This window comes from Paenarthrobacter sp. NPDC018779, from assembly GCF_044391085.1.
Lineage (GTDB): Bacteria > Actinomycetota > Actinomycetes > Actinomycetales > Micrococcaceae > Arthrobacter.
Genome location: NZ_JBIRZS010000006.1, coordinates 114,030 through 170,171, shown reverse-complemented (window position 1 = coordinate 170,171; position 56,142 = coordinate 114,030). Strand labels below are relative to the sequence as shown.

General features: G+C 65.3%; 51 protein-coding genes and 1 tRNA gene (2 of these 52 running past the window's edge). 25 read left to right on the top strand and 27 right to left on the bottom strand.

Going from position 1 to position 56,142, the window contains the following annotated elements; translation table 11 throughout:
- The 4 genes from ACH488_RS09645 to ACH488_RS09630 all read left to right on the top strand — a co-directional run.
- A protein-coding gene (locus ACH488_RS09645; RefSeq protein WP_397323827.1) for a glycosyltransferase crosses the window boundary here: on the top strand, positions 1 to 1,312 show its 3' portion. The gene continues 32 nt to the left of window position 1, outside the view; 1,312 of the gene's 1,344 nt are visible here — the last part of the coding sequence; its start codon lies beyond the left edge, outside the window; its stop codon occupies positions 1,310 to 1,312.
- On the top strand, positions 1,309 to 3,435 hold the full coding sequence (locus ACH488_RS09640) for an ArnT family glycosyltransferase (RefSeq protein ID WP_397323825.1): 2,127 nt from the start codon (positions 1,309 to 1,311) through the stop codon (positions 3,433 to 3,435). The genes ACH488_RS09645 and ACH488_RS09640 overlap by 4 nt, the downstream gene beginning before the upstream one ends.
- Positions 3,436 to 3,437: 2 nt before the next feature.
- The gene (locus ACH488_RS09635) at positions 3,438 to 5,501 is read left to right on the top strand and encodes an ArnT family glycosyltransferase (RefSeq protein ID WP_397323823.1); all 2,064 of its coding nucleotides are present in this window, start codon (positions 3,438 to 3,440) and stop codon (positions 5,499 to 5,501) included.
- Between the two features lie 293 nt (positions 5,502 to 5,794).
- Positions 5,795 to 6,544 (top strand): MerR family transcriptional regulator, encoded by a 750-nt coding sequence (locus ACH488_RS09630; protein WP_397323822.1) that lies wholly within the window; start codon positions 5,795 to 5,797, stop codon positions 6,542 to 6,544.
- Positions 6,545 to 6,719: 175 nt separating this feature from the next.
- Here the strand turns inward: ACH488_RS09630 and ACH488_RS09625 are convergent, their stop codons facing one another.
- The 5 genes from ACH488_RS09625 to upp all read right to left on the bottom strand — a co-directional run bounded on the left by ACH488_RS09625 (position 6,720) and on the right by upp (position 10,510).
- Positions 6,720 to 8,111 carry a pyridoxal phosphate-dependent decarboxylase family protein gene (locus ACH488_RS09625; protein ID WP_397323821.1) on the bottom strand — a complete coding sequence of 464 codons (1,392 nt, stop codon included), beginning with the start codon at positions 8,109 to 8,111 and terminating at the stop codon, positions 6,720 to 6,722.
- A 38-nt stretch (positions 8,112 to 8,149) separates the two neighbouring features.
- Positions 8,150 to 8,842, bottom strand: a complete 693-nt coding sequence (locus tag ACH488_RS09620; RefSeq protein ID WP_397323820.1) for an HAD-IA family hydrolase — start codon at positions 8,840 to 8,842, stop codon at positions 8,150 to 8,152.
- 54 nt (positions 8,843 to 8,896) lie between these two features.
- Complete coding sequence (locus ACH488_RS09615; RefSeq protein ID WP_397323818.1) at positions 8,897 to 9,274, bottom strand: VOC family protein; 378 nt, start codon at positions 9,272 to 9,274, stop codon at positions 8,897 to 8,899.
- A 53-nt stretch (positions 9,275 to 9,327) separates the two neighbouring features.
- Positions 9,328 to 9,792 (bottom strand): hypothetical protein, encoded by a 465-nt coding sequence (locus ACH488_RS09610; protein ID WP_397323817.1) that lies wholly within the window; start codon positions 9,790 to 9,792, stop codon positions 9,328 to 9,330.
- 82 nt (positions 9,793 to 9,874) lie between these two features.
- The gene (gene upp / locus ACH488_RS09605; protein WP_397323816.1) at positions 9,875 to 10,510 is read right to left on the bottom strand and encodes a uracil phosphoribosyltransferase; all 636 of its coding nucleotides are present in this window, start codon (positions 10,508 to 10,510) and stop codon (positions 9,875 to 9,877) included.
- Between the two features lie 22 nt (positions 10,511 to 10,532).
- Here upp and tadA point away from each other — a divergent pair, with 22 nt between their 5' ends.
- Positions 10,533 to 11,069, top strand: a complete 537-nt coding sequence (tadA, locus tag ACH488_RS09600; RefSeq protein ID WP_397323815.1) for a tRNA adenosine(34) deaminase TadA — start codon at positions 10,533 to 10,535, stop codon at positions 11,067 to 11,069.
- Positions 11,070 to 11,103: 34 nt separating this feature from the next.
- On the opposite strand, the gene ACH488_RS09595 is transcribed toward tadA, so the two are convergent.
- The 4 genes from ACH488_RS09595 to ACH488_RS09580 are packed head-to-tail and all read right to left on the bottom strand — an operon-like array spanning position 11,104 to position 14,759.
- Positions 11,104 to 12,318, bottom strand: a complete 1,215-nt coding sequence (locus ACH488_RS09595) for a DNA glycosylase AlkZ-like family protein (RefSeq protein WP_397323814.1) — start codon at positions 12,316 to 12,318, stop codon at positions 11,104 to 11,106.
- Between the two features lie 31 nt (positions 12,319 to 12,349).
- Positions 12,350 to 13,348, bottom strand: a complete 999-nt coding sequence (locus ACH488_RS09590; protein ID WP_397323813.1) for a glycosyltransferase family 4 protein — start codon at positions 13,346 to 13,348, stop codon at positions 12,350 to 12,352.
- A gap of 1 nt (position 13,349) precedes the next feature.
- Entirely contained in the window at positions 13,350 to 13,748 is a 399-nt protein-coding gene (locus ACH488_RS09585; protein ID WP_397323812.1) for a 6-pyruvoyl trahydropterin synthase family protein, read from the bottom strand.
- Between the two features lie 3 nt (positions 13,749 to 13,751).
- A complete protein-coding gene (locus ACH488_RS09580; RefSeq protein WP_397323810.1) occupies positions 13,752 to 14,759 on the bottom strand; it encodes a zinc-binding alcohol dehydrogenase in 1,008 nt (335 codons plus the stop codon).
- A gap of 115 nt (positions 14,760 to 14,874) precedes the next feature.
- Here ACH488_RS09580 and ACH488_RS09575 point away from each other — a divergent pair.
- A tRNA-Ser gene (locus ACH488_RS09575) sits at positions 14,875 to 14,964 on the top strand.
- Between the two features lie 56 nt (positions 14,965 to 15,020).
- Here ACH488_RS09575 and ACH488_RS09570 read toward each other — a convergent pair.
- Together ACH488_RS09570 and ACH488_RS09565 are read right to left on the bottom strand one after the other, a co-directional pair.
- Positions 15,021 to 16,019 carry a TM2 domain-containing protein gene (locus tag ACH488_RS09570; RefSeq protein WP_397323809.1) on the bottom strand — a complete coding sequence of 333 codons (999 nt, stop codon included), beginning with the start codon at positions 16,017 to 16,019 and terminating at the stop codon, positions 15,021 to 15,023.
- Between the two features lie 132 nt (positions 16,020 to 16,151).
- Positions 16,152 to 16,562 (bottom strand): peptidoglycan-binding protein, encoded by a 411-nt coding sequence (locus tag ACH488_RS09565; protein WP_397323808.1) that lies wholly within the window; start codon positions 16,560 to 16,562, stop codon positions 16,152 to 16,154.
- Positions 16,563 to 16,741: 179 nt separating this feature from the next.
- Here ACH488_RS09565 and ACH488_RS09560 point away from each other — a divergent pair, with 179 nt between their 5' ends.
- The 7 genes from ACH488_RS09560 (at position 16,742) to ACH488_RS09530 (ending at position 26,559) form a co-directional block, all read left to right on the top strand.
- Positions 16,742 to 17,296 carry an SRPBCC family protein gene (locus ACH488_RS09560; RefSeq protein WP_397323806.1) on the top strand — a complete coding sequence of 185 codons (555 nt, stop codon included), beginning with the start codon at positions 16,742 to 16,744 and terminating at the stop codon, positions 17,294 to 17,296.
- A gap of 8 nt (positions 17,297 to 17,304) precedes the next feature.
- On the top strand, positions 17,305 to 18,474 hold the full coding sequence (locus ACH488_RS09555; RefSeq protein ID WP_397323805.1) for a cation:proton antiporter: 1,170 nt from the start codon (positions 17,305 to 17,307) through the stop codon (positions 18,472 to 18,474).
- 46 nt (positions 18,475 to 18,520) lie between these two features.
- Positions 18,521 to 19,138 carry a hypothetical protein gene (locus ACH488_RS09550; protein WP_397323803.1) on the top strand — a complete coding sequence of 206 codons (618 nt, stop codon included), beginning with the start codon at positions 18,521 to 18,523 and terminating at the stop codon, positions 19,136 to 19,138.
- Positions 19,139 to 19,223: 85 nt separating this feature from the next.
- Complete coding sequence (locus tag ACH488_RS09545; protein WP_397323802.1) at positions 19,224 to 19,937, top strand: YcnI family protein; 714 nt, start codon at positions 19,224 to 19,226, stop codon at positions 19,935 to 19,937.
- Positions 19,938 to 20,035: 98 nt separating this feature from the next.
- Entirely contained in the window at positions 20,036 to 20,674 is a 639-nt protein-coding gene (locus ACH488_RS09540; RefSeq protein WP_397323800.1) for a DUF4232 domain-containing protein, read from the top strand.
- 82 nt (positions 20,675 to 20,756) lie between these two features.
- Complete coding sequence (locus tag ACH488_RS09535) at positions 20,757 to 25,718, top strand: ATP-dependent helicase (RefSeq protein WP_397323798.1); 4,962 nt, start codon at positions 20,757 to 20,759, stop codon at positions 25,716 to 25,718.
- A complete protein-coding gene (locus ACH488_RS09530) occupies positions 25,711 to 26,559 on the top strand; it encodes a DNA-formamidopyrimidine glycosylase family protein (RefSeq protein ID WP_397323797.1) in 849 nt (282 codons plus the stop codon). The genes ACH488_RS09535 and ACH488_RS09530 overlap by 8 nt, the downstream gene beginning before the upstream one ends.
- Here ACH488_RS09530 and ACH488_RS09525 read toward each other — a convergent pair.
- Complete coding sequence (locus ACH488_RS09525) at positions 26,543 to 27,172, bottom strand: YitT family protein (protein ID WP_397323796.1); 630 nt, start codon at positions 27,170 to 27,172, stop codon at positions 26,543 to 26,545. The two genes, ACH488_RS09530 and ACH488_RS09525, sit on opposite strands and share 17 nt — an antisense overlap.
- Before the next feature lie 60 nt (positions 27,173 to 27,232).
- On the opposite strand from ACH488_RS09525, the gene ACH488_RS09520 reads away from it, so the two are divergent.
- On the top strand, positions 27,233 to 28,690 hold the full coding sequence (locus ACH488_RS09520) for a PLP-dependent aminotransferase family protein (protein WP_397323795.1): 1,458 nt from the start codon (positions 27,233 to 27,235) through the stop codon (positions 28,688 to 28,690).
- Positions 28,691 to 28,755: 65 nt separating this feature from the next.
- Here the strand turns inward: ACH488_RS09520 and ACH488_RS09515 are convergent, their stop codons facing one another.
- Positions 28,756 to 29,253 carry a DUF4188 domain-containing protein gene (locus tag ACH488_RS09515; RefSeq protein WP_397323794.1) on the bottom strand — a complete coding sequence of 166 codons (498 nt, stop codon included), beginning with the start codon at positions 29,251 to 29,253 and terminating at the stop codon, positions 28,756 to 28,758.
- 78 nt (positions 29,254 to 29,331) lie between these two features.
- Between ACH488_RS09515 and ACH488_RS09510 the strand changes: the two genes are divergently transcribed.
- Positions 29,332 to 29,907 (top strand): TetR-like C-terminal domain-containing protein, encoded by a 576-nt coding sequence (locus tag ACH488_RS09510; RefSeq protein ID WP_397323793.1) that lies wholly within the window; start codon positions 29,332 to 29,334, stop codon positions 29,905 to 29,907.
- A 21-nt stretch (positions 29,908 to 29,928) separates the two neighbouring features.
- On the opposite strand, the gene ACH488_RS09505 is transcribed toward ACH488_RS09510, so the two are convergent.
- Positions 29,929 to 30,621: an SRPBCC domain-containing protein gene (locus ACH488_RS09505; protein ID WP_397323792.1), complete on the bottom strand. Its 693-nt coding sequence runs from the start codon at positions 30,619 to 30,621 to the stop codon at positions 29,929 to 29,931.
- On the bottom strand, positions 30,611 to 31,267 hold the full coding sequence (locus tag ACH488_RS09500) for an ArsR/SmtB family transcription factor (RefSeq protein WP_397323790.1): 657 nt from the start codon (positions 31,265 to 31,267) through the stop codon (positions 30,611 to 30,613). The genes ACH488_RS09505 and ACH488_RS09500 overlap by 11 nt, the downstream gene beginning before the upstream one ends.
- A gap of 230 nt (positions 31,268 to 31,497) precedes the next feature.
- Here ACH488_RS09500 and ACH488_RS09495 point away from each other — a divergent pair, with 230 nt between their 5' ends.
- Positions 31,498 to 32,430 (top strand): pseudouridine synthase, encoded by a 933-nt coding sequence (locus ACH488_RS09495; protein WP_397323866.1) that lies wholly within the window; start codon positions 31,498 to 31,500, stop codon positions 32,428 to 32,430.
- Between the two features lie 66 nt (positions 32,431 to 32,496).
- Here the strand turns inward: ACH488_RS09495 and ACH488_RS09490 are convergent, their stop codons facing one another.
- Complete coding sequence (locus tag ACH488_RS09490) at positions 32,497 to 33,036, bottom strand: O-acetyl-ADP-ribose deacetylase (protein ID WP_397323788.1); 540 nt, start codon at positions 33,034 to 33,036, stop codon at positions 32,497 to 32,499.
- Between the two features lie 75 nt (positions 33,037 to 33,111).
- Between ACH488_RS09490 and ACH488_RS09485 the strand changes: the two genes are divergently transcribed.
- Positions 33,112 to 33,753: a DedA family protein gene (locus ACH488_RS09485; RefSeq protein ID WP_397323787.1), complete on the top strand. Its 642-nt coding sequence runs from the start codon at positions 33,112 to 33,114 to the stop codon at positions 33,751 to 33,753.
- Here the strand turns inward: ACH488_RS09485 and ACH488_RS09480 are convergent.
- The 7 genes from ACH488_RS09480 to ACH488_RS09450 all read right to left on the bottom strand — a co-directional run bounded on the left by ACH488_RS09480 (position 33,750) and on the right by ACH488_RS09450 (position 42,930).
- Positions 33,750 to 34,055: a hypothetical protein gene (locus ACH488_RS09480; protein ID WP_397323785.1), complete on the bottom strand. Its 306-nt coding sequence runs from the start codon at positions 34,053 to 34,055 to the stop codon at positions 33,750 to 33,752. The two genes, ACH488_RS09485 and ACH488_RS09480, sit on opposite strands and share 4 nt — an antisense overlap.
- Before the next feature lie 20 nt (positions 34,056 to 34,075).
- Positions 34,076 to 36,874, bottom strand: a complete 2,799-nt coding sequence (ppc, locus tag ACH488_RS09475) for a phosphoenolpyruvate carboxylase (RefSeq protein WP_397323783.1) — start codon at positions 36,872 to 36,874, stop codon at positions 34,076 to 34,078.
- Between the two features lie 151 nt (positions 36,875 to 37,025).
- Positions 37,026 to 38,135, bottom strand: a complete 1,110-nt coding sequence (locus ACH488_RS09470) for a hypothetical protein (protein ID WP_397323781.1) — start codon at positions 38,133 to 38,135, stop codon at positions 37,026 to 37,028.
- Positions 38,132 to 39,409, bottom strand: a complete 1,278-nt coding sequence (locus ACH488_RS09465) for a glycosyltransferase (RefSeq protein ID WP_397323780.1) — start codon at positions 39,407 to 39,409, stop codon at positions 38,132 to 38,134. Before ACH488_RS09465 ends, ACH488_RS09470 begins: the two co-directional genes overlap by 4 nt.
- Positions 39,406 to 40,320, bottom strand: coding sequence for an ATP-grasp domain-containing protein (locus ACH488_RS09460; RefSeq protein ID WP_397323778.1), 915 nt, complete (start codon positions 40,318 to 40,320; stop codon positions 39,406 to 39,408). The genes ACH488_RS09465 and ACH488_RS09460 overlap by 4 nt, the downstream gene beginning before the upstream one ends.
- Positions 40,320 to 41,234, bottom strand: a complete 915-nt coding sequence (locus ACH488_RS09455; protein WP_397323776.1) for a PIG-L deacetylase family protein — start codon at positions 41,232 to 41,234, stop codon at positions 40,320 to 40,322. Before ACH488_RS09455 ends, ACH488_RS09460 begins: the two co-directional genes overlap by 1 nt.
- A gap of 121 nt (positions 41,235 to 41,355) precedes the next feature.
- Positions 41,356 to 42,930: a zf-HC2 domain-containing protein gene (locus tag ACH488_RS09450; protein WP_397323775.1), complete on the bottom strand. Its 1,575-nt coding sequence runs from the start codon at positions 42,928 to 42,930 to the stop codon at positions 41,356 to 41,358.
- A 150-nt stretch (positions 42,931 to 43,080) separates the two neighbouring features.
- Between ACH488_RS09450 and ACH488_RS09445 the strand changes: the two genes are divergently transcribed.
- The 3 genes from ACH488_RS09445 (at position 43,081) to ACH488_RS09435 (ending at position 46,283) form a co-directional block, all read left to right on the top strand.
- Positions 43,081 to 43,824 (top strand): hypothetical protein, encoded by a 744-nt coding sequence (locus tag ACH488_RS09445; protein ID WP_397323774.1) that lies wholly within the window; start codon positions 43,081 to 43,083, stop codon positions 43,822 to 43,824.
- A 91-nt stretch (positions 43,825 to 43,915) separates the two neighbouring features.
- Complete coding sequence (locus ACH488_RS09440; RefSeq protein ID WP_397323773.1) at positions 43,916 to 45,265, top strand: Ig-like domain-containing protein; 1,350 nt, start codon at positions 43,916 to 43,918, stop codon at positions 45,263 to 45,265.
- Positions 45,266 to 45,458: 193 nt separating this feature from the next.
- Positions 45,459 to 46,283 (top strand): DUF1684 domain-containing protein, encoded by an 825-nt coding sequence (locus ACH488_RS09435; RefSeq protein ID WP_397323771.1) that lies wholly within the window; start codon positions 45,459 to 45,461, stop codon positions 46,281 to 46,283.
- Here the strand turns inward: ACH488_RS09435 and ACH488_RS09430 are convergent, their stop codons facing one another.
- Together ACH488_RS09430 and ACH488_RS09425 are read right to left on the bottom strand one after the other, a co-directional pair.
- Positions 46,284 to 47,507, bottom strand: a complete 1,224-nt coding sequence (locus tag ACH488_RS09430) for an acyl-CoA dehydrogenase family protein (RefSeq protein ID WP_397323770.1) — start codon at positions 47,505 to 47,507, stop codon at positions 46,284 to 46,286.
- Positions 47,504 to 48,295, bottom strand: coding sequence for an SDR family NAD(P)-dependent oxidoreductase (locus tag ACH488_RS09425; protein WP_397323769.1), 792 nt, complete (start codon positions 48,293 to 48,295; stop codon positions 47,504 to 47,506). The genes ACH488_RS09430 and ACH488_RS09425 overlap by 4 nt, the downstream gene beginning before the upstream one ends.
- A gap of 201 nt (positions 48,296 to 48,496) precedes the next feature.
- On the opposite strand from ACH488_RS09425, the gene ACH488_RS09420 reads away from it, so the two are divergent.
- The 4 genes from ACH488_RS09420 (at position 48,497) to ACH488_RS09405 (ending at position 53,618) form a co-directional block, all read left to right on the top strand.
- A complete protein-coding gene (locus tag ACH488_RS09420; protein ID WP_397323768.1) occupies positions 48,497 to 49,618 on the top strand; it encodes a glycoside hydrolase family 76 protein in 1,122 nt (373 codons plus the stop codon).
- 186 nt (positions 49,619 to 49,804) lie between these two features.
- Complete coding sequence (locus ACH488_RS09415; protein WP_397323767.1) at positions 49,805 to 50,854, top strand: iron ABC transporter substrate-binding protein; 1,050 nt, start codon at positions 49,805 to 49,807, stop codon at positions 50,852 to 50,854.
- 5 nt (positions 50,855 to 50,859) lie between these two features.
- Entirely contained in the window at positions 50,860 to 52,455 is a 1,596-nt protein-coding gene (locus ACH488_RS09410; protein WP_397323766.1) for an ABC transporter permease, read from the top strand.
- Positions 52,452 to 53,618, top strand: a complete 1,167-nt coding sequence (locus tag ACH488_RS09405) for an ABC transporter ATP-binding protein (protein ID WP_397323764.1) — start codon at positions 52,452 to 52,454, stop codon at positions 53,616 to 53,618. Before ACH488_RS09410 ends, ACH488_RS09405 begins: the two co-directional genes overlap by 4 nt.
- Before the next feature lie 59 nt (positions 53,619 to 53,677).
- Here the strand turns inward: ACH488_RS09405 and ACH488_RS09400 are convergent, their stop codons facing one another.
- On the bottom strand, positions 53,678 to 54,271 hold the full coding sequence (locus ACH488_RS09400) for a YdeI family protein (RefSeq protein WP_397323763.1): 594 nt from the start codon (positions 54,269 to 54,271) through the stop codon (positions 53,678 to 53,680).
- Between the two features lie 86 nt (positions 54,272 to 54,357).
- Here ACH488_RS09400 and ACH488_RS09395 point away from each other — a divergent pair, with 86 nt between their 5' ends.
- Positions 54,358 to 55,062, top strand: coding sequence for a hypothetical protein (locus ACH488_RS09395; protein ID WP_397323762.1), 705 nt, complete (start codon positions 54,358 to 54,360; stop codon positions 55,060 to 55,062).
- Here ACH488_RS09395 and ACH488_RS09390 read toward each other — a convergent pair.
- Positions 55,059 to 56,142, bottom strand: the 3' portion of a protein-coding gene (locus ACH488_RS09390) for a M20 family metallo-hydrolase (protein ID WP_397323760.1). Its footprint extends 173 nt past the window's final position; 1,084 of the gene's 1,257 nt are visible here — the last part of the coding sequence; its start codon lies beyond the right edge, outside the window; its stop codon occupies positions 55,059 to 55,061. The genes ACH488_RS09395 and ACH488_RS09390 overlap by 4 nt on opposite strands.

Sequence of the window (56,142 nt, the reverse complement as noted above, 5' to 3'; positions counted from 1 at the left end):
GCCGAACCCCGCCCATGCGGGGCACTCCGCCGCTCCTGCCTTGCCCCACCGGCAGATGCGGCGCTCTCGCGTGGACACCCGGACCACAGTTCCCGTCCTGGACGTCACCGTTCCCGTCCACAACGAGGAAACGGACCTGGAGGAATGCCTGCGCCGCCTGCACGGACACCTCGTGGACACTTTCCCGCATTCCTTCCGCATCACGGTGGCGGACAATGCAAGCACGGACAACACCCTGAAGATCGCCGAGCGACTGGCCCGCGAACTCCCCGAAATTGCCGTCATGCGCTTCGAGGAAAAGGGCAGGGGCAACGCCCTCCGTCAGGTCTGGCTCGCGTCGCCTTCCCCCGTGCTGGCCTACATGGACGTGGATCTCTCCACCGACCTCGCCGCCCTGGCCCCACTGCTGGCCCCGCTGATCTCCGGGCACTCGGACTTGGCCATCGGCACCCGGCTTTCCCGCAACTCCCGGGTAGTCCGTGGACCGAAGCGCGAATTCGTGTCCCGCAGCTACAACGTCCTCCTGCACACCGTCATGGGTGCACGGTTCTCCGACGCGCAGTGCGGCTTCAAGGCCATCCGCGCGGACGTAGCCCACCAGATCCTCCCCCACACGCTGGACAACGCCTGGTTCTTCGACACCGAACTGCTGGTCCTCGCCGAACGCTGCGGACTCCGCGTCCATGAAGTCCCCGTGGACTGGACCGACGATCCCAACTCAAGCGTCGACATCGTACGTACCGCACTGGCCGACCTCCGCGGAATGGCGCGCCTGACGCGCGACCTGGTCACCGGCCGCATCCCCGTTCCCGAACTTCGTGCCGCCCTGGCCCGCGGACCACTCCCCGCTTCCTCACGGACCTCCGAGGCCACGCCGCGCACCAGCCTGTTCGGGCAACTTGTGCGCTTCGGATTCATCGGTGCCGTGTCCACCGTGGCCTACCTGGTGATCTTCCTGTTCTGCCGCGGTTTCATGGACCCGCAGCTCGCCAACTTCCTGGCGCTCATCATCACCGCCGTGGCAAACACCGCCGCCAACCGCCGCTTCACGTTCGGCATCCACGGCGGCAACCACGCACGGCACCACTTCGAAGGGCTGATCGTGTTCGGCATCGGCTTGGCGCTCACCTCCGGTGCGCTCGCCCTGGTGCATGGAAGCACGACGCCGGACCGCTGGGTTGAGGTGGCAACCGTGGTTGGGGCGAACCTCACCGCAACGGTGGCCCGGTTCCTGCTGTTCCGGTTGTGGGTGTTCCGCCGCCCTACGCAAGCAGCGACGCCCGACCAGGCCACGGAGGTGGCAGCAAAGTGATCACCGCCCTCCAACCAGGCACGGCCGCCGCAGCGGAACCTGTGGCCACCCAGCAGACCAAATCACGGTTGCAGCGCCTGGCGTTCGGCCGGCAGGCTCGCTGGGTCCGCCCCTCAGCCGCCGGGCTCCTGGTGGCTACTGCCTTCCTCTACCTCTGGAACCTCGCGGCCACGGGCTACGGCAATTCCTTCTACGCCGCCGCCATCCAGGCCGGCGCCAAGGACTGGACGGCCTTGTTCTTCGGCTCGCTCGACGCCGGCAACGCCATCACCGTGGACAAGCCACCGGCTTCCCTCTGGATTCCCGCGCTCGTGGGCAGGGTCTTCGGCTTCTCCCCCACCAGCATGCTGGTCCCGGAGGCACTCATGGGAGTGGCCGCCGTCGGGCTTTTGTACCTGGCGATCAAGCGGGTGGCGGGACCCGCGGCGGGCCTCATCGCCGGTGGCGCGCTGGCTCTGACCCCGGTGGCAGCACTGATGTTCAGGTTCAACAACCCGGACGCCATGCTCACGCTGTGCCTGGTGCTGGCCGCCTACCTGACAACGCGGGCCATCGAGAAGGCGGGCTGGAAGTGGCTTGCCGCGGCGGGTGCCGTGGTTGGGTTGGCCTTCCTGAGCAAGATGCTCCAAGGCTTCCTGATTGTTCCCGGACTGGCGCTCGCGTATCTGTGGGCAGCTCCCACCACGCTCCGCAACAGGATCCTGCACCTCCTTGCAGCCGCAGCGGGAATCGTGGCTGTTGCCGGGACGTACATCGCGATCTTCCAGCTGACCCCCGCCTCGGCACGGCCCTACATGGCAGGGTCCGAGGGCAACAGCTTCCTTGAACTCACGTTCGGCTACAACGGCCTGGGCCGTATCACCGGATCTGGCGAAGGCGGAGCCGGTGGCGGCATACCCGGCGGCGGCGGAGGCATGGGCGGCAATGCCGGATTCGGTGGCGCAGCCGGCCTGGGCCGCATGTTCGGCACAAGCTTCGGCGGCGAAGTTTCCTGGTTGCTCCCGGCGGCCCTCATCCTCCTGGTGGCCGGACTGTGGTTCACCCGCCGCGAAGTCCGCACTTCCCGGAGCAGGGCTGCCCTCCTGATGTGGGGCGGCTGGTTGGTGGTCACGGCTGGAATCTTCAGCTTCATGAGCGGCATCGTCCACCCCTACTACGCCGTGGCGCTTGCACCGGCCATCGCTGCGCTGATCGGCATTGGCTGCGTCGAGCTGTGGCGCGGCCGCGACTCCTGGGCCGCGCGGATCATCCTTGCCGTTGTGGTGCTGGGCAGCGCTCTTTGGTCGGCCGTGCTGCTGGGACGGGATGCGACGTGGCTGCCCTGGCTCCGCATCCTCGTTGTGGTCCTCGGCGTCCTCGCGGCGGTAGCCCTGCTGCTCCGGGTGGACCGACTCGGTGCCTCCGCGCTCAAGGGCACGCTACGACGCCTGCCCGCGGCCGCCGTCGTGGTGGTGTCCCTTCTGGCCGGCGGCCTGGGTACCGGGGCTTGGACCGTTGCCACCGCCGGGACCCCGCATTCGGGTTCCATTCCGACGTCGGGACCTGCCGGTGCGGCCAGCGGCGGCTTCGGCGCGAGGACCGGAAGCGACGGCCGGAACCGCGACTTCGGCAGCGCCCAAAACGGGCTGGGCGGGGCTACCGGTCTTGGCGAAGCACCCTCGGGCAGCACGCTTCCCGACGGAACGGTTCCCGACGCAGCAGTTCCCGACGCAACGAACGGTGCACAGGATGCGGCCGCAGGCGGCTTCCCCGGAGCCGGGGGCTTCGGAGCCGGGGGCGGCAGCACAGCCAACGCCGAACTGACAGCCTTGCTGAAATCCACCACCACCAAGTGGTCGGCGATCGTCTCCGGAGCAACCCAGGCGGCAGACCTGGAACTCGCCACGAACACCAGCGTCATCGCTTTGGGTGGCTGGAACGGCGGCGACCCGTACCCCACCCTGGCCCAGTTTCAGGACATGGTGGACAAGGGCCAGATCAGTTACTTCATCTCCGGCGGCGGCATGGGCGGCGGCACGGGCGGTGGCGGCCGGGGCGGCCACTCCGAAGTGGCCGCATGGGTAGCAGCCAACTATGAAGCGCAAACCGTGGGCAGCGCCACCGTCTACAAGCTGGTGAACTGACCGTGACAACGTACTTCAAGCCACGCATGGACGCCCGCCAGGATCCGGCGGCGAGCGCAAGCCGTCGCTCGGCATTCCGCAGGCGAGGAACACGCTGGGCCAAGGGCGCTGCCGCCAAGACCACGGGGCTCCTTAGGAACCGCCTCGAGCTGGGTGCCGTCCTCCTGGGAACCGCAATCCTCTACATCTGGGGGCTGGGTGCGTCCGGCTGGGCCAACGCGTTCTACTCCGCCGCGGCCCAGGCAGGTTCCCAGGACTGGATCGCATGGTTCTTTGGCTCCTCGGACGCGGCGAACTCCATCACCGTGGACAAACCGCCAGCAGCCCTCTGGATTACCGGCCTGTCCGTTCGTTTGTTCGGCTTGAGTTCGTGGAGCATCCTGGTCCCCCAGGCCCTGATGGGCGTGGCCACGGCTTGGATCCTCTACCTCGCCATCCGCCGGGCGGCCCTACCTGCCACCGGCAAGCTTCGCGAAGCACACTACGCGGGCCTGCTCGCCGCGGCTGTCCTGGCTCTCACTCCCGTGGCCACCCTCATGTTCCGGTTCAACAACCCGGACGCGTTGCTGGTGCTGCTCATGACCGCCGCAGGCTACGCCGTGGTCCGGTCCATCCAGGCGAACAAGCTGCGCTGGCTGGTCTGGGCTGGCGTGTTCCTCGGTTTCGGCTTCCTCGCCAAGCAACTCCAGGTTTTCCTGGTGGTTCCTGGCTTCGCGCTCGCCTACCTCGTCTCCGCCCGGCCCAAGCCCGTCCGACGCCTGCTCCATCTCCTGGCCGCTGGAGGCGCCATGGTGGCGGCCGCAGGGTGGTGGATTGCCGCCGTCGAGCTTGTCCCCGCTAATCTGCGACCCTACATCGGCGGTTCCCAGAACAACTCGATCCTTGAGCTGACCTTCGGCTACAACGGCTTGGGCCGGCTCAACGGTGACGAGACCGGCAGTGTGGGCGGCGACGGCAACGGGTGGGGTACGCCGGGACTGCTGCGCATGTTCGGCACGGAGTTCGGCGGCCAGATCGCGTGGTTGATCCCCTCGGCCTTGATCCTCGGCGGCGCGTTGCTCTGGCTCGGACGGCGTGCTCCACGGACCGATTCCGTCCGCGCCTCGGTCATGGTGTGGGTTTCCTGGCTGCTGGTGACCGGACTGGTGTTCAGCTACATGCAGGGCATCATCCACCCCTACTACTCTGTGGCGCTGGCTCCGGGGATCGCAGGCCTGGTGGGCCTTGGTGGCGTGTTGTTGTGGCAACGCCGCTCCCAGCTTCCCGTGGCGCTCTTGCTTGGCGCTGCGGTGTTCGCCGCGGGCGCTACGGCCTTCAGCCTCCTTGGCCGCACCCCGACGTTCCTTCCGTGGTTGCGCTGGGTTGTCCTGGTGGGGGCCGTGCTGCTGGCTGTCGCCGTGGCACTCAGCGGCCGCTGGACTCCGGCGTTGACGCGCACGACGGCGGGACTCGCCGTCGTGGTATCGCTCGCCGGCCCGCTGGCCTACTCGGTAGCGACGGCCGCTGAACCCCACACAGGGGCGATCGTGAGTGCAGGGCCGGCCACTACCGCCGGGTTTGGACCGGGCTTCGGCAGGAATGCGACACCACAGGGTCTGCGCAGGCCGACCTCGCAGCAGGGCACGGGGCAGGGAACCGGACAGGGTTCAGCACAGCAGGGTGCCGGTGGCCAGGGCTTCGCTGGTGGTGGCGGTCAGGGCGGCGGCATGGGTGGGCTGCTTAGCGCCACGACGCCCTCGTCCGAGTTGGTGAGCGCCCTGAAAGCCGACGCCAGCGACTACACCTGGGCGGCCGCCGTCGTGGGTTCCAACAACGCCGCCGGGTACCAACTGGCCACTGGGCTGCCGGTGATGGCGGTGGGCGGGTTCAACGGTACCGATCCCTCGCCAACGCTGGCGCAGTTCCAGCAGCTCGTGGCGGACGGCAAGATCCACTACTTCATGGGTGGACGGCTCATGCAAGGCAACGGTGGTTCGGATGCTTCCAGTGAAATCGCAGCGTGGGTTGCCGCAAACTACCAGGCGACCACCATCGGCGGGACCACGGTGTACGAGTTGCCCGGATAGCCGTAGCTCTCCGCACCCGGCGCTACCCTTACCGCCCTTCGCACCCGTAATCCGGAGTGCGCACGGCGGAAACGGACGCGCCACCAACGAACAACTGCGGCGCACGGCGGAAACGGGCGCGCTGCCAACGAGCTTGCACCCGGCGCTACCCTTACCGCCGCACACACCCATAATCCGGGGTGCGCTGCGCGGAAACGGATGCGCCACCAACGAACAACTGCGGCGCACGGCGGAAACGGGCGCGCAGCAACGAGCTTGCACCTGACGTTACGTGAGGATTTAGCGTGGTTCCCATGACGGGAACAAGGGGCAACGGTCCGTGGAGCATCGGTGAACTGGCCGCAGCGTGCGGTGTCAGCGTTCGAACACTCCATCACTACGACCAGATCGGGCTGCTGTCCGCGAATGAACGGACATCGGCTGGGCATCGGCGTTACGGCGAAGACGACGTCCGGCGGCTCTACCGGATCAAGGCACTGCAAATGCTGGGGCTCCCCTTGGCTTCGATTGCTGACGCATTGGGATCCTCGGATGACGTGCCTTCCCTTCGCGGGCTCCTGCAACAGCAGTTGGACCACGTTCAGCAGCACGCCCGCCAGGTCCGCTTGCTCGAGGACCGTTTGGGCGAGCTGCTGGCCCGGATGGACGGACCCGTCATGCCCACCACAGAACAATTCATGACCACGTTGGAGATGATCACAGTGTTTGAGAACCACTTCACCCCGGAACAGCGGGAACAACTTGCCGGGAAGCGCAACGAACTGGGTGCCGAAAAGATCGAGGCTGCCAAGGAACAGTGGGCCGGTCTGGTGCAGGAGGGCCTCGCTTTCGTGGCGGCGGAGACACCCGTGTCCGATCCGGCAGTCCAAGCGTGGGTCCGGAACTGGGACAGCATCGGGTCCATGTTCCATTCGACCGAGGACACCAAGGTTGCTGCCAGGGCCGCGTGGCAGGAAAACAGCCAGTCAATCAGCGCGGACCTGCCTTGGAGCGCGGAGCAAATGACCGGACTCGTGAAGTACCTGCAGGAGGCCCGCGGCTAACGCCAAGCCATCGCACCCCTTGCCGCCGATCGCTCCCGTAGTCGCGGGCGCGCCAGGCGGAAACGGGTGCGCCACCAACCAACAAGTGACGCGCCAGGCGGAAACGGGTGCGCCACCAACCAACAAGTGACGCGCCAGGCGGAAACGGGTGCGCGGATTCGGGGTTTGACGGGCCCTACGCTTCCGGTTCCAGCTCCATGGCCCGCCGGACCGCCTCGACGGACGTCGCAACGTCATCGGGGTCCGTAGCCCAGTTGCTGACGGAGATCCGTACGATGTCCCGTCCCTGCCAGGACGAACCGGACATCCACACGGCGCCTTCGGCCATGAGCCGTTGCGTCACACGGCGCGTACGCTCGTCGCTGCCGAAACTGACGGACACTTGCGTGAAGACGACGTCGTTGAGCACTTCGGCTCCGGGCAGTGCAGAGAGCCCGTCGGCCAGCGCGCGGGCGTTGGCGGCGAGCCTCTCCACCATGGCGATCACGCCGTTGCGGCCCAGTTGGCGAAGCGCGGCCCACACAGGAATACCGCGGGCACGGCGGGACAACTCCGGTACTTTCTCGAACGGATCTCCCAGGCCGGCGTCCGTTGCGATGAAGTAGCTCGTGTGGATGCTGAAGGCCCGTCGCAGAGCCTCGGGGCTGGAGACGATGGCGAGCCCGCAGTCGTAGGGAACATTGAGCGTCTTCTGTGCGTCGGTGGCCCAGGAATCAGCGAGTTCGACGCCGGCCAACCGCTCCCGCAGCACAGGGCTGACGGCAGCCCACAGCCCGAAGGCACCGTCCACGTGGACCCACGCGCCCCGATCGTGGGCGAGGTTCACCGCTTCGGCCATGGGGTCGAACGCCCCCGAATGAAGGTTTCCTGCCTGCACGACCACCAACGACGGCCCGGGCTGTTGGTCCATGGCCGTGGCCAGGGCGTCCGGCAGGATGCGGCCCTCCTTGTCCGCGTCAACGGGAATGCACGCACCCAAACCCAGGTAACGCAGCGCGAGGTCCACGGCCGCGTGCCGCTCGCGTCCGGCGAAAACTGTGATTCGCGGAGCCCCGGAGAGACCCAAACTTTCGAGGTCCCATCCGGCTTGGTCCATGAGGTGCTGGCGGCCGGCAGCGAGCCCTACGAAGTTGGCCGTGGTGGCGCCCGTAGTGAAACCGACGTCGGCTGTGGCCGGCAAGTGCAGGAGGTCAAGCAACCAGGCAGCGGCTGACTCTTCGATCGCGGCTGCGGCCGGAGTGGCGAAACGCAGACCTGTGTTCTGGTCCCACGCCGAGACCAACCAATCGGCGGCCATGGCTGCGGGCAAGGTGCCGCCCATGACCCACCCATAAAATCGTCCCGATTGTATGGCCATGAGTCCCGGCTCGGCCAAGGCGGCGAGTTCATCCACCACCTCGGCGGCATCGGACGGCTCGTCGGGCAGCCGCGGCAGGAGGCTTGAGGCAACCTGATCGGCGTCGTACTGGGGACGGACTGGACGTGTGGGCACCGAGGTGAGCCAATCGGTAGCGTGCACCAAGGCACGCTCCAAGGCAGCACCGTATGCCTCCGGCAACGCAGACATGCGCACAGCCTACGCCCGGTTCACCGGGCCGACCAGAGTTACAGCGTAAGCGTGATGAAGTACCGGCCGTCGTCGTGCTTGACGGCTTTGACCGTCACCGCCGAGTAGTTGGGAATCCGCCACATGCCGGGTTCCAGCTCGCCGCCTGCATCGCCCACTACCACCGTGCGCATGCCGGCCGCGCGGGCAGCAGCGATGCCTGCCGGTGCATCTTCGAAAACCACGACGTCGGCCGGTTCCGCGCCCAGCAGCGCGGCGGCTTTGAGGTATCCCTCCGGGTGCGGCTTTCCACGCGTGACCATCTCGGCGGTGACCGCCGTCGTTGGCATGGTGAGTCCGGCAGCCTGCATGCGGATGTCCGCGAGGATGCGGTCCGCGGAAGTGACCAAGGCGATGGCGTCGTCCGGGAGGGCTTCGAGCAGCGCTTCGGCGCCCGGCAGGGCAACGATGCCGTCGGTGCGGTTGCGTTCCATCTCGCCCAGCTCGGCAGTGAGGGCAACCACGTCGGCGCCCGCCGGGGCGTACCGGCGCACGGTGTCACCAGCTTGGACGCCATGGGAAGTCCGGAGGATTTCTTCGTAGTCCAGGCCATAGCGTTCAGCGAACTCAAGCCACACCTGCTCGACGATTGCCGTGGAATCCACCAAGGTGCCGTCCATGTCGAAGAGGACGGCGCGGACCGTGAGGGTCTGGGGCTGGGTTGTTGACGACTGTGCGGCAGGAAGGGTCATGTTTCCATCCTGCCGCACAGTGCACGTTTGGTGACCTGTTCGTTGGGACAGTGACTAGCCGTCCTGACGGTGCGGGATGTACTGAATCGCCCACTTGTTGCCGTCAGGGTCGGCGAAGTACACAAAGTGGCCCCAGTCCTGGATGTCGATATCGCTGACGTCGACGCCATTCGACTTGAGGTGTTCGTGTGCCTTGTTGATGTCGCTGACCACGATTTGGAGGGAGGGCGCGGTCCCCGGAGGAGCGTCGGACAGGCCCTCACCGATGGCGATGGAGCAGGCCGAGCCGGGCGGAGTCAGTTGGACAAAGCGGATGCCGTCCATTGGACGCTCATCGAAGTCGGCGTTGAAACCGACCTTGTTGACGTAGAAATCCTTCGCACGATCCACGTCGGACACAGGGACAAACACCAGTTCAAGTTTCCAGTCCATGCGCCACAGGCTAACGGGGCCGGTTGGAAAACGGTAGGGGTGTGTACGTTTCCTCAAAGACCCGACGCTTGGGCAGCACCGTGCCGTTTTCGGATTCCGCCCCAGGCCGAGAGCGCCACGGCACAAACCAGCGCACCAACTCCGCTGACAACAAGAAACTCAACAACGGGCGAATGCAGGGCCGTGTCGTCTGTGAATGCCCGGACATGCGATACGGCGAAACTCATGGCTGCGTCCGGAAGTATCAGAAGCGCGGCGGGCGTGCCGTAGCAGTACAGCACAAATGACGTTGACCGGACTGCTCCAGGATCGTTCCTTCGAGCGAGAAGCCAGCAAACCGCCGCCGAGATCCCGGTCCAAGAGACAAACCACAGCGCATTGCCTATGTTGGATCCGACCTCAAATGTCCGGTAGGACTCGACAATGCCAAGACCGGAAAACTGCGCCGACGTGACGTAGACGGCGAAGCATCCGAGCGCCCAGGGGATCAATGAAGCCCCGAACAAGATCACTTTCACCGTCGTCCTCCCAGTTAGAGGTGCACGTCAGTGATGATCCGTGACGCAGCGGCCCTAAATCATGCAGGTAGGGGCATTGGAGTTAGCCCGCGATGCCGTACAAGCGATCGCCCGCGTCGCCGAGGCCAGGGACAATGTACGACTTCTCGTTAAGCTTCTCGTCGATCGAGGCCAGGACGATCTTGACGTTCTTGTCCGCGAGCTCTTCCTCAAGCTTGGACAGGCCCTCGGGGGCGGCCAGCAGGCAAATGCACGTGACGTCAGAAGCTCCGCGCTTGAAGAGGAACTTGATGGCCTCGCGAAGGGTGCCGCCGGTAGCAAGCATGGGGTCCAGGACGAACACCTGGCGGCCGGTCAGGTCCTCGGGCAGGCGCTCGGCGTAGGTGATGATGTCCAGGGTTTCCTCGTCGCGGGCCATGCCCAGGAAGCCGACCTCCGCCGTGGGGACCAGCTTGGTCATGCCTTCGAGCATGCCGAGTCCGGCGCGGAGAATGGGAACCACCAGAGGCGTGGGCTTGGTGAAAGCCGTACCCACCGTCTTGGTGACCGGCGTCTCGATTTCCACGGGCTGGGTCTTGACCTCGCGGGTGGCCTCGTAGGCCAACAGGGTGACGAGTTCTTCGGTAAGTTGCCGGAAGACCGGTGAAGGTGTGTTCTTGTCCCGCAGTACGGTGAGCTTGTGAGCGACCAGCGGGTGGTCCACGACGAGTGTGCGCATCCCCCAAAACTATCATTGAGACATGAGCGCTACCGAGCCGTATCACGCAGAACACACTGCCTGGATGGGCCTTGCCCTGGATGAGGCACGGCTGGCGCTGGAAACGGACGACGTGCCTATCGGCGCCGTGGTTCTGGGGCCCGACGGCGGTGTGCTGGGTTCCGGCCGCAACGAACGTGAAGCACACGGAGACCCGACCGCGCACGCGGAGATTGTCGCCATCCGCCAGGCGGCTGCGGCCCTGCAACGGCACGCGCTTGAGCTGGGTGAGGGCGGCGACGGGTGGCGCTTGGAAGACTGCACGCTGGTAGTCACCCTTGAACCGTGTGCCATGTGTGCAGGGGCGATCGTCCTGGCCCGGATACGGCGCGTCGTGTTCGGAGCGTGGGACGAGAAAGCCGGGGCCGTGGGCTCCGTGTTCGATATCCTCCGCGAGCGCCGCCTCAACCACTGGGTTGAGGTCTACGCGGGCGTGCGGGAGGAAGAATGCGCTGCACTGTTGAAGGACTTCTTCGCAGGGCACCGCGTACCGGCAGCGGAGCACCGCTCCCCCGCCTGAGTTGTTTGCCGGCTGACGTTGCGACCCGCTGGCCTCAGCGACCGGCAGCCTCGTCCAACGCGTCGATCCGAACCTGGCGCGACGCCGGCGAATCGAGGCTGAAGGAGCGGAAGTCGCCCAGTTCGGTCCGGATCCACGCTTCAACCTCGGCGATCCGCTGCCTTACCGCAGGCGTCGGCGGCTCGAACGTCCATGCCGCGATGCGTTCCTTGCCCGGGTCATACTGCCAGAGCCCGATGATCCGTCCCCGGTCCAGGATGGGGTGGTCCGGCAGGTCGGCCTGGAGGGCCAAGGTGGTGTCCAGCACCTTCTTGCCTTTGTCCTGGTCAGCGAACATGTCCGCCGAGTTGCGCCTGTGGAGGACCAGTGAGTCGGTGCCTGCGAGCAGTTGGATCTGCTCTTCGTACGGTTCCTCGAAAGCAGCCAAACGTTCGACGTCGGCAGGCAGCATCCACAGGACGTCACCGGCCGCCGTGGTCACCTCGACCGCGTCGACGGCGGCGAGCGCCGCTTTGCTTTGCGCCACAGTGAACGCGGTGAACCACTGGCTCTGCTTCAACGTCGCTCCGCCCGTCCAGCCCAAGTACCGTTCGAGCAGCAGGCGGCGGGCGCCGTCGTCGTCCATTCCGCTGGGCGGCAGGTTCCAAGCTGTGTAGGCGTAACGCTGCTGGTCCAGGCGCCCGTTGACGGGCACCCGGCGGATGCGACCGTCGGCCTGGAGGAGTCCCAAGGCCGTGGGCAGGGTGGTGGAAGCACCCTTCTTCTTGCCTTCCTCGCCGAGGCTGCGGACGGAATCGCCTAGTTCGTCCTTGAGTTGCTTCGGGTCCATGGGGGCGCTGGCGTCCTTGAGAAGATGCTCAACTTCGTCTTCCAGCAGGCTGATCTCTCCACGCTCCACGCCCAGCCTCGCAAGCACCTTGAACGAGGCCAACGCAGCATCCCGGCCCACCTGCAGGCCCCAGGCGTAGTCGCTTTGGCCCACCACATACGTGCAGCCGCGGGCAACAGGAAGTTCGTGGATCCTCAGGTCGGCGACGTCCCGGTCGGCCTGTTCGCGGGATATTCCGGCGCGGGCAAACAGCCCCAGATAGGGGTTGGCCCCACCTACGGAACGGGCCCAGCCTGCGTGGTCCAGCACCTGCTCCGACGTCATGCCACGCAATGAGCCGTCGAGTCCCTGTTTGTGCCAGGCCCAGGCGCGGAGTCGCTCGGGAGTGAGGGGTGCAGCTGCGGGCACTGTGAGTGTCATGGCCCCATTGTGCCCCACGAATTCTTGTAGTTCAGGCGCCTGTGGTGAGGGCATCCAGGACTGTTCGGGCCGTGGCATCCCAGCCAGGGAGCGTGTGGCGGGCCGTCATGGCGGCATGGCGCCACTCAGTCCTCAGCGACTCATCAGTGAGCCAGGCACGGATGGCCTCGGCGAGCTCGCTCGGGCCGGTGATCTTTACGGCTTGCCCAGCGCCACTGCTGCCCAGTGCCTCCACCGCCCCGGTCCCCTCCTTCACCAACACAGGCACGCCGTGTGCCAAGGACTCCACCACCACCATCCCGAACGACTCGGACGTCGAGACGAGCAGGCTCAAGTCGGCAGCGAGCCATTGGCGTTCAAGTGGTGTCCCGCTGAGCTCACCGGTGACCGCAAGGCGGCCTTCGAGCCCGTGACGTTCGACGGCGGCCCTCACCCCAGCGGCATAGCCCGGGTCCGCGTCCCGCGAACCGATGAGCGCGGCCGTCCATGGCAGATCCCGGAGGCTGGCCAGCGCTTCCACGATCAGGGTCTGCTGTTTGTTGGGCAACATGGCGGCGACAGCAATGATGTGCGGGGGCTCTGACCCGCTGGCTTCCCCGGCAGCCTCCGTCCCAGGCCGCGCTATGACTATCCGGGGGTGGCCGTGCCTGGCCCGCAACTCCCCGGCCGCATGGTTGCTGGGGCAGATCACGCCGGTAGCCGCCGCCAACGCCTTTCCTTCAAGCGCTTTGTGGTCCGCGAGCGCCATGTGCGAAAGGATCCACACCCTCGCGCCGTTACCAACAGCGGTGGCCACCTCGTCCGGGACCCCGCTCGCAACCAGGCCGTCGGTAATGACTGTTGTGCCGCCGTCGAGCGCGTCCGCGAAACGCTGCCTGTCCGCCGGGCTGCCCACCGGCCAATCGCCGTCGACCGCCACCGTCTCGACAGCGGCGCCCAGGGCCTCCAAGTGCTCGGCGAGCTTGGCGTTGTACTTGTTGCCGCCCGAGCCGTGGCGGACGTTGCCGGGAACGATGAGCCGGATGTCCAAACTAGTCGCCCGGGAGCTCCAGCGAGAAGCCCGCCCACGCGTCCGGGTTCTCGCGGAGCACTACGTCGATCCCAGCGAGCGCCCTGCCGTCGGCAGTTTCGGTGATCCGGGCTGCCACTGCCCCGGCAATGTGTTGGGCAAGGGCTTCCGTGGTGGATAGTTTGCCCGTGAAAGCGGGGTGTTCGTCCAGGTTCTTGTAATTCAGGTCCGCCAGGACGTCGTCGAGGATGCTCCCGGCAGCGCCGATGTCCAGCACAATGGCGTCGCCATTGAGCTTGGCGCGCCGGAACGAGACTTCGGCAACAAACGTTGCCCCGTGCAGGCCCTGCGCGGGCCCGAAGGCTTCGCGGGGAAGGCTGTGGGCGATCATGAAATGGCGTCGGACGGTCAGGCTGAACATGTCTTACTCCTCCGGCTTCGGATAGGCGACCACGTGGCAAAAACCACCCGGCTTTTCCAACAAATCTGCAAGCGTGCCGGGCAGGTTCCGGAACACGCACTCACTCGTCAGGAACGTATCGAACAGCGGATCCTCCAGCGCTGCTACCGCGGTTTCCAGTCGCTGCGAGGTGGTCCGCCTGTGCCGGCGGGGCATGGCCACCTCGCCCACTTGGCTGGACCGGATGGTGAGCCGGCGGGCGTGGAAATCCTCGCCGAGCGGCAGGGTAACTTCCTTGTCCGCGAACCAGGAAAGCTCGATAACGTCGGAATCATCCCCGGCAAGCTGGAGGCTGAGCTTGAGGCCTTCATCCGTGGCGGAGCAGTGGAAGACGACGTCGCAGTCGTTCCTGGCTTCCTGCGGTTCTGCGAAGTCGATACCAAGTGTCCGCGCGAGCTCTTGCTTGGCCGGGTCGGCGTCCACCAACTGCAGTCGACCCAGCGGGTACTTCCGCAGGAGCGTCGCCAACGCGCCGCCCACCAGGCCACCACCGACGACGGCGACCCGGTCGCCCAGGCGCGGCCCGGCTTCCCACAGTGCGTTGACGGCCACTTCCACGATGCCGGTCAGGACTGCCCTCCGTGCGGGCACCTCCGCGGGCACGGCCGTGAGTTGGCTCGTGGGGACCACGTAGTAATCCTGGTGCGGGTGAAGGCTGAAGACGGTCTTGCCCAGCCACTCCTGTGGTCCCGCTTCCACGACGCCGACGTTCAAGTACCCGTACTTCACCGGTCCCGGGAAATCGCCCTCCTGGTGCGGGGCGTGCATCCGCTCGGCAACCCTGGGCGGGACACGTCCTTCGTGGACAACGCGTTCGGTACCGCGGCTGACGCCCGAGTACAGCGTCCTGACCAATGCCTCGTCCGCATGCGGCGTTGGCAGCGTTTCCGGACGCAGCTCACCGTGCCCGGACCTGGTGACCCAGTAGGCTGTGGCCTCGTTTGGGGCTGTGCGCTCTTCGGAGATAGTCATGATACTTACGAATCTATCGCCGGGGCGCCCTGGACGGAAGCTGGCATGTGTCCTGCGGCACTCTTGCCGCCCCGTTTTGGGGAACAGCACCCACCTCCGGTACCCTATTTCAGTTGGTGACGTGTCCGAGCGGCCGAAGGTGCAACACTCGAAATGTTGTTTGGTGTAAAAGCCAACGTGGGTTCAAATCCCACCGTCACCGCCACGTAGAAAGGCCCCGGTTCCCTTTGTTTGTAAGGGAACCGGGGCCTTTCGCTTTGGCTAGAACTTGTATTCAAAACCGCCGGAAAGGGCCGGCTTGAGGATCAGGGTTCCCGATGACGCGGGCACATCAATAATCACCACGCCCTGCGCTTTCTCACCCGGCCCCATCCCGGAGATGGGAAACGTCTCGGAATCGTCAAGGCACGAGTAGGTTGCAGGTCCGCTCAGGGAACCGTTGAATGTCTTGCCATCCTTACCAATGAACTTGAAGTCGTAGCCGCTCAGGTCGAACCTCGGAATCACAGCGTTGGCCAGCTCCGGCGTAGTCTCAGCGCTGATGTCCACGGCCAGGAGTTTGCCGTTCTCTGCGGCACGGGCGTACGGCCTGGTACAGGCCACCGGCTTGATGCTGTTGACAATGAACTTGACCTGGACAGCACCCTTGGCACCGCGGTCATTGAGAGTCCCCACATCACCCAGAGCCATTTCAAGGTTGCCGCGGCTATTGGTCTTGGCCTTGGGAGAGCTGGACGTGGTGGGAAGAGGTTTGGCGAGCGGTTCGCGCTCTTCAGCAACAGTCGGAGGATCCATGGCATCCGCTAACGCTGAGGCAGTCCGGGCCACACCGGCAAAGAGGCCAACAGCCACCAGCACCACCGACACGATGAGGGCAACGAGTTTGTGCTGGTCATATGCCGCCAGCTTGCGCCCTTCCTTGTCAGTCTGCAGGTTGAGCAGCGTGAAGGCGAGGTCCACGAGAGCCCAGATTCCCAAGCCCCCGAGAGTCAGCAACTTGGCGATACCAGTGCCGATCTTTCCGAGATAGAAGCGGTCCGCCCCGAGCCCGCCCAGGAAGAGGGAAAGGAGCCACGTCACCAGGAACGTCTTGTCAGACAGCGCGGGAGGCTGAATGTTTGGCTCAAATCCCGGCGGTGCCTGATAAGGCTGTCCGCCGCCCAGGTACGCGGGCGGCGGCTGGTAGCCATGTGGTTGCTGGTACTCCGCGGGCGGCTTGTAGGCCGGCGGCGGAGTTGGGTTTGGCTGATCGTGGCTCATGGAATTCCTTTCGACGCACGGCAAGATGCGCCAAAGCAGGGATTGTGTGTCGCTAACAATCTGCCGGGAGTTCCATCGAAGCGCGAAACCACCTTCCGTGGGCTGTGGATAACTCACCCGCCCAGGAACTAATCAGATGTTGCAGCCCGATGCACGCGCGGCGGAGTACGGGTACCAGCTGATCGGGCCGGGCCCCATCTGCGGCGCGCAAAGGATGTTCCACGTCCGCGGGCCAACAACGCCGTCGGCCTGGAGACCCCAATAGCGCTGGAATCCGATAACGGCGTTGCGGGTGGCCGGGCCATAGGAGTTGTCCACGGCGAGCGTGCCGTACGGCGAACCGATGCGGGTGCGGAAGGCGTTCAGCAGGGTCTGGATGTTGCCGACACAGCTGGAGTAACCGCCGTAGCTGTAGTTGTAGTCAACGCAACGTCCGGCGGCCTCGGCCGGTGCGGGAGCAGCAACGCTCAGCGTGCCGCCGAGGACAAGGCTGGCCGCCACAGACGTGAGCGCCAACGTGACGCGTCGGGTTGTTTTGCGCATGGGTAAATCCTTTCGATGGAGAATTTCGGCTCCATGCTAACCCAGCGCTCCCGGCGGAGGGCATGGGGAGGCCTACCCAACTCATGCTCCAGCATCTAACTCCTCGCGCCGCCCGGCGGTACATTATTCACGGATGCCACAAGGACACCCTCGGAGCCGCACGGACGGTGGAGGCAACAATGGCCGGGTCAACCAGCAGGACAGGCAAGAGCACCGACTACGAGTTCGTCACTGTGTGGCGCGTGGCGGGAACGCTGCAGGAAGTAGTGGATGTCCTGGGAGACGCGGGCACCCTGAAACAGTGGTGGCCGGCTGTCTACCTTGAGGTCACGCCGGTGAGCACAAGGAGCCCGGATGGCGTCGGCAACTCCTTCGACCTCCATACCAAGGGCTGGCTGCCCTACACCCTTCGTTGGAGGCTGACGGTCACCGAGCCGGTTACCCTGCACGGCTTCGCGCTTACGGCCAAGGGCGACCTCAACGGAACGGGCAGATGGACCTTTGAGACGGACGGCCCCGAAGTTGTGATCACCTATGACTGGCGGGTCAGCACCGCGAAGCCCCTGTTGCGGAGGCTCAGCTGGCTCCTGAAACCAGCCTTCTCGGCCAACCACCACTGGGCCATGGCGCGCGGTGAGGAAAGCCTGGCACTTGAGCTCCGCCGTCGTCGTTCCACTACTGCCCCGGCCAGGGTGCCGGCACCGCCGGGGCCCACTTTTACCCGGCGGCACTAACGAAGCCGGTGACGTTCCTTCAGCTCTCCCTGATCTCGGCAGTGGCCCTCCTGGGGCCGCTGTTGGCCCTGCCCAGGAAATGGCACTTGCCGGTGGTCCTTGGCCAGCTCCTGGCGGGAATCCTCATCGGCCGCACGGGACTGAAGCTGGTGGACCCCGGCGACCCCACGTTCACCCTGATGGCCGACGTTGGCTTCGCGTTGATCATGTTCGTCGCCGGCACGCACGTCCCCATCCGTGACAAGGCCATCCGGGCAGCGCTGGGCAGTGGCGCAGCCAAGGCCGGAGTGGCAGCTGCTTTGGCGGTCGCCGCAGGAATCGGCACGGCGGCTGTTTTTGGGACGGGCCATGCGCCGTTGTATATTGTGCTGCTGGCCTCCTCCTCCGCAGCCCTGGTGCTCCCGATCGTGGACTCCTTGAACCTCGGCGGCCCCAAGGTCCTGACCATGATGGCTCAGGTGGCCATTGCCGATATTGCCTGCATCGTGGCCCTGCCTCTCGCCGTCGATCCGCCCAATGCCGGGCGCGCGGCGTTGGGGGCGGCAGCGGTGGCGGCCTGCGCCGTGGCACTGTTCTTCGTACTCCGCGCCTTCGAGCGCAGCGGCACGCGCGGGCGCCTCCACGACGTTTCCGAGGACAGGAAGTTCGCGCTGGAACTGCGGATCCAGTTGGCCTTGTTGTTCGCATTGGCAGGGTTGGCCGTCCTGGGGCGCGTGTCGGTGATGCTGGCGGGATTCTCCTTCGGCCTGGCAGTGGCGGCAGTGGGCGAACCGCGGCGCCTGGCCCATCAACTGTTCGCAGTCAGCGACGGCTTCCTCGGGCCGGTCTTCTTCGTCTGGCTTGGGGCCTCACTGAACGTGAACGACCTCGGCAGCAACCCCCAGATGATTCTCTTGGGCCTCTGCCTCGGCGTAGGGACCCTCCTTGTCCACTCCGCGACGCGGCTTCTCGGGCAGCCCTTCCCCTTGGCTGTCCTCTCGGCGTCGCAGCTGGGTGTCCCGGTGGCGGCGGCGACCATCGGCTCGCAACTGCACCTCCTGCAACCTGGCGAGGGCGCAGCCATGATCCTCGGAGCACTCATCACCATTGCTGCCAGTGCCGCGGCCGGCCCCCTGGCGGTCGCGTCAGAATCGGCCAGGAAACCATCCAAGGGCGGCACAGCAACGAAGTCCCGATAGAATCAAAGCCGTTGCCAACCCAGCCGCCGAACAAAGGGAGGACTCCGTGCGCGCTTCGCAGCCCCGGTCGCCCTTCCACGCGCTGCGGTCCGGCGCACTTTCCGTGGTGGTCGTCCTGCTGGCCGCAGGAGCCCATATTCTTGGCGGCGGGGTGCTCCCCACGGCTCCGGTACTTGCGGCGCTCATCGCGCTGACCGGGCTCGCGGCAACGCTCGCAACCCGTTTCAAGGTGAACTTCGCGGCCATGACGGCACTTCTGGGTGCCAGCCAACTGGCGTTGCACCAGGCCTTCATGTCTTTGGCCCCGATCGACGCGGCAGCTCCTGCCGGCGGCCATCACCCCGGGACGGAGATCCTGACGCCCATCGTGGATCCGGCCACCCACTTGCACGAGCTTGGCACCACGGCCGGCGCCCTGATGTTCGTCGCGCACGTGATGGCAACGGTGGCTTCCGCCGCTGTCCTTGCCAAGGGCGAAGACGCTTTGTGGCAGCTCGCCGCGTGGCTTCGTCCGCTGGTCACCCTTCCGTCGTTGCTTTTCAAGCCCGACGCCGGTGCCACGCCTGTCGCCGCCGGCGCACCTGACGTTTACCTCCCCCGCCCTTGGCGGAACCTGAGGCAAGACAGCCGCCGCGGCCCGCCGGCCGCCGTCGTACGCCCTTAAGTCCGCCCGGCACCAGCCTTCCACGGTGACGGGCTCCAAACCCGTACCCCGCGCCGCTGCCAGGCGCACCCTGAAAGGCCATCCCATGAAAAACTCCACCCTCCGCCGTACCCTGTCCGCAACCGCCGTGGCCGGTGGCACCGCTGCCCTGATGATGGCGGGGCTCGCCGGAGCATCCGCCCATGTTGGCGCCACGCCGGACAAGACCGCTGCCAACTCCTACGCACTGGTGACCTTTGGCATCCCGCACGGTTGCGACACCTCCGCCACCACCAAGGTCACCATCAACCTGCCGCAGGAACTGACGGACGCCCAGCCCACGGTCAACCCCAACTGGACGGTGGAGAAGGTCACCGAAACCCTCCCGGAACCCAAGAAGCTCGACGACGGCACATCCATCACCAAGCGGACCAGCCAGATCGTCTACACGGCCAAGACTCCCTTGGATCCGCACCTGCGCGACGCTTTGGTCCTTTCCGTGAAGTTGCCGGACGCTGCCGGCAAGACCATCTACTTCCCCACGCTGCAGACGTGCGAGCAGGGACAGACGGACTGGTCGGAAATCCCCAAGGATGGCCAGAACGAGCACGACCTGAAGTCTCCGGCTCCGTCGGTTGCGATCACCGCCGCCGACGCGTCGGGCGATCACCACGCGGCTGCCACAGTGTCCACGGAGCAGGCGTCCTCCGTGACTGATGATGGCTCCACGGCCCGCAGCTGGGCTGGCATGCTGGCCGGAATTGCCGGCCTGGTCCTGGGCGCGGCGGCGTTCTTCAGCCGGTCCAAGGCGTCCAAGTAACTGGCCAGGCGCCCGGAAGATTACGATCCGGGCGCCAATCCGCCGCCCCGGCCGTGGCTCGATTGACTCGTGCCACGGCCGCGGCAAGGCTGGTGCCCATGTGGACTCAGCGCATCAAAACCGGACTTTTAACGACGACGGCGGCCGCGTCACTGCTGCTTATTGCCGCCTGTGGACCCAGCCCCAGCCCTGCGGGAACCAGCAGCGCCCCGCCTACGTCATCTTCGCCGTCGGCATCCTCTTCGGCCAGCGCCTCGGCCGCTCCTTCGGCTTCCGCTTCGCCGTCGGCGCCGGCAACCTCCGCAGCACCCGCAGGTCCGGGGTTGTGCAAGGCGGCCTCGCTCACGGCCACCACGGACTCCACCGGCGGCGGCGCAGCAGGCAGCATCTACGAGAAGCTGATCCTGACCAACTCCGGTTCGGCCACGTGCACGCTCGAAGGCTTCGCTGGGGTCTCCCTGACGGCCGATGCCAACGGGGCACCGATCGGCGAACCCGCAACGCGTGAGACAACCACGCCCGTCACCAAGATCGAGCTGGCACCGGGCAAGGCGGCGTGGGCCGAACTCCGGTACACCCAGGCCGGGAACTACGGCGACTGCACCAAGGTGGCGGCGGCCGGCTACCGGATCTACCCGCCGGAAGACACGGCGTCCCTGTTCGTCGCCGAACCCCACGATGCTTGCAGCAACGCGGGCATCAAGCTCCTGAGCATCACCGCCTTCCAGGCAGTCTGACCTCCACCCCACGGCCCGGGCATGATCTGGCGTTCATACGGCCGGACCTTATTCTGTCCGTGCCGTGGGGCATGATGGAGGAATGCAGGAGCAGCAGGCGTCTTCCGGCGCCATCAGCCGTTTCAGCCAGGCAACCAGGGAATGGTTCCTCGGCGCATTCAACGTGCCCACGCCTGCCCAGGACGGTGCATGGAACGCGATCTCCTCCGGCTCCCATGCCCTGGTGGTGGCTCCGACCGGCTCGGGCAAAACGCTCGCGGCCTTCCTCTGGGCTTTGGATCGTCTGCATTCAACACCCACGGACACCTTGCCCGGCTTGGAAGAGGTCCCCGCAGGCAAGCGGCCCCGGAAGCCGAAAACCAAGACGCGCGTCCTGTACATCTCGCCCCTGAAGGCACTGGGCGTGGACGTGGAACGCAACCTCCGCTCCCCGCTGATCGGCATCACGCAAACCGCCAAGCGTTTGGGGCTGCCGGCTCCCCTCGTAACGGTGGGCGTCCGCTCCGGGGATACGACGGCGGCAGATCGCCGCACGCTGTTGACCAATCCGCCGGACATCCTCATCACCACCCCGGAGTCCCTCTTCCTCATGCTGACCTCCCGTGCCCGGGAAACGTTGAGCGAAGTGGACACCATCATCATTGACGAGGTCCACGCCGTGGCCGGCACCAAGCGTGGCGCCCACCTCGCAGTGTCTTTGGAGCGGCTCGACGCGCTGCTGCCCAAGCCGGCGCAGCGCATCGGGCTTTCGGCAACGGTGCAGCCCCGTGAACTCGTTGCGCAGTTCCTGGCCGGCCAGGCTCCCGTGGAGATCGTGGCTCCGCCGTCCAAGAAAAACTGGAACCTCACCGTCACCGTCCCTGTGGAGGACATGTCGGACCTGCAGGGCGCTTCGGGGGCTTTCGATTCCGGCCCCGCCTCAGGGCTGCAGCCGCAGGCCTCCATTTGGCCGCATGTGGAGGAACAGATCGTGGATCTCGTCCTTTCAAAGCAATCCACCATCGTGTTTGCCAATTCCCGTCGCCTCTCCGAGCGCTTGACCGCCCGGCTCAACGAGATCTACGCGGAGCGGCAGTTGATGGCTGAGGCGGGGTCCGCCTGGGACGAGTCTCCCGGGCAAGGCGGTTCGGACCATTGGGACACAGCGCCGGATCCCGCAGCCGTCGCATCGCCGGGCGGTTCCTCCGCCAAGTCCCCCACGTCCACGGCCACCCCGGCCCACATGATGGCCCAAGCCGGAAGCACCACCGGAGCAGACCCGGTCCTGGCGCGCGCCCACCACGGCTCCGTCTCCAAGGACCAACGTGCCCTGATCGAGGACGACCTGAAATCCGGCAGGCTACGCTGCGTCGTCGCTACGTCCTCGCTTGAACTGGGCATCGACATGGGCGCCGTGGACCTGGTCATCCAAGTGGAGTCACCGCCGTCCGTCGCCAGCGGCCTGCAACGCGTGGGCCGCGCGGGACACCAAGTGGGTGAGATCTCCGAAGGCGTCCTCTTCCCGAAGCATCGGGCGGACCTGCTGCACACCAGCGTCACCGTGGAGCGCATGCTCAGCGGTCAGATTGAGCGGCTCAGCATCCCCACCAATCCCCTGGATATTTTGGCGCAACAGACCGTGGCAGCCACGGCGTTGGGCAGCATCGACGTGGAAGAGTGGTTCAGCACAGTCCGCCGGTCCGCGCCCTTTGCCAGCCTGCCGCGCTCAGCGTTCGAGGCCACGCTGGATCTCTTGGCCGGCAGGTACCCCTCGGATGAATTCGCCGAGCTCCGGCCGCGCATCGTGTGGGACAGGCATGCCGGAACCATCGAAGGAAGGCCTGGATCCCAGCGTCTGGCTGTCACCTCCGGCGGAACTATCCCGGACAGGGGGCTGTTCGGCGTCTACATCATCGGTACGGAGGTCGAGGGAACGGGCCCTTCCGGCGGGGGCGACGGCGATGGTCCCAGCAGCTCGGCGAGGGCGGCCAAGGGAGGCCGTCGGGTCGGCGAACTCGATGAGGAAATGGTCTACGAGTCGCGCGTTGGTGATATCTTCGCGCTGGGTGCCACCAGCTGGAAAATCGAGGACATCACCCATGACCGTGTGCTGGTCTCCCCCGCCTTCGGCCAGCCCGGGAAACTTCCCTTTTGGAAAGGCGACTCGCTGGGCCGGCCGGTGGACCTTGGCCGGGCACTCGGTGCTTTCATCAGGGAGCTCTCCGCCGCCGACCCTGCTCCGGCAATGGAACGGTGCCAGGCCAGCGGCTTGGATGCGTTCGCGGCCAACAACCTGATCCAGTACCTGGACGAGCAGAAGCAGGCCACGGAAGTCGTCCCGAGCGACCGCACCCTGGTAGTCGAACGCTTCCATGATGAACTGGGCGACTGGCGGGTGGTCCTGCACAGTCCCTTCGGCATGCCGGTCCACGCACCCTGGGCCCTCGCTGTGGGCCAGCGCCTCCAGCAACGTTATGGCCTGGACGGCTCGGCCATGGCGGCGGACGACGGAATCGTGCTCCGCGTCCCCATGATGGAAGACGAACCGCCCGGCGCGGAACTTTTCCTGTTCGACCCCGAAGAGCTCGAACAGATCGTTACCGCCGAGGTTGGCGGCAGCGCCCTGTTCGCTTCCCGCTTCCGCGAATGCGCTGCCCGGGCCCTGCTGCTGCCGCGGCAGAACCCCACCAAGCGCCAACCTTTATGGCAGCAGCGCCAACGCTCGGCGCAGTTGCTGGACGTGGCCAAGAAGTACCCGGCGTTTCCCATCGTTCTTGAAACGGTGCGGGAATGCCTGCAGGATGTCTATGACCTGCCTGCGTTGAAGGACATCGCCGCGTCCGTTGAGCGTCGCGAACTCCGGATCGTCCAGACCACCACCCAACAGCCTTCCCCCTTCGCCAAGTCCTTGTTGTTCGGTTATGTGGCCCAGTTCCTCTATGAAGGCGATTCGCCCCTTGCCGAGCGCCGGGCCGCAGCGCTTGCCCTGGATTCCACGCTCCTTAACGAGCTCCTGGGACGCGTGGAACTGCGCGAACTCCTGGACGCCAAGGTCATCGACACCACGGAACGCGAACTGCAACGGCTGGTACCCGACCGCCGCGTCAAGGGCATGGAAGGCGTGGCGGACCTGCTGCGGTTGCTGGGCCCCCTTGCCGTGGATGAAGTGGCCGAGCGCTTGCACGCCCCGGACCAGCCCTCCATTGACCAGGATGCGCCCACCTCCGCAACCACTGCCGAGGCCGGATCCCATCTCCAGGCACTCCAGAAAGCCAACCGCGCACTCAAGGTGACCATTGGCGGCGTCGAACGTTTTGCTGCCGTGGAGGACGCCGCCCGGTTGCGCGACGCCATCGGGGTGCCCTTGCCGATGGGTGTGCCGCTGGCGTTCATCGAGCCGGTGAACGATCCGCTGGGTGATCTTGTCTCTCGGTACGCCCGCACTCATGGGCCGTTCACGGCGGCGGAAGCCGCAACGCGCCTGGGCCTCGGGGTTGCCGTCGTCAATACCGCCCTGAAACGGCTCGCCGCCGACGGGCGCGTGGTGGAAGGCGAATTCCGTCCGCACGCCACCGCACCCGAAACGCAGGCACCCGATCCGGACGTCATCAGTCTTGAGGCTCCCCCGTCCAGCGAATGGTGTGATTCCGAGGTCCTTCGGAAACTCCGGCGCCGGTCCCTGGCGGCGCTCAGGGCAGAGGTGGAACCCGTCGATGCCGCGGCCTACGGGCGTTTCCTTCCTGCGTGGCAAAACGTCACGGCGCCTGGAAAGTCACGCAGCCAAGCGCTCCGCGGGCTGGATGGCATCATCACGGCCGTGGACCAGTTGTCAGGTGTTCCCGTTCCGGCCTCGGCGTGGGAACCGTTGGTCCTCGCAAGCCGTGTGGCCGACTACAAACCCGCCATGCTGGACGAACTCATGGCAGCCGGCGAACTCCTGTGGTCCGGCGCCGGATCCCTGCCCGGCAACGACGGGTGGATCAGCCTGCACGTTGCCGATTCCGCCGAGCTCACGCTCAACCCGTCGCCGGAGTTTGAACCCGGTGACGCGCAGCAACGCCTGCTGGACTATCTGGGCGCGGGCGGCGGCTACTTCTTCCGGCAACTCACGGAGGTTGCCGGTGGCATGGATGCCGTGCTGAGCGACGACGCCGTGGTTTCCGCTCTCTGGGACCTCGTCTGGGCGGGGAGGGTTACCGGGGACACCTTTGCCCCCGTGCGCGCCATGATAGCCGGTGGGCGGACGGCCCATCGCCAAGTGGCCAAGGCACCCCGGGCCAGGGCGCCGCGCATGAGCCGACTCGGCCGCCACGGTGCGGGCCTCCTTGGATCACCCGGACTGACCGGTGGCCGCTATGGATCAGTGGCAGCCCAGGCACCCACGCCGCCGCTCGCCGTCGGACGCTGGTCAGCGCTGCCACTGCCGGAACTGGACCCGACCATCCACGCCCGCGGCACAGCCGAGCTTCTCCTGGACCGCTACGGCGTGGTTACGCGGGGTTCGGTCATGGCAGAGAACATCCTGGGCGGCTTCGGCCTCATGTACAAGGTGCTCGCGCGGCTGGAGGAAGCCGGTCGCTGCCGCCGCGGGTACTTCATTGAGCATCTCGGCGCAGCCCAGTTCGCAGTGCCCGCCACCGTTGACCGGCTGCGCTCCTTCACCGAGGACGCCCGCATCGCCCAGCCAGACCCGTCGGCGCTGGCCCTCGCGGCAACCGACCCCGCGAATCCTTACGGAGCCGCTCTTCCCTGGCCGTCGGTGGCCGGCGAGGCCGGCTCGGGACACCGGCCGGGACGGAAAGCAGGTGCGTTGGTGGTGATGGTCGACGGCGCGTTGGTCCTTTACGTCGAACGCGGCGGTAAGACCCTGCTCACCTTCAGCCACGACGACGCCGCCCTCACCGTGGCTGCCGAGGCACTGGTGGGCGTGGTTCGTCGAGGCGCCGTGGACAAGCTGTTCATGGAGAAGGTCAACGGGCACGACCTCCTGGAAACACCTATCGCCGCTGCCCTCGCCGCAGCCGGCGCCTACTCGACGCCGAAGGGATTGCGGATCCGTGCCTGAGGGAGATTCCGTTTGGCGCGCCGCCCATAAGCTCCATGAGGCCCTTGCCGGCCAGGTGATCACGGCCTCGGATTTCCGCGTGCCGCGCTTCGCCACGCTGAACCTTGCCGGCTGGACCATGACCGAGGTTGTGCCGCGCGGAAAACATTTGCTGATGCGCCTGGTGGGTCCGGAGGACACAGAACCTGGGGCCAGCCGGAAACCACGTGCCCTCACCATTCATTCACATTTGAAGATGGAGGGTTCGTGGATGGTCTACGCACCGGGCGGCCGGTGGACCAGGCCCGGGCACACAGCCCGTTGCGTGCTGCGGACAGCGGTGGCCGATGCGGTGGGATTCTCGCTGGGCATCCTCGAGGTTGTGCCAACCGGTGAGGAAGACAGGATTGTAGGCCACCTAGGACCGGACCTTCTTGGGCCGGACTGGGACGAAGCAGAGGCCTTGCGGCGGCTCCAGGCTGAACCGGAGGTTCCCATCGGCTATGCCCTGCTGAATCAGCGCAACCTCGCCGGGATCGGGAACATCTACCGCTGCGATTCCTGTTTCCTGTCCGGCGTGCACCCTGCCCTGCCGGTTGGGCAAGTCCCGGATCTGGCGACGATCGTCCGCGACGCCAAGCGGCTTCTGGGCGAGAACCTCGGTCCCGGACGGCGCTCCACGCTGGGTCCGCGCGCCATGCGTCCGGGCTACTGGGTCTACGGAAGAACGCGCCAGCCGTGCAGGCGATGCGGAACACCCATCGAGTACGGCCTGCTGGGGTCACCGACTGGCACCGAGGAACGCGATATCTATTTCTGTCCCAGATGCCAGCCGAAGCCAGCCGCTAGGCAGCTGGGGTGACCTGCGCAGGCTCGGCGTGTTCCGGCGTCGTGCGCTGTTCCGGAACCATGAAGCGCGGCAGCAACAACTGGACAATCGGACCGATCGCCAAGGCGTAGACCACCGTGCCCACGCCGACGGAGCCACCCAGCAGCCAGCCCACCGCCAGGACCACAACCTCGATTCCGGTGCGCACCAGTCGAACGGACCAGCCCGTCCGCCGCACCAGCCCGGTCATCAGGCCGTCCCGCGCACCTGGGCCCAGCCGGGCCCCGATGTAGCAGGCAGAAGCAATCCCGTTGAGGATCACGGCCCCGGCCAGCATGGCAATCTGGCCACCGAGGTGCGAGAACGCGGGAATCAGCCAAAGGCCCAGGTCGGCGAACAAGCCAACCAGAACGGCGTTCGCAAGGGTTCCGATGCCGGGCATTTGCCGCAGCGGAATCCAGAGCAGCAGCACCAGGAAACTGACGGCGATAACCACGATCCCAATGCTGAAGCCGGTCTTCTGGGACACACCCTGGTGGAACACGTCCCACGGGTCCAGGCCGAGTCCGGCACGGATGAACATGGCAAGGGAAATGCCGTACATCGCGAGGCCGATCAGGAGTTGGGTGATTCTTCGGGTCATCATGAATCCATCATCGCCAAAAACTGGCCTTGTATTCCATAGCCAGTTTGAAATACTGGACTGGTGTCAGGCTCACTGAATCCCACCGCGCTCACCCGCCTCCTCAGCTCCTGGAACTCCGGCGCCCTGCCCGCCTACCGGGAGCTGGCCGACGTCGTGCGTTTACTGGTGATGGACGGACGAATCCCGCTGGACGTCGCGCTGCCGAGCGAAAGGGCGTTGGCCCAAACTCTGGGCCTGAGCAGGACCACGGTGACGGCTGCGTACTCCACCTTGCGGGAGCAGGGTTTCCTGACGGCGGGCCAAGGCAGCCGGGGCAGAACCTGCATTCCGCACCGCAGCTCGCCCGTGACCATGCCAGGGCTGGCAGCGCCGGAGGGACTGCTGGACCTGGCGTACGCCTCACTGCCGGCAGCGGGCGAGGTAGTGCACCGCGCCTTCGCAGATGCCCTGACCGAACTCCCCGCCCTCCTGCCCGGCTTTGGTTATGACGCAATGGGCGTGCCCGCGCTGCGGCAGGCCATCGCGGACAGGTACACGGCCGAGGGCGTTCCCACCACGGCCCAGCAGATCCTGGTGACGTCCGGGGCGCAGCACGCGTTGAACATTGTCCTGAAGACCTTGGCAGGGAAACAGGACAAAGTCTTGGTGGAACACCCTTCCTACCCAAACGCCCTGGACGCCATCCGGGCCATCGGGTGCCGCCCGCTTCCGGTGGCGATGCCGGCCGCCGGAGCCCCGGTGGGCTGGGACATCGATGCCATGGTGGCTGCCATGAACCAGCAGCGTCCGGCCATGGCCTACCTCGTCCCGGACTTCCATAACCCCACCGGCCGCATCATGTCCGACCTTCAGCGGCGCCGCCTGGCGCGGGCCGCAGCTTTGGCCGGGACGGTCCTGGTGGTGGATGAGACGCTGCGGGGGTTGAACCTCGACGGCGTCACTGCTGCGCCGATGGCATCCTTCAGTTCCGCGGTGGTCTCCATCGGGTCGCTGAGCAAGTCCCACTGGGCCGGCCTCCGCACAGGATGGATCCGCGCTGAGGAGTCGGTCATCAACCGCCTGGTGACAACCAGGACCACCATGGACCTGGGCGGTCCAATCGTGGAGCAACTGGCCGCAGCCCGCCTGGTGGGTGCCTACTCCGAGCCGATGGACGCCCGACTGGCCGAGCTCCGGCAGAACCGGTCAGCTTTGATGGAATTGCTGGCAGGGCATCTTCCCGAGTGGGAGGTGGAACGGCCCCGGGGTGGACTTAGCGCCTGGTGCCGGCTGCCCGGTCCGAGCAGCACGGCCCTGACGGTCCTGGCCCCGGATTTCGGTGTCCGCTTGGCCGCAGGGCCGCGGTTTGGGGTGGGCGGCGCGTTCGAGCATTACCTGCGCGTTCCCTACACCTTGCCGCCGGAATCCCTGGAGGTGGCAGTCCGCGCACTCCGGGCTGCGCAAGACAAGCTCGACGCGTCACCTCAGCTCAGGAGAAGCCTCAAATCCGAGCGCCCCGCCACGGCCGCCGTCGCCTGACCACCCCGCCGCCCGCCCCCCAGCCGCCCAACCACCCAACTGATATGTAGGTTGGGGTGTCAATATCAGTTGGGGGCCACGCGCGCGGCCGAGCCCATGCGCTGCTTGGCCGTGTTGCTGCCGGAACCGACAGGAACATGCGAGGTTGCCTTGGCCAAGCCGAACGAGGGCATGCCGTTGTACACCACTTCAATCCCGGATGCGGGCACCTGGTACGTTTCGTGCCACACCCCGATGTCACCGCTGCCCGCGATCTCCTTCATGAACTTCCGCCACGGACCCAAGTGCGGCGATTCCCTGTCCGCAGCGAATTTCCGCAAATGTTCAGGACTCTCCCAGTAGCTGAGCATGATGGTGGTCCGGCCAAACCATTGTTCACTCCCCAGCAGGCCTGCCTCGGGATTCCGGGCCAAGTGCTGCATCATCACGGGCATCGCCGATGCTACCTTCGCAACGCGGCCCGTCTTCCACCAGCGGTTGGCCCGCATTCCGATGAGGAAAACCGTGATGTTGTCCCGGCCGATGTCAGCGGTGAAACGTCCAGGGAAGATCTCCTGTGCCATGTCAGTCCTTCGGTAATTGTTCCTGGTCCGTAGTTTCATAACGGCGTTATGAAACAATGTTATGAAACACTTGTAGGCATGGCAAGACCCATCGTTCACGACCACGCCGTTCACCAACGGCTACTGGAAGTCACCGCGGAGCTCGTGGACCGCGAAGGCCCCGCACGGGTGACACTCAGGGATGTGGCGGCAGCCGCGAACACGTCCACGACGGCGATCTACTCCCTCTTCGGCGGAAAAGCGCAACTCTTGACTGCCGCCGTCGACGACGGCTTCCGCTCCTTCGGCGAGTCCCAGCGCGACGCCTCGAAGGACGGCCTCCTTGGTCTTGGCCGCGCCTACCGGGGCTGGGCCCTGGAACATCCCGCGTTGTACCGGCTCATGTTCAGCGGCGCCCTGGCGGCGTACATCGATTGCAGCCCGACGCCGGAAGTCGCCTCGGCGTCCATGGCACCCCTGGTGGAGGCGGTCACCTCCGCGCAGCAAGCGGGCAGGCTTAAACAGGACAACCCCCAAACGGTCGCGATGGCCATTTGGGGGCAGGTCCATGGGCTGGTGAGCCTGGAACTGGCGCAGATGAACGAACCCGGCACGGACTGGGCGGCCATCTACGAGGCAGCACTTGAAGGAGTCACCCGGGCCTGGGCAGCTTAGCGCAAACCGGGCAAGGACTTCCTAGGCGTACACGTTCTCCAGGAACGCGCCCCAGGCCTTTGCGGTGAGCTCGGAGTCCCCGGAGCAGCTGAAATCATGGACCGTCATGCCTACGGGAGCTCCAAAAGCGTTGCGGCCAAAGAAGCGGAACAGGGTGTCGTCCGTGCGCAGGCCAAGGAAGTTTTCATTGGCGAAGTCCACCTCGCCGCGCAACCGCCCCACGCCTTCCACGTCCACGTCGAACGCCGAACCTGCCGGCAATCCCTCTACGCCGAGCGCGTTCTTCAACCGCCGGAATCCGTCCGCGGCCTGCGACGAGCCCGGGCCCTGGATGTCGGTGAAGACCACCGGCCGGCCGTCGAAGTGCTCCAAATACTGGCCGAGCGTGTGCAGGTAGAACTCCGTGTGCTTGCTGGCGCCGTCGTACTGTTCGTCCCAGTTATCGGCAAAGATCCCACTGTGGACGTAGTGCAGCTTGGCGCGGCCACCTTCCACCGGCTCCAAGACGTGCTCCAACTGATTGAACCAACCGTCAGGCCCATCCATTCGGGTCACGAGGTGGCCGGGGAACTCATCGACGGTCCGGACGGCCGGCCACTGGTCTGTGGGGAACATCCACGCCGGGGTGTCCACGGTAACGGCCTGCCACACCCGCTCCGGAGTTCCGGGCAGCTCGGTATCGGCCACGATTTCGAATTCACGGTTATTTGCCATTGTCCTGGTCCTTTTCTGTCGGAATGTCACTGCCTGCTGAGACTTCAATTGAGGTGTTCTTGAGTGCGGGATGAAGCACGACGACGAGCCGGTGCTTGCGCGCGCCGCCCGCCACGGCGGACGCGCCGCCGTCGTGGTATTTGTCCACGAGCTGCGTCACCGCAACGCCGAGTTCTTCCGCGAAGGCGGCCCGGTCCGCAGCCGAGCGGAAGGTGATCTCGCCGTCGATCGCGAAGCTGGCCAGCTTCTTCTTCGCCGCAGCGGCGCCGGAAATAAGCTTTCCCATTTCCTGCACCGTTCGCGAGGCGAGCGAGAGGAGCCAAAAAGCCGAGAACCTGTCCGCAAAACGCCGCGGATCCGGCGCAACGGAGGCCAGGGCCACCGGCGAAATGAGGTAGGAAGCCGCCGTCGCCCGGAGAACGCGCTCCGTGACGTTGCCCTTGCGCCGCTCCTCCACCAACTCCACCAGGCCGTGCTGCTCAAGGGCCTTGAGGTGGTAGTTCACCTTCTGGCGCGGCATGCCCACCTTGGCGGCGAGCTGCGTTGCCGACGCCGGTTGGGCCAGCTCCTGCAGGATGCGCGTGCGGATCGGGTCCAGCGAAACCTCCGCCGCGGCCGGGTCCTCGATCACTTCGATGTCCAACATGCTTCAAGTATGGTTACCGACAACTTTTTTTGTCAAGAACTTTTTTATGTTCGGAGCATTGCGAGGCCTGCTCTACATCCCCACCGCCTCCCTAACTTCGCAAGCTCAGCCAGGGAACCCTGGCGGTGTGGGCCCTGGCATCGGTATAGCGCGCAAAGCGGGCCCTGCAACGGGACAAAGTAGACGTGCAGAGCGGGCCCTGCAACGGGACAAAGTAGAATTGTCCGGTGATGCAATCCCCCCTCCCCGTGCGCGACGGCGTCAACGCCACCCGCCTCCGCCTTCCGGATGAGGGACCGTGGGACACGGCGATGGACTACATGATGCATCGCTGGGGGCACATCGATCCGCAGGGAATCGAGGACCGCTTCGACGCCGGCGAGATTGTGGGCGAAGGCGGCGTGCCGCTCACGCGGACCACCAAGCTGGAGGACCACACCTTCATTTGGTACTACCGCACGCTCCCACCGGAAACCCGCCTGCCCGTCGAAATCTCCATCCTCCACCAGGACGAGCACATCCTGGTGGTGGACAAACCCCACTTCCTGCCCACAACCCCGGGCGGCACGTACATCCAGGAATCGGCCCTGGTCCGGCTGCGCAACCTCCTGAACCTGCCGGACCTCATTCCCATGCACCGCCTTGACCGCATGACCGCCGGAATCCTCCTGCTCTCCACCAACCCGGAGACGCGCGGCAAGTACCAGGTGCTGTTCGAGAAGCGCCAGGTCCAGAAGGAATACGAGTGCGTGTCCGCCGCGACGCCGGCGCCGGGCTATCCCGCCGTCGAGTTCCCTGCCGTGGTCCGGAACCGCATGACCAAGTCGCGCAGCTACCTCCTTGCGGAGGTAACCGACGGTGAGCCGAATGCCGAGACGCGCATCGAGCAAGTAAAAACGTTCGACGGCGGTGCGGAGCCGCGTGCGCTGTACCGGCTGGAACCCCACACCGGGAAAACCCACCAGCTCCGCGTACACATGGCCTCACTCGGCCTGGGAATCGTCAACGACGCCTTCTACCCGGACCTCTTGGACAAAGCACCGGACGACTACGCCAAACCGCTCCAACTCCTGGCCCGCGGCATCCGTTTTGTGGACCCCATCAGCAGGAAACCCGTGGAATACCGGAGCCAGCTCACGCTCAGCGAAGCCCACCCCTCCTAAGCAACGCGGGGTCAGATATGGCCCATGTTGGCCTCCACATGGGGCCAAAAGTGACCCCGCGTTGCGTCAGCGGCCGAAGACGGCGCGGAAAACCGCCGTCGTATCCTCCGAAAACAGCACGAACTCCACCAGGTCCAAAGGGCTACCGTTGGCAGCGCCCCGGGCACCTGACACCGAAAAGGCCGTGACGGCGTCATGCGCCACCTCGGCAACCTCGCGGGCGTCCCAACCGTAAATTCCGGCGCTGATAGCGGGAAACGCTACGCTCCGGGCGCCAAGTTCCCCTGCCACGGCCAGGCTTTCGCGGAAGCACGAGGCCAAGAGCTCCGGATCGGTTTGTCCGGCATGCCGGTTCGGCCCCACGGTGTGGACCACCCACCGCGCGGGGAGCCGGAAACCCGGCGTCCCGACGGCGTCACCCACCGGAAGCCCGTCCGGCAGTTGGGTGCGGCGCAGCTCACGGCACGCCTCCAGGAGTTCAGGCCCGGCGGCCCTGTGGATGGCTCCGTCCACTCCTCCTCCACCGAGCAACGAAGAGTTGGCGGCATTGACGATTGCGTCGACGCCGCGCATGGTCAGGTCCCCGTGCATGATCTCGATCCGCATTCCGCCAGTCTTTCGCCGCCCGGGCGCCGCGGCAAGAGCCAGCGGGTGGGGCGGCAAGTGCGGTATTTTGTGCCAATGGACTTCACTTCCCCGGACACGTGGGGATCAGCCATCTACCTGTGGGTGGTCCCCTTTGTGCTGGGTGATGCCGTTTTTCCGCCGATTCCCTCAGAGATGGTGGTGATCACCGGGGGCGCGTTGGCCGCCGAGGGCCACGTCAACTTCTGGCTGATCCTGCTGCTGGCCGCCTTCGCCTCCTGGTTGGGCGACATGGCCGTGTACCTGCTGTTCAAGAGGCGTGTCAGCCACGTGCTGGACCGGTGGTCGTGGGGCCGCAAAGTGCACCTGGCCATCCACGAAACCATCGCCAAAGCCGGGCGTTCCTCCGCCTATGGCGCGATCATCGGCGCACGGTTCGTTCCCGGTGGCAGGCTAGCCACCTCCGCGGCATCAGGCATCGCCAATGTCTCGGTCCGCGGCTTCAGCCTGTGCGCCGGACTCGGCGGTGTGCTGTGGGCCTTGTGGCAGGTGGGCTTGGGCTACTTCACCGGCTCCACCACCAAGCTGCCGTTTTGGGCCAGTTCGCTGATCGGCGTGGGTGTGGGCCTGGTGATCGGCGTGGTGGTGGGCGTGATCGTCACCCGGCGCCGCGGCAACCGCTCCCCCGTCGAGGAACCGTTCGACGGCGACGCAGCGCAACCTGACCAGCAGTCCTAGATCGGGGACCAGCGCCCGCGGCTCCGGCGCAGCACGTACAGGCTGCCGGTCAGGGCCACGCGTTCGACGGCGTCACGCATCATGGCAGCCGACGTCCGGGCCTCGTGGTTCTCGCCTGTGTAGTCCCGCGCATCCACCATGAACCGCAGGCTGATCTGTGGGACGCCACCAACAATATCCAACTGGTTCGACTCCACGTGGTGCCTGGTACCCAGGGCTTCCACGGCGGCAGCCATCACGGACTCCGGAGCATTGCCCGGCTTGAGGCCCGTGATTTTCAGCTTGGTTTGGAACGATGGCATCCCACTAGCCTAGCCGTGGCTTAGCCGGTGTTGCGCAAGCCGGCGGCCACACCATTGACGGTGATGAGCATGGCCCGCTGGAGCCGTTCGTCGATCTCGGCTCCGGAGACGGACTCTTCGCGTACGCGGCGGAGGAGTTCCACCTGCAGGTAGCTGATGGGGTCCAGGTACTGGTCACGGATTTCGAGTGAACGCTTGAGCGTTGGCTGGGCGTCGAGGAGCTCGAGTTCTCCCGTGAGCCGCTCCACCTCTGCCACCGTGAGCTCGTATTCGTCGCGGATCATATGGAACAGGCGGTGCAGCTCGCTGGGAACCAGTGAGGAGACGTAGTGACCGGCGATCTCCATGTCTGTCTTGGCCAGCGTCATCTCCACGTTGGAGATCACGGAACGGAAGAAGTGCCAACGGTCCATCATTTCCGTGAGCTGTTCCGTGTTGCCGGCTTCGCGGGCGGCCTTCAGGCCGGAGCCGACGCCGAACCACCCCGGGACGATCTGGCGGGACTGGGTCCAGCCGAAGACCCATGGGATGGCACGCAGGCCGCCCAGTCCGGCACCCGAATCCGGGCGCTTGGACGGGCGCGAACCGATGTTCAGCGAGCCCAGCTGCTCCACGGGGGTGGACGCCAGGAAGTACGCCGGAAGATCCTCGTCGTCGATCAGGGCGCGGTAGCGGACGAAAGCGGCGTCGGAGATGGTCTCCATGACGTTGGCGTACCGCTCACGCTCGTCCTCCGAGGTGCGCGGAGTCCGGTGCAAGGCCGAACCCTGCATCACGGCCGCCAGCGAGAGCTCCAGGTTTTCGCGGGCAAGCTCGGGCAGCGAGTACTTGTCCGAGATGACCTCGCCCTGCTCCGTGAACTTGATCTCGCCCTCGAGCACACCGTTGGGCTGGGCCATGATGGCATCGTAGGTAGGTCCGCCACCACGGCCCACGGACCCGCCGCGGCCGTGGAAAAGGCGCACCCGAACGCCGTGCTTCGCCGCAACATCGCGCAGCTTCCGCTGGGTCTTGTGGATCTCCCACTGGCTGGTCATCACGCCTGATTCCTTGTTGGAATCCGAGTAGCCCAGCATGATTTCCTGGATGTCCCCACGCAACCGGACAAGTTCCCGGTAGGACGGATCGGACAGCAACTGGTCCACGATCTCGGCCGAGGCGCGGAGCTCTTCGACTGTTTCCAGGAGCGGCGCGAAGCCGATCCGGGCATGCGGCTTGGCACCGAACAGATCGATCAGGCCGGCTTCGCGGGCCAGGACGGCCGCGGCAAGAACATCGTCCGCGCCGCGGGTCATGGAAATGATGTACGTTTCCACCACGTCCGGACCGTAGGTGTTCAGTGCCTGGCGAATGCTGCGGAAGACGTCGTACGTGCCATCTGCGGTGCCATCGAGCTTGATGGGGTGGCCGGACAGCGGACGGCGGGAAGCCAGCTCCGCGCCCAGGAACTCGAAGCGTTCCTCGCGGGTCAGCGAGGCGTACGGCTTTTCGGTGCCCAGCCTGTCAACGAGCTGGCCCACGGCGTCGTGGTGGTAATCCGCGTGCTCACGGATGTCCAAGGTGGCGAGGTGCAGGCCGAAAGCCGCGAGTGCCCGCCGCACGCGTGCCAGCGCGCCATCGGCCACCAGTCCGGCGGCGTGGTTCCGCAACGACGATTCGAGCAAGCCGAATTCGGCAAGAAGCTCCGAGGTGGTGGCGTAATCGCGGCCCGGTTCGTGGTGGGTGGAGGCCGAAATACGTCGACCGGTGTTGATGAGCTTGGCCTTGATGCACGTGAGCTTAAGCCGGTAGGGCTCCTGCGCATTGAGTTCCAGGACCCGCTTGTCCAGGCCCGGAAGTTTCTTCAGGTCCACCTCGATGGAGTCCAGGAGTTCCTGGTCCGCTCCGAACAGCGCCGTGGAGTTGGACAGGACGGAAATCAGCTCATCGATCAGGGCAATGCCAATACGCACTGCGTTCTGGTTTTGCAGCTGCAGGATCTCCCGGGTCACGGCGGCCGTGACGTTCGGGTTGCCATCGCGGTCGCCACCGATCCAGGAGCCAAAGCGAAGCGGGGCCGCGGCGGACGGGAGCTTCACGCCATGTTCGCCAAGGAGTTCCGCAAGGTCGGTCAGCATTTCCGGCATGGCGTCCGTGAGGATGCTGTTCAGGTAGTAGATGGCGTTGCGGGCCTCATCCACCGGGGTGGGCCGCACCTGCCGCAGCTCATCGGTCTGCCACATCTGGTCGATGATTTCGGACAACTGCCGGTCCTGGCGGCGGCGGGCAGACGTACCCTCCAGCGTCGGCTGGGCCAGGACGTCGGAGAGCTTGCGGATCTTGTCCAGCACCGAACGACGCGATGCCTCGGTGGGGTGGGCCGTAAAGATCGGGCGGACATCGAGCTCGTTGACCACGTCCTGGAGCACCTCGGGGCCGGCCTGGCCCGCGATTTCGGAGACGGCCTTGGCGAGCCAGCCGTCCTTCTCCTGGCGGGTACGGAGACCGCGCACGCGGTGCACCTGCTCGGCAGCATTGCTCAGGTGGAAGTAGAACGCGAAGGCACGGACCAGGTCGGTCGCCTGCTCGAGTGGCAGGGAGGCGAGAAGCTCGCGGACCTGGGCTACGACGTCGTGCGCGCTCCACGGACCGGTTGCGTCGGCGCCGCCACGCGCAGCCTCTTTGGATTCCTTGGTCAGCAACCGGACCTGCTCCACCAGCTGCAGCAAATCCGGGCCGTGCTGCCGGACCAGGGACTCGCCCAGCAGGGTGGAAACCCGGCGTACGTCGGCGCGAAGTTCCGCAGCGAGATCGGTGTCTTGAGGGGCAGTGTGAACCATAGATACTTACCTTCGGGATGTGGTTTGGCTCGTACACTGCGCTGGATACTGTGAGCCCTATTACTTATGTTTCCCAAGGGATATTACCCGCAGCGGCTTGGGCCGCGGGAATGTGTCTCAGATTCTGGCATGGTCCGGGCTACACATTCGGTTACTCTGCCCAAGCCTCTTTCAAGACATCCCAGTGGGCGCCTTCCATGAGGCTCGCCGGCGTCACGGACACGGATTGGGCCCCGCCCCGGGCGGCTTCCTTGAGCGCGATCCCAAACGTCTCGGCTGAAATAATCCCGTCGTTCGCCCATAGGCCGAGTGACAGCGACATCCGGGAACCTGCCCGACGGTTCATGGCGCGCACCAGTTCCTCCGTTCTGGGGGCCCGCTCATCATTGAGGCCTACGTACTGCCACACATGCAACCGGTCCACTTGCTTGAGCAGAAGATCGTAGTCATGCCCGCTCTCGGCCCGGTCCCCGGTAGCGGACTTCTTGGGGCTCCGCACGTCCGTTTCGGCCTTGACGCCATACGGCTCGACGGCGGCACCCACCTTCCGGGCGATGTCCGCCACAGCTTCGCTGCGCCACGTCCTGATATGGGCATCCGCAGTGTCGATGCTGCCGTTGGCCAGCCGGGGCCAATCCGCTTGGCCGGTGGTGGCCTTGTAGTCCTGCAGGTCATCGGGACCGAAAGTGAAATCGTCGAACATCAACTCCGTCAGGTCCACGGCTGTGGGGTGGTACTTCTTCGCAACCTCGGCAGCCAAGGCAACCAGCCGGGCACCGGCCTCACCGTTCCGCAGGGCCGCAACGCCGGCAAAACTTGTGGACGCGCGGCCATGGACATCGCGGCCTGCCAATGACGGATCCTCGCGGAGAGCCCGGTCCAGGAGGACATCGATGGTCAGCACAATGTCCCGTTGTTCTCCGTCAGCCGAGGTCCCCACGGCTTTGATGGCCTCGGCAACGTAATCACGTCCGGTGGCCGACACCTCGCCTGAGAAGGATCCCGGCCGGCCGGCCCATGGAAAGGCTGTCCAGTCCGTGCGTCCCACGGATAGCGAGACCGCCGTGGCATTCACGGAGTCCAGCCGCTTGGCCAGCTGGGGAAGATGCTGCGGATCCTTGGTGACGATGTCCTCGAAGCCAAGGTTGACCATCCGATCGCTGGGTCGGGAACCACCACCTGCCGGTGACGCCACCATAATCACTGTGGACGCAGTTGCTGTGGCAACCATGATCGCGAAGGACAAGATGACCTGTTTCATGCGAGGGACTCCCTTACCGATTCACTGTCCAGTGCGGTCACCGAAACCACACCTGTGCGTTGGAGCTTGTTCCACCGGGCCGGGCTGCCGCGCAGTTCCTTGACGATCGCGCTGGCCAAGGCAAGTCCTACGAATACCGAGTAGAAGGGCCAGAGCGGTACCGTCCACAGGAACCGGAGATCCCTCCAGGAACGGTTGAGGCCGATGGAAAAGACGATCAGGACGAAGGACACGAAGAGGCCCAACCACCCCAGGATGGCGAGCACTTCCCACGGAATGGGTCCCCTGCCTGCCGCGTAGAGAAACGGCAGGATTCCCAGGATCAACAACTGCAGGATGGGTATCAACACCATGGTGAAGGCGTTGAAAACGAGGAACAGCCCAAACGTCCCGTAGGTAGTTTTACCCAGCATGCCAAAGTGCAAGCGAAGCGTTTGGAGCAGGCCGCGGGACCAACGGACTCTTTGCCGCCACAACCCTCCCACGGTGGAAGGTGATTCGGCATAGACCAGCGCCTTGGGCTGGAAGTTGACCCGGAAGCCGGCTTTGTAGACCCGCCAGGTGAGCTCCAGGTCTTCGCCCAGGGTGTCCTCGTGGAAACCGCCCACGCTGCGTACCAGGTCCGCCCTGAACGCACCGATGTTGCCGGAGACAATGGGAAGGCAGTGCATCAGGGAGAGGGCTCGGCGCACCAGCCCGGTGCCGACGTGGCTAAGCACGGCGAGCATCATGGTTTGCACCCTGTTGAGGTTCACGGGCCGGTCATCGCCGCAGACCGCACCCACTTTGGGGTGGTCGAATCCTGCCAGCATGTGGAGCATGGTGTCCGGCGCGAAGATGCCGTCCGCATCAACGAACATCAGGATGTCGCCCTGCGCCGCCTTGATGCCCGTGTTCAGTGCGGCTCCCTTGCCTGCATTCGCGCGCGATATGAACCTGACGCGATGGTGCTGCCCGGCGAGCGCGGCCATGATCTGTGCCGTGGAGTCGGTGGAGCCGTCGTCCACCAGGATGATTTCCAACCGTGAGTAGCGGCTGCCGAGGATCGATTCCACGCAGTTGGTGATGACCACGGCCTCGTTGTAGCCCGGGACGATCACTGAAACCATCGGCTCGGTGCTGAGGACGGAATACTTGTGCTTCACCGGCCGGGGCCGGTGAACGCGGTTGAAGTAGAGCGCCAGCGGAACGTAGATAATCTTGACGGCACCGAAGCCAAGGATGATCAGTCCGCCAACCTGAACAAAAGCCAGCGCGAGATCGAGGACGGTCACGCGTTCCTTCCCGGCACTTGCCCCTGTGCGTGCAGTCGAAGCACGCTGTCCAGGAGTTCAGGTGCGTGGGCGCTGTTGGCACCGAAGCGGGCATTGACCTCAAGGACCACCGGGGTGCCGTCCGGCATCCGCCTGATGTCGATATCCACGGGACCCTGCAGGCCCAGGGCTTCGACCGCAGAGGCTGCCAGCGTTGCGACGTCCCGGTCCGCGGAGGCTTCGCTGCGCCGGACCGAAACCGCGTTGCCCACGCGCCCTTCTTTGAGCGCGGTCTTCTCCAGGGTCACGACGACGTCTGTCCGGGCGCCCGTCCTGTGGACCACCGGGGCGTATTCAGTACCTGGAGCAAACCGCTGCACAATGCAGGTGTCGTCGGCCATCGCCCAGGCGTGGGCCGCCCGGGCTCCCCCGTCCATCAACCGCTCCAGGAGCTGCACTCCGCGCCCACCGCGTGAAACCCTCGGCTTGACCACGATGGGGCCGCCCAGGACATCCATGGCGTGGTGGACCGATTCGAAACTGCTGGGGAGTCCGAAGGATGGAACGTCAACGCCTGCATTGTGGAGGCAGGTCATGGTGTGGAATTTGTCGTTCGCAGTTCGGACCGGCGCAGCATCGGCCACCACTACCCGGACACCGGGTGCCAGATCGTCCTTGGCCTCGGAGACCAGCACCAGCTCATCGCTGACGGTGGGAACAACCACGTGGACACCGTGTTGGGCGATCAGCCCCCGAAGCTCCCACAAGTAGCCCGGCGCGTCGGACCGGGAAACCCTCGCCACCATATCCGCGGAGCGGGTGTCCACCGTCTGCATGTCCACGCCGAGGACCCAATGTCCACGGTCCATGAGCTGGCGGGCCAGCGAACTGCCCGCGGGACCTCCCACGCCTGTCACCAGGAAACGGACCATCAGAACTCCCCTACGGCTGAGCCAAGCAGGCGGACGGGTTCGAACCCCTCCGCGTACGTGGTTTTCACTTGCGAGCCGCGGAAAGCCGCAAGGCTCCGGACCCTTTCGGCGCTCATGTAGGGCTTGCCGCGCTGGTCCCTGTGCATGGACACTGCATGGATTTTCACGTCCACATACCCCGCAATGTCCACGAACACGCTGGGGTTGAACTGCCGGGTTGCCGACGGGCTCTCGAAGCACAGGATGGACGAGTGACGCCGTGCGGCGCGCATGGTGGCACTGTGTACGGCCTGGTGGTCCTGGTGGTAGTCATGACCAGAGTGCGTCATGACCACATCCGGCTGGAACTCTTTGATGAAGGCTTCGATCGCGTGGACCATTTCCTGCCCGTGCTGGGACAGGTTGGTGTCCTTGAAGTCGTGTACCTGGACCTTGGAGACGCCCATGAACTCAGAACCGGAGGATGCCTCAGACAAACGGGCTGCGCTGTCGCCGCCGCTGCTGCCGGTGCTCATCACCATGGCGCGGACTTCGTGTCCTGCGTCCGCCAGCTTGGCGAGCGTGGCACCGCAGGCCAATTCCAGGTCGTCGGGATGGGCTCCGATGGCCAGAACTCGCCTGGGCTGGGCGGTCATGGCGTGATTTATCCTGAGCGTTGGTGCCACGAGGAAGCCCACCACCAGGGCGGCACCGCACAAGAGCACCACCACTGCGCACCAGCCCAAATGCTCGGGACTAAGGACACAACCCAACAGGGCTGCCATCAGCAGCGCTCCCAACGCCGCGGTGATCCACCGCAGCCGATGCGGCGATCTGAACCTGCGAACGAACCAATTCCGGCCGATTGGGACCAAGGCCAAAACCACAGCAAGCGCGCCGAGCGAGCCTGCTACGGCAAACACCGTTGCCTTCATACTTCCCCTAAATAACGTGGATGATGCGTACCAACCCGCGTCCGGGTCTTGCCATGAATGAGTGAATGCAAGAGCCAGTTCATGATGTGGATCGGTTTGTGATCCACGCATCAAAAATTGGTCAGTAGTTATAGACGAAGTGCCGTTCCTGGATCCCTGTCCCATCGAGGCCGTAGCTCAGCGATTCCGCGCTTCGATTCCGTGATTCGACCGTCAGGTGAAAGTGCAGGTTCCGGCGCTTGGCCGATTCGGTGGAACACACGGCTTTGGACTCGTTTTCCAGGGAGCATTGCCATCCGGCAGGAGCGTCGATCGACCCGCCAACGATCCTCGCGCCATCCGGCGCCGAGAACACTGCTGTCCCCTGGCCAAGTGGTGCCGAGCCGGAGACTGTGAACTCGATGGTGAAGGGGGTGGTGAAGGGGTTCCCATCCTTTGTGGTCCCCACGGAAGAGGTGACCATTGCCGGCTGCGCGTCACGCTTGGGTGGCGTGTCTGGAGTCCGAGTGGGAGAGGACGTCGCTGCAGGGTGGGACGGCACTGGAGGTTCGACGGCGGGTGTTTCGACGGCGGGTGGGGTACTTTGCGGCCCGGGTTCCGCAACCGGTGGCGGCGCCTCCTCAGTGGCCGGAACAACAGGCACGGCCGGAATCTCGGTTGGACTGGGCGACGGAGCAGGGGTCTCTGGCGGTGGGACTACGGTGGCCTGGCTGGGAACGGCTGCGGTCTGGACGGTCCGTTGTTCGGGAGGCGCCACCTGGGCAAAGTAGTCAATGACTCCGGCAGCCCCCAACACCAGTCCCGCTGCCGCGGCAGTCATGATGGTTGCGGCCACAGGCTGGGCCAGGAGGGGTGCAACTGCTGCCACTTTTGCGGGAGCCGCGAGGCTACCAATGATGCCGAGCCCGGAACCACTGGCCGCCCACGCAGCCACCGGAATCCCCGTGACCAAGGGCAGGAGCACGGCTTTCATGCTCCCCTCCACGTCCCGGAGTTCTGCCACCACGGCCGTACAACTCGCGCACCCTTCCAGGTGGGTACGGACCTTCCGCGCCGACGGTCCGGAAAGGCCACCCCGGATGAAGCTGCCGAGCTTGGCAACATACTCGGCGCATTCCCTGCTGGGGCCTTCGGACACGTGGCATTGCAGGTACTGGCGGCGCAGGCCTTCCCTTGCCCGCAAGGCCAAGGCCGAAACGGCATTGGCCGACAGTCCCAGCAATGGTGCGGCTGCGGCCGGCTTCATGCGTTCAACGTCGAGGTACCACAGCACTGCCTGCCAACGCTCGGGCAGCATGCGGAATGCCTTGGCAACCGTATGGGATTCAAAGGCCTTGACCACGGCGTCGGGCTCGCCCACTGCATGATCCAGGGTGGAATCGTCGCCGCTCGGGAGCGTCCTGCCCGCCTTGCGGTTCCGGTGGTGGGACAGGCGGGTGACAGTGGACAGCAGATAGGCACGGAAGAACGTGTCCGGGCCTTTTCCGGCAACGAGGTTCTGGAGCACGGACTGGAAGGCTTCCGCCACAATGTCCTCGGCGTCGCTGGGGTTGTCCACATTGCGCCGGGCCACCGTCGAAGCGATGGAAATGTGCCGCTCATAGAGGCCATCGAAGGCTGCTGTGTCCCCACCCCGAACCAACGCAATAAGCTGCCCGTCGCTGGCCTCCTCCGGGTGCTGCGTCCTCCGCGCCATTTACGGCGCCCCCACATGCGAATAAATCTTGCCCATATATACGCAGTGAATGGCAGGACAAACTCGTGACGCGCGTTTCTACAATCTTTTTAGGAATTAGAGTTGCCCTGCACGTCGTCATGAATGGCGGCATGGCCGCACTCTTCCGGTATGACCTCGTCCCGGACAAAATCGATCGCCGACTGTACGTTCTCGCGGCACCTCCTCTTGCGCAGATGGCAAACCACCAGCTACCAGCAGGGGTGGCGGTTCAAATCCGACTGGCTGCTGCCCGAAGTCCGTACAGTGGTCACCTCGCTGACAACCCGCTCCACAGTGCCAGCGCCCACCGCAAAGTCGCTGGGCGCTGCCCGGGCGAGGAACGGCGTGGGTATCAGCGAAACCATTACGGACTTCCGCGCCCTGTTTGATGCGGCGGACCAGAGCCTCGACGTGGACGCACTCCAGTCTCTGGCCGAGGGATGGGCGGAAGGAGCCGAGGCACTCCCGCCCATCTCCTGCACGGACGTCTACACCGGCCTCGCCACGCAGGCCCATTTCCAACGCCATCTTTTGGAGCTGGACAACGCAGGTCCCGAGTATTCCCGGCATCATGCGTTGGCCGTCATCGCACTTCCCGAGCCTCCGGACAGCCGAAGCCACGGATGGACGTTACTGGTCCAACTGGGAGCCCTGGTGCAGCGCCAACTCAGCGGGACAGGTGCCATGGCAACCTACCGGAGTTCCGCAATCCACGTGGTGTTCCAGGTGTGCGATGCCAACCTCGAACGGCTGGCCGCCTGCAAGGCGGCCATGGAAACCCTGGGGGCCGGTTCCTTGAGTCCTTCGCGGATGAGCCTCTACCCGCTTTCGGAGAATGCCGGCACGTCCGAGCGGTGGCCTGAACTGCATTGACGGGAATCCGGACAAGGGCGTCACGAAAGCAGGCACCGCGTCACTGATCATTCGACGGCCCACGGTTTACCAACAAAGGATCTATTTCCCTATGAACAGTCAGTTACGTCTCAAAGCGGCTTCCGCGGCCACCGCGCTACTCGCCATACTGCTTTTGGTGGTGGGCTTGGCCTGGTCCGCCGCACCCGCCCACGCCGCCGGGATTCCGGATGCCCGCATCACCCTGAGCACGCAGTCCGTGGTGACCAACCAGTGGGACCAGGTGGACCTTTCCTGCGAGTGGAGCGTGCCGGACCACTCCAAGCCCGGCGACACCTTCGAACTCCAACTGCCGCCGCAACTGCGCTGGTTTGGCACGGCGTCGTTCGATCTGGACAACCCCGACGGCGAGACTGTCGCCAGGGCTGAGGCCAACGATTCCGGACTTGTGGTCTTCACCCTCACTGACTTTGTGGAGTCCCACCCGTTCGGTATCGGCGGAACCTGCTCCTTCACCACCCAGTTCGCTGAGGTTCCCGGTGAAGACGACCACAGCCGGCTTGATTTCGTGATCGGCGATACCGTGCTCCGCGTACCAGTGGACATCACGCCTTGCACCAGCAACTGCGCTCCCGTCCCTCTCACTCCCGGCAAGGCCATGTGGTGGGCAGACGCGAACCAGACACGCCTCGAATCGATCATCTACATGCCTCCGATGAAGTCGGACACCAACGACGTGGTCGTCACTGATACGCCCGCCGAAGGCATGGAGATCGATTGCGATGAAATTACGCCCCGCGTTGGCACCGTCCTGAACGCCGACGGCAACATCATCGATCCCATGGATACGGACAAGTACCCGGCAGTGGTCGACTGCACCCCCGGTAAGGTAACAGCCACGTGGACGGGACTGCCCAAGGGCGAGCGCGTGGAACTCTTTGTGGTCGCAGCAGTGACCAATCCCAACCTCGATTCCTACACCAACACCGGAACAGTCACCATCTCCGGCGTCACCACTGACATCGGCGCCGAAACCAAGCGGACCGACGCCAACGGAAACGGCAACGCCACCTCCGGGCCGACGGCAACTCCCACCCCCACACGGACGGTGACACCCAGCCCCACGGCCACGCCAACCGTCACGCCCACAGTCACACCGACCCCCACAACCACGCCCACGGCTACTCCGAGCGTCACACCCACGCGGACGGTGACACCCAGCCCCACGGCCACGCCAACCGTCACGCCCACGCCCACGGCAAGCACCACGTCATCCGCCCCGGTTGTGGTGGTACCGACGTCCACGGTGACCACTCCTGCTGCAGGTGGCAGTGAAGGCCAGCTCGCCACTACGGGGGCCAACGGTCCGGTGTTCATCTTCGCGGCCGCCGCGTTCCTCGCTGTGGGTTCGCTGCTTGCTTTCGTTGCAACCAGGTCCGCAGCACGCCGGCGCTCCCACTAAGAGCACCAGCTACACGAACTGCGATGCGATGTGCTGTCCCCCTGGCACATCGCATCGCTCCTAAGACGGGCTCGCGCTGGCATGTGTTGGGGGCCAGCGTGAGCCGCTCCACCATGGGAATGCCTGCCCTTCCCACGTGGTTGACGGGAAGGAACAGCCGCCGCAAGCGGAGCCCCGATAACCAAGGAGAACCATGAGTCCCACCGCGACGGATGCCCAACTTGCCCGCTGGGAGAGGTTCCGCAGCGGACGGAACGCGGCCCTGGCGTCGGACCACGGCTGGCTGACGTTGACCTCGTTCCAGTGGTTGGAGGAAGAACCGGCTGCCTTGGAGCTTGCCCCGGGCCTGTGGTCATCGGACGGAAGCAGCGCCGTCCTCACAGCCACTGAGGATGACGGGCTGAGCTTCGTGGCCACTGGTGAACCTGCAGTGGGTACGTTCACCGAAGCCCTCCAGGACGAAGAATCGCTCATGTGGGTGCAGTACGGCGGTCCGGAGGGGCAGCAGGTGGTGGTGGAACTGGCCGTCCGTGCGGACAAGTATGCGATCCGCACCAGGGACAACGGCTCGCCCGTTTACACCGGCTTCACCAGCGTGCCAACGTTCGCCTACGACCCGCAGTGGGTGATCACAGGCAAGTTCGAGGCGTACGAGCATCCCGTGGACGTGCCCATCGGCACCGCCAATCCCTTGGTGGACGGACTACACCGCTCGGTGGGCGAGGTGGTGTTCCATGCTCCGGGTATTTCCCACGAGATCAGGCTCCACGCGGAAGAGGAAAAACTGGGTGCCCTCAACGTGACCTTCCATGATGAGACCAATGGCGAGACCACCGACGAATGGCGCAAGGTGTTCATCTCCAAGCCACGCCCTGACGGATCGGTGGTCATCGACTTCAACCGGGCCATCAATTACCCCAGCGCCTTCACTCCTTACGGCACGTGCCCTATGCCGGTGCGCGGAAACTCGATCGATGTCCGGGTAGAGGCTGGCGAGAAACTCCCCGAAGACCTGTAGCTAGGCGATGGCGGAAACTCCCGTGACAGCCCTGCCCACGATCAGCGAGTTGATCTCGTAGGAACCCTCGTAGGTGTAGATCGCCTCTGCATCGGCGAAGACTTTGGCTATCCCGTAGTCGGTCACAATGCCGTTTCCACCCAGGATGGACCGGCCCAGGGCCACCGTTTCGCGCATCCGTGCGCTGCAGTAGGCCTTGGCCAGCGCCACCTGGGCCATGTCGGCGCCACCGTGCCGCATCCCGGCAGCGTCCGTGAAGATGTCCTCCTGCAATTGGGCAATCCGGACCATCATCCCCATGCTGGCCACCGCGTTGCCCAGCATGTCCACCAAGTGCTGTTGGATCAGCTGGAACTTGGCCAGCGGCTTGCCGAACTGGAGGCGTTCCACGGCGTATTGCCGTGCGATATCAAAGGCAGCCAACTGTTGGCCGACCGCTTGCCAGGCCACCATGATGCGTGAGCCGCGAAGGAGGTGGTTGGTGTCCGCGAAGCTGTTGATCCCGGCGAAACGATCGGCCTCGGCCACGTGGACATCGTGGAAAAGTATGTCGGCGTTCTGCACGGTCCGCAGCGCCACCTTGTTTTCTATGCGGCTGCGCGTGATCCCCGGTAGGGAGGCATCGACGATGAATCCCCGTACCGCTCCGTCGGCCTGGTCCTTGGCCCACACCAGCATGTAGTCGCAGAACGTCCCGTTCCCGATCCAGCGCTTGGCACCGTTGATCACCCAGTAGTCGCCGCCGTCGGACTCGTCCCTGGCGACGCGCCGTGCCGTTGTTTCCATCCCGCCGGCGACGTCTGAGCCGTGGTTCGGCTCCGTGAGTGCGAAGGCTCCGGTGGTCCGGAGGTTGGAAGCGTCATCAAGGTAGCGGTCCTGCTGGGCGTCGCTACCGAAGTCGTAGAGCGATTCGACGAAGAGATCGTGGTGGACCATGAAGAAGGTGGCGATTGAGGTGTCCACGCGCGTCATTTCGGCGATCACCAGCCCGGCGAACAGGTGGGTGTAGCCACGCTGGGCAGGTGCGCTGAGCCGGAGGGCTGCCAGCTTGGGCAGGATGTGCTCGGGAAACTCGGCCTTGTCCCACCATTGGCCGGCATACGGGGCGATCTCGGTGGCCAGGAATGCGCGGAGTTCCTTCAGCTTGCGCTGCTCCTGGACGCTGAGGAGTGACTCGAAGTCGAAGAAATCTGCCGCGGGCAAGTCCGTCAAGGTGGCCGTCACTTGAGCCCCATCCGGATTGCACCGTCGAGGCGGATGGTTTCTCCGTTGAGCATGGCGTTCTCCACGATGTGCGCGGCCAGGTTGGCATACTCTTCGGGCCGGCCCAGGCGCGCGGGATGCGGCACTTGCTGTCCCAAAGACTCCTGGGCAGCTGGCGGCAGGCCCGCCATCATGGGCGTTTCGAAGATCCCGGGGGCGATGGTGTCCACCCGGATCAGGGAGCGGGCAAATTCGCGGGCGAGCGGAAGCGTCATCGCCGCAACTGCACCTTTGGAGGCGGCGTAGGCTGGTTGCCCGATCTGCCCTTCGAAGGCTGCCACGGACGCTGTGTTGATGATGACCCCGCGTTCGGGCCCGCCAAGTTCCGTACTGACGGGCTCGTTCTGCACCATCGAAGCGGCGGCGAGCCGGACCACATTGAAGGTGCCCACCAGGTTGATCTGGATGACCCTGTTGAAGGTTTCAAGCGGCAGCACACCGTCCCGGCCCAGGACCTTCCCCGGCGTCGCTATTCCGGCGCAATTCACCACGATCCGCAGGACGCCGAGCGCGGCAGCAGCATCGACGGCCGCTTGCACCTGGGATTCGTCAGTGACGTCCGCGGGGGCGAAAACAGCCTGTTGCCCCGTAGCGATTTCATTGAGCTCAGCCGCGTAGGCCTCGCCGGCTGATTGAGGCAGATCCACCAAGACCACCGACGCCCCGGCATCAAACAGCCGTTTGGCGGTGGCGGCACCCAGCCCTGACGCTCCCCCGGTGACCAGTGCAACTGTGCCCTTGATGTCCATCCATCCTCCTTGATGCAGACGCGATGCGGACCTTCGAAGACCAAAATCCGTTAATGCATGTTAACTGGAATTGTGACCCAGCGCACGTCAAAGCCATCGGCACGTCGGCACCCACCGCCTGGCCGGACTCCACCGCCAGGCTCAGGCTCCGCCAGGTTGGACTCCACCGCCAGGCCGATGCTCCGCCGATAGGCTGGGACCATGCCAAGCAACGCCGAGCCAACAGCCCACCCAAGCCACTGGGCAAATCGCGCCGACCACGCTGCCCGCTCGGTAACCCGCACTTTTGGCAGGCGCCTGTTCTTCCTCCCAGGCACGCATATCGGCGCCATCAAGGTTCCGTGGCGGGCCAGCAGCCTCTTCGGCCCGTGGCACTACTGGTGGCAAGCGCACTACGTGGACTGCCTGGTGGATACCGGCCGCCGGGAACTCGCCACCGGAGTTAAGTTCGACGGCGCCTCCCGCCCCAGCGCCGGACGGCTTGCGTCCCGGCTGGTCACCTCCGTCCGGATCAGGAACCGCTTCAGGTTCGTGAACCACTTCTATGACGACATGGCGTGGCTGGCCCTTTCGACGCTCAGGCTGGACCAGTTGGCGGAGGAAACCCGCAAGCCCGGACGCCGCCGCAACGCCTACGTGCGCAGCTCCCTCACCCTGCAATTCAACTCCACCGCCACGGAAGACCTTGGCGGGGGTACCTTCTGGAGCACGGCGAGGGACTTCAAGAACACCCCTGCCACGGCTCCCATCGCCTTGTATTTCGCCCGGACCGGGCACAGGGAAAAAGCCCAGGTCCTGGTGGATTGGCTCAACAACAAGCTGCTCAACCCGGACAACGGCCTCTACATGGATGGGCTGCGGATCCGGGATGGCAGAACCGTGTTGGAAAACGCCATCTACACCTACAACCAGGGTCCGGTCCTGGGCGCGTTGCTGGAACTCGGCGGCGACTCGAACATCAGCAGGGCAGCCGAACTCATTGAGGCCACGGCACGTGGGCTGACTATGGACGGCACCAGCATCATCCGAGGCCATGGGACCGGCGATGGCGGCCTGTTCACCGGCATCCTTGTCCGATACCTGGCCGCGGCCGCCCGCGACAGCCAACTTCCGGAAAGTGCCCGCGCAACGGCAAGGGAGATGGTGCTGGCCACCGCTGAGGCCTTGTGGGCCGGCCGCCTCGAGCCCAGTACCTACGGGCCAGTGTTCTCCCCCGACCCCCTGCGCCCGGCGAGCGAGACGTATCCGCCGGGTACCGCCGTCGAACTTTCCACCCAACTGCAGGCGTGGATGACGTTCGAAGCGGCAGCAACCCTTTCCTAGCGAATTAAGTCACGCAACAGTTCCGTAATTGTAGTGATTCTTGTCACATAGAGGCCCGTCGGCTTCGTGCGGAAGGATTGCCTAACCTACTCTTTTCAAGGACGGGCACCCCCCCAATCCCCCACGCCCGCCAGCCCCGGAACATGCTTCCGGCCCCCAAAAGTCTGTTCGCAGAAAGAAGTCTCCATGAAGCTCCGCAAGAACGCGCTGGCCGGAATCGCACTCGCCGCCACCGCCGCCCTTGGCCTCGCAGCCTGTGGCTCCAGCGCCGGCACCCCGGCCGCCTCCGATTCGGCCGCAGCTTCCGGCGAGGGCATCACGGTGTACAACGCCCAGCACGAAAGCCTCACCAAGGAATGGATCGACGCTTTCACCAAGGAAACCGGCATCAAGGTCACCGTCCGCCAGGGCAGCGACACCGAGATGTCCAACCAGATCATCCAGGAAGGGGCCGCCTCGCCGGCCGACGTCTTCCTCACGGAGAACTCGCCCGCAATGGCGCAGGTTGAGAACGCTGGCCTGTTCGCAGACGTGGACAAGGCCACCATGGACCAGGTTCCCGCGGAATTCCGCCCGTCCACCGGCAAGTGGACCGGCATCGCAGCCCGCTCCACCGTTTTTGTGTACGACAAGAACAAGATCAGCGACGACAAGCTGCCCAAGTCGATGCTGGACCTGGCCAATCCGGAGTGGAAGGGCAAGTGGGCCGCATCCCCCACTGGCGCTGACTTCCAGGCGATCGTGTCCGCACTCCTTGAACTCAAGGGCGAGGCAGCAACCGAGGAATGGCTCAAGGGCATGAAGGAAAACTTCAAGGCCTACAAGGGCAACAGCACCGCCATGAAGGCAGTGAACGCCGGTGAGGTGGACGCAGCGCTGATCTACCACTATTACTACTACGGCGATCAGGCCAAGACCGGCGAGAACTCCAAGAACGTCACGCCGTACTACTTCAAGAACCAGGATCCGGGCGCGTTCCTGTCCGTTTCGGGTGGCGGCGTATTGAAGTCCTCCAAGCACGCGGCTGACGCCCAGGCCTTCCTGAAGTTCATCACGGGCAAGAAGGGCCAGGAGATCCTCAAGACCGGCACGTCGTTCGAATACGCCATTGCTTCCCAGGTTGATGCCAACCAGAAGCTCGTTCCCATCAAGGAACTCCAGGCTCCCGCCGTGGACCCGGCCAAGCTCAACTCCACCAAGGTCACCGATCTCATGACCAAGGCAGGACTGCTGTAACCGAGGTGACCACCAGGCTTTCGGCTTCCGGCCACCACAGCGGAAGAACGACGACGGCGGGCAAGGGCAAGGGCCCTCGCCCGCCTTTCGGCGTTTCCACAGTCTCCTTGCTGGCCGTCATGACCGCGTTGTTTTCCCTCATCCCGCTGGGCTACGTGGTTTACATGACTGCAGCGACAGGCTGGGACACCGCCGTCGAACTCATCTTCCGTCCGCGCGTCGCGGAACTGTTGATGAACACCATCCTGCTCACCGTGATCACGGTCCCCGCCTGCCTGGTTCTGGGCGTGGGTGGTGCGTGGCTCGTGGAGCGGACCAAACTGCGCGGACACCGTTTCTGGGCAGTGGCGCTTGCTGCCCCGCTGGCTATCCCGGCGTTCGTGAACAGTTATTCCTGGGTCTCGGCCGTCCCGTCGCTGGAGGGCATCTGGTCCGGCGTCCTGATCGCCACCCTCTCCTATTTCCCGCTGGTCTACATCCCCGCGGCAGCGACGCTGGGCCGCCTCGACCCGGCGATCGAACAGTCCGCAGCATCCCTCGGCCTGGGTCCCTGGGCTGTCTTCTTCCGGGTGGTCCTGCCCCAACTGAGGATCGCGATGTCCGGTGGCGCCCTGTTGGTGGCCCTGCACCTGTTGGCTGAATACGGTGCCTTTGCCATGATCCGCTTCGATACGTTCACGACGGCGATCATGGTCCAGTTCCAGTCGACGTTCAACGGAACCGCGGGCAACATGTTGGCCAGTGTGCTGGTGTTCCTGTGCCTGATCCTGCTGGTGTTGGAAGTCAAGAGCCGCGGTACGGCCCGATATGCCCGCATCGGTTCCGGAGCGCAGGCTAAGGCAACGCGCCTGCCGCTGGGCTTGTACCAGGCACCGGCGCAACTGGCACTGCTGGCCCTCACTGTGCTGGCGTTCGGCGTGCCGGTCTGGTTTGTGCTGCGCTGGATCGTGGCAGGCGGTACGGAAATCTGGACCGCCAGCGAGTTCATTCCAGCTCTGCTGCAAACCCTGATGTACGGCGCCTTGGGTGCTTTGGTGACAACCATTGTGGCCTTCCCCATGGCGTACTTGGCGGTGCGGCGTCCGAGCTGGTTCAGCAAGATGCTGGAGCTCTCCAATTACGTCACCAGTTCGCTGCCGGGAATCGTGGTTGGCCTGGCGTTCGTCACGGTGAGCATCCGCCTGGTTCCTGGCGTTTACCAGACAACAGGCGTGCTGATTGCTGCGTACGTGCTGTTGTTCATCCCCCGCGCGTTGGTCAACCTGCGGGCCGGACTGGCCCAGGCGCCCAAGGAACTCGACGAAGCCGCCCAATCCCTGGGCAAGGCACCCCTGGTGTCCTTCTTCCGGGTCACCCTTCGCCTATCCGCACCTGCGGCTGCCGGCGGCGCGGCCCTGGTGTTCCTGGCCATCGTCAACGAACTCACGGCCACGCTGTTGCTCTCTCCGAACGGCACCAAGACCCTTGCCACCGAGTTTTGGAGCAAGAGCAGCGAGATCGACTACACCGGCGCGGCCCCCTACGCCCTGCTGATGATCCTGCTCTCCGCCCCCATGACCTACCTGCTTTTCCAACAGTCCAAGAAAGTTGCCGGACAGTGACCGAACAATCCCCCTCACGACTCCCAGCCCCGCGGGTTGCGCCGTCCGTTGCGCCCACCACCAACCCGCATCTGGACATCTCCGAGGTCACCAAGAACTTCGGGTCCCAGTCCGTGCTGAAGGGCGTGAATCTGTCGGTTGCCAAGGGCGGGACCACGGCGATCGTTGGGCCCTCCGGTTCGGGAAAGACCACGCTCCTGCGGTTGATTGCAGGGTTCGAGCACCCGGACACCGGTTCCATCAGCCTGGATAGCTCACCCGTGGCCAACGGCAGCATCTGGGTTCCGGCCCACAAGCGGCAGGTTGGGTACGTTGCACAGGACGGCGCCCTCTTCCCGCACCTGACGGTGGGGCAGAACATCGCCTTCGGGCTCGATTCAGCAAAGCTCGACGGCGGTCGCCGCGCCGTGAAAACGCGCGTGGCCGAGTTGCTTGAGATGGTCTCCTTGGACCCGGCCATGGCGAAGCGCCGTCCCCATCAGCTCTCCGGCGGCCAGCAGCAGCGTGTTGCCTTGGCGCGGGCCCTGGCGCGGGAGCCTGGGCTCATGCTCCTGGACGAGCCATTCTCCGCCCTCGATGCCGGTTTGCGCGTGGCCACCCGGCGCACCGTTGCCAAAGTCCTCAACGAGGCAGGTGTCACCACCATCCTGGTAACGCACGACCAGGCCGAGGCACTCTCCTTTGCCGACCAGGTGGCCATCATGCGCGGCGGCAAGCTGGCCCAAATCGGCAACCCCTTCGTGGTGTACACGCGGCCCGCGGACAGGGCCACCGCGGAATTCCTCGGCGATGCGGTGTTCCTCGATGCCTGGATGGAAGGATCCCTTGCCACGTGCTCCCTGGGTGGCATTCCCGTCCGGCGGCCGCCGGCCCAGGGCAAGGTCCAGTTGATGCTCCGGCCCGAGCAAATCCGTATCGCGCCGGACGGACCTATCCGCGGCGTTGTGGTGGACACGGACTACTTCGGCCCGGAAACCACTGTGCGCATCAAGCTCGGCGCGTACTTTGCACCCGACGGCAGCGCCACCGGCAACGGCCACCGCTACCCTGGCGGCGGGGAGATCATCACCATCCGCCACTGGAATGCCTCGATCACCAAACCCGGAACTGAGCTCTCCCTGCGCGTGGTGGGGGAAGGCGTGGCGTTCCCCCTCGGCGACTAACCCCCAACTGGGGGACAGCACATGTCCCTACGAGCACTTATTGCGACGTTTGCTGTCCCCTAGTTGGGTTTTTTGCGCTGCGGGTACGGGGCCTCGTGCCGGGCCAGCATCTCCACGAAGCCCGCGATCTTCCTGGCCCGCGTTTCGGCACGCTTCACGGAGTTGGTCCGGTGGATCAGGGCGAAACGGTTCTGGGAGGTCAGGACCTCAAACATCGCCTGCGCCTCGGGAACGGCGGCAATGGCAGCGGCCAGATCCTCCGGCACTTCAATGGTGGCCGGTCCGGCATAGGCGGCCTCCCAGCGCCCATCGGCTTTGGCGGCGTCGACGGCGGCCCACCCGGAGGCGGTCATCCTCCCGGCCTCGTCCAAACGGGCTATGTGCCCCACGTTCCGGGCGGACCAGATGCTCTTGGCGCCGCGCGGGGTCATGCGCTGGAAGTAGCTCCCGGCGTCGCGCTTCTTCACTTGCCCGTCAATCCACCCGAAGCAGAGGGCCTCGTCCAGGGCAGCGTCGTAATCGAGTTCGGTGACGTTGCCGCCCTTCTTGTGGAGGACCAGCCACACTCCACGGCTCTCTGCCGCGTGATCGGACAACCATTCGCGCCATTGGTTAGCGTCTTTGACGATCAGTTCTGCAAGTTCGATGGGCATGGCCCCATTCTGCTGTGAATCCGTGCTTTCGGCATAGGCTTGGAAACGGAAGCCGCGAATTGCCGGGAACCAGCCCAGGAGGATCCATGCTGCGAGCACGCCCCATCCACTTCACCTCCCGGCCGGAACCGTGGGCCGAACTGCTTGAGGCTCTTGGCCTGGTGGTCACCAAGGCGGACAAGGACTGGTGGGAGTTCGACGCCGGATCGGGCCGCCTCGCGTTGCACAGGGTGGCGCACGAATCCACCCAGCCGGAGGATGGCACCACCGTGTTCGGCGTTGAAGTGGGTGTCCTGGACGAGTTCGCCCGGCGGACCAGGGACGATGGAACCATCGCGGACGTCACCGAGGCAGCCCACGGGGAAACCGTGCAAGTAACGGCACGTGATGGTTTCACTTTCCTGGCCGACCCCGCCCAACGCGCCGCGGACGGAACCTGGGCAACGTCGGACGAAGCCGACCCGGCACTCACCGTGGTGGCCACGTGGGTGAGTCCCGACGTCGTGGGTTCCGCCCAGGAGCTCCGCAACATTGGCGCGCGGCCCCGCACCGCCACCGACGAATCGGCCAGCTTCACCACCAAGAACGGCGGCGTCCTGCGTGTGGTGCACGGTGCTGAACCGGAGTCCGGCGACCTCGCTTTCGAGTACGACGGCGGCCTGGAGCCGCTGCTGGACAGGCTCCACGGGGCGGGCATCGACTCGAGGATCGAGGACGATGTGCTGTATGTCGCCAACCCGGACGCGGCTGCCGGCTCCGCGCCGGCGTCGATTGTGGTGACGGGTACTTAGTCCTCCAACGCCCCGTTGCAGAGCCGGCTGACCACCTCGGTCAGCATGGCGAGCCCCGCAACGATGTCCTGGTCCGTGGTGTATTCGTGCTCGTTGTGGGAGATGCCGTCCACGCTGGGCACGAACAGCATCACGGTGGGGACGAGGTCCTTCATGTTGGTGGAGTCGTGGCCTGCCAGGGTCATGACTTCCTTGTTGCTCAGGCCCAGGTCCGCGGCCACCTTCGCGGCGAGTTCCACGCCTTCGGGCTGGTACGGCGTCACGGCCCAGGAGTGCGAGTGGTGCTGTTCCACGGAGACGTTGGCCAGCCGCTCAATCTCGGCAATGCGGGTGTGCAGCAGCGCGTCGGCTTCGGCCAGCACGGCTTCGTCGGCGCTGCGCAGGTCCAGCAACATGTTCACGCGGGACGGAACCACCACGGGCGAGTTCGGGTAGACGTTGAGCTGGCCCACGGAGGTATGCAGGACGCCCGGGAAACGATCAGCGAGTTCGCGGGCAGCGACCACCAGCATCGAAGCCCCAAGCAGTGCGTCCTTGCGGTCGGCGATCACCGTGGAACCGGTGTGGGCCTGCTCGCCATGGACCACGAATTCGTACTTGTTGGCTGCCCAGTTGGAGCTCACCAAGCCGATGGTGATGCCCTCGCGTTCCATGCTGCGGCCCTGCTCGATGTGGATCTCGGCGCAGTAGGCGGCCTCCGGCCCTTCATACGAGCCGCGGCAACCGATCGCGTCCAGGGCGTCCCGGACAGTGACCCCTCCGGCATCCTTGGTATTGAGCGCGTCCTCGAGTTCCAGTTTGCCGGTGTAAACGGACGAGCCCATCATGGACGGCTTGAAGCGGCTGCCTTCCTCGTTGAACCAATTGACGACGGCGAGGTTGAACCTGGGTGCCTCGGCGCCGGATTCCCAGCGGCTCACCAGGCGAAATGCTGCGTGCGCGGCAGCGAGGACGCCGTACGCGCCGTCGTAACGTCCCGCCGTCGGCTGTGAATCCATGTGCGAGCCAACCACGACGAAAGGTGCTCCAGGCACTGCCTCGTAGAGACCCCACTGGTTTCCGGCGTGGTCGAACTTCACC

What these genes read in the sequence shown, in the direction of transcription:
- ACH488_RS09630 (WP_397323822.1), top strand. Translation starts at nt 5,795, where the DNA reads ATGACGGGAACAAGGGGCAACGGTCCGTGGAGCATCGGTGAACTGGCC.
- ACH488_RS09625 (WP_397323821.1), bottom strand. Translation starts at nt 8,111, where the DNA reads ATGTCTGCGTTGCCGGAGGCATACGGTGCTGCCTTGGAGCGTGCCTTG.
- ACH488_RS09620 (WP_397323820.1), bottom strand. Translation starts at nt 8,842, where the DNA reads ATGACCCTTCCTGCCGCACAGTCGTCAACAACCCAGCCCCAGACCCTC.
- ACH488_RS09615 (WP_397323818.1), bottom strand. Translation starts at nt 9,274, where the DNA reads ATGGACTGGAAACTTGAACTGGTGTTTGTCCCTGTGTCCGACGTGGAT.
- upp (WP_397323816.1), bottom strand. Translation starts at nt 10,510, where the DNA reads ATGCGCACACTCGTCGTGGACCACCCGCTGGTCGCTCACAAGCTCACC.
- tadA (WP_397323815.1), top strand. Translation starts at nt 10,533, where the DNA reads ATGAGCGCTACCGAGCCGTATCACGCAGAACACACTGCCTGGATGGGC.
- ACH488_RS09595 (WP_397323814.1), bottom strand. Translation starts at nt 12,318, where the DNA reads ATGACACTCACAGTGCCCGCAGCTGCACCCCTCACTCCCGAGCGACTC.
- ACH488_RS09585 (WP_397323812.1), bottom strand. Translation starts at nt 13,748, where the DNA reads ATGTTCAGCCTGACCGTCCGACGCCATTTCATGATCGCCCACAGCCTT.
- ACH488_RS09580 (WP_397323810.1), bottom strand. Translation starts at nt 14,759, where the DNA reads ATGACTATCTCCGAAGAGCGCACAGCCCCAAACGAGGCCACAGCCTAC.
- ACH488_RS09570 (WP_397323809.1), bottom strand. Translation starts at nt 16,019, where the DNA reads ATGAGCCACGATCAGCCAAACCCAACTCCGCCGCCGGCCTACAAGCCG.
- ACH488_RS09565 (WP_397323808.1), bottom strand. Translation starts at nt 16,562, where the DNA reads ATGCGCAAAACAACCCGACGCGTCACGTTGGCGCTCACGTCTGTGGCG.
- ACH488_RS09560 (WP_397323806.1), top strand. Translation starts at nt 16,742, where the DNA reads ATGGCCGGGTCAACCAGCAGGACAGGCAAGAGCACCGACTACGAGTTC.
- ACH488_RS09545 (WP_397323802.1), top strand. Translation starts at nt 19,224, where the DNA reads ATGAAAAACTCCACCCTCCGCCGTACCCTGTCCGCAACCGCCGTGGCC.
- ACH488_RS09540 (WP_397323800.1), top strand. Translation starts at nt 20,036, where the DNA reads ATGTGGACTCAGCGCATCAAAACCGGACTTTTAACGACGACGGCGGCC.
- ACH488_RS09535 (WP_397323798.1), top strand. Translation starts at nt 20,757, where the DNA reads ATGCAGGAGCAGCAGGCGTCTTCCGGCGCCATCAGCCGTTTCAGCCAG.
- ACH488_RS09525 (WP_397323796.1), bottom strand. Translation starts at nt 27,172, where the DNA reads ATGATGACCCGAAGAATCACCCAACTCCTGATCGGCCTCGCGATGTAC.
- ACH488_RS09515 (WP_397323794.1), bottom strand. Translation starts at nt 29,253, where the DNA reads ATGGCACAGGAGATCTTCCCTGGACGTTTCACCGCTGACATCGGCCGG.
- ACH488_RS09510 (WP_397323793.1), top strand. Translation starts at nt 29,332, where the DNA reads ATGGCAAGACCCATCGTTCACGACCACGCCGTTCACCAACGGCTACTG.
- ACH488_RS09505 (WP_397323792.1), bottom strand. Translation starts at nt 30,621, where the DNA reads ATGGCAAATAACCGTGAATTCGAAATCGTGGCCGATACCGAGCTGCCC.
- ACH488_RS09500 (WP_397323790.1), bottom strand. Translation starts at nt 31,267, where the DNA reads ATGTTGGACATCGAAGTGATCGAGGACCCGGCCGCGGCGGAGGTTTCG.
- ACH488_RS09495 (WP_397323866.1), top strand. Translation starts at nt 31,498, where the DNA reads ATGCAATCCCCCCTCCCCGTGCGCGACGGCGTCAACGCCACCCGCCTC.
- ACH488_RS09490 (WP_397323788.1), bottom strand. Translation starts at nt 33,036, where the DNA reads ATGCGGATCGAGATCATGCACGGGGACCTGACCATGCGCGGCGTCGAC.
- ACH488_RS09485 (WP_397323787.1), top strand. Translation starts at nt 33,112, where the DNA reads ATGGACTTCACTTCCCCGGACACGTGGGGATCAGCCATCTACCTGTGG.
- ACH488_RS09480 (WP_397323785.1), bottom strand. Translation starts at nt 34,055, where the DNA reads ATGCCATCGTTCCAAACCAAGCTGAAAATCACGGGCCTCAAGCCGGGC.
- ppc (WP_397323783.1), bottom strand. Translation starts at nt 36,874, where the DNA reads ATGGTTCACACTGCCCCTCAAGACACCGATCTCGCTGCGGAACTTCGC.
- ACH488_RS09470 (WP_397323781.1), bottom strand. Translation starts at nt 38,135, where the DNA reads ATGAAACAGGTCATCTTGTCCTTCGCGATCATGGTTGCCACAGCAACT.
- ACH488_RS09460 (WP_397323778.1), bottom strand. Translation starts at nt 40,320, where the DNA reads ATGGTCCGTTTCCTGGTGACAGGCGTGGGAGGTCCCGCGGGCAGTTCG.
- ACH488_RS09455 (WP_397323776.1), bottom strand. Translation starts at nt 41,234, where the DNA reads ATGAAGGCAACGGTGTTTGCCGTAGCAGGCTCGCTCGGCGCGCTTGCT.
- ACH488_RS09450 (WP_397323775.1), bottom strand. Translation starts at nt 42,930, where the DNA reads ATGGCGCGGAGGACGCAGCACCCGGAGGAGGCCAGCGACGGGCAGCTT.
- ACH488_RS09445 (WP_397323774.1), top strand. Translation starts at nt 43,081, where the DNA reads ATGACCTCGTCCCGGACAAAATCGATCGCCGACTGTACGTTCTCGCGG.
- ACH488_RS09440 (WP_397323773.1), top strand. Translation starts at nt 43,916, where the DNA reads ATGAACAGTCAGTTACGTCTCAAAGCGGCTTCCGCGGCCACCGCGCTA.
- ACH488_RS09435 (WP_397323771.1), top strand. Translation starts at nt 45,459, where the DNA reads ATGAGTCCCACCGCGACGGATGCCCAACTTGCCCGCTGGGAGAGGTTC.
- ACH488_RS09425 (WP_397323769.1), bottom strand. Translation starts at nt 48,295, where the DNA reads ATGGACATCAAGGGCACAGTTGCACTGGTCACCGGGGGAGCGTCAGGG.
- ACH488_RS09420 (WP_397323768.1), top strand. Translation starts at nt 48,497, where the DNA reads ATGCCAAGCAACGCCGAGCCAACAGCCCACCCAAGCCACTGGGCAAAT.
- ACH488_RS09415 (WP_397323767.1), top strand. Translation starts at nt 49,805, where the DNA reads ATGAAGCTCCGCAAGAACGCGCTGGCCGGAATCGCACTCGCCGCCACC.
- ACH488_RS09400 (WP_397323763.1), bottom strand. Translation starts at nt 54,271, where the DNA reads ATGCCCATCGAACTTGCAGAACTGATCGTCAAAGACGCTAACCAATGG.
- ACH488_RS09395 (WP_397323762.1), top strand. Translation starts at nt 54,358, where the DNA reads ATGCTGCGAGCACGCCCCATCCACTTCACCTCCCGGCCGGAACCGTGG.